This is a genomic window from Pseudogulbenkiania sp. FW507-F1 (assembly GCF_058781125.1).
In genome coordinates, this window is sequence record NZ_JBYSWM010000015.1 from 1 (window position 1) to 56,706 (window position 56,706).

General features: G+C 63.6%; 51 protein-coding genes (1 of these 51 only partly in view). 16 read left to right on the top strand and 35 right to left on the bottom strand.

What is annotated here, in order from left to right:
* Nucleotides 1-259 precede the first annotated feature (259 nt).
* A complete protein-coding gene (pcaH, locus tag AC3WG5_RS11235; protein WP_482581251.1) occupies nucleotides 260-1,000 on the top strand; it encodes a protocatechuate 3,4-dioxygenase subunit beta in 741 nt (246 codons plus the stop codon).
* Entirely contained in the window at nucleotides 997-1,626 is a 630-nt protein-coding gene (pcaG, locus tag AC3WG5_RS11240) for a protocatechuate 3,4-dioxygenase subunit alpha (protein WP_492568727.1), read from the top strand. The genes pcaH and pcaG overlap by 4 nt, the downstream gene beginning before the upstream one ends.
* 135 nt (nucleotides 1,627-1,761) lie before the next feature.
* On the opposite strand, the gene AC3WG5_RS11245 is transcribed toward pcaG, so the two are convergent.
* Nucleotides 1,762-4,287 carry a PEP/pyruvate-binding domain-containing protein gene (locus AC3WG5_RS11245; protein WP_492568728.1) on the bottom strand — a complete coding sequence of 842 codons (2,526 nt, stop codon included), beginning with the start codon at nucleotides 4,285-4,287 and terminating at the stop codon, nucleotides 1,762-1,764.
* Complete coding sequence (locus AC3WG5_RS11250; protein ID WP_492568729.1) at nucleotides 4,284-4,934, bottom strand: TetR/AcrR family transcriptional regulator; 651 nt, start codon at nucleotides 4,932-4,934, stop codon at nucleotides 4,284-4,286. Before AC3WG5_RS11250 ends, AC3WG5_RS11245 begins: the two co-directional genes overlap by 4 nt.
* A gap of 155 nt (nucleotides 4,935-5,089) precedes the next feature.
* Here AC3WG5_RS11250 and AC3WG5_RS11255 point away from each other — a divergent pair, with 155 nt between their 5' ends.
* Entirely contained in the window at nucleotides 5,090-6,040 is a 951-nt protein-coding gene (locus tag AC3WG5_RS11255; protein ID WP_492568730.1) for a LysR substrate-binding domain-containing protein, read from the top strand.
* A 77-nt stretch (nucleotides 6,041-6,117) separates the two neighbouring features.
* Here the strand turns inward: AC3WG5_RS11255 and AC3WG5_RS11260 are convergent, their stop codons facing one another.
* The 8 genes from AC3WG5_RS11260 to AC3WG5_RS11295 form a co-directional block, all read right to left on the bottom strand.
* Nucleotides 6,118-6,546: a universal stress protein gene (locus AC3WG5_RS11260; RefSeq protein WP_492568731.1), complete on the bottom strand. Its 429-nt coding sequence runs from the start codon at nucleotides 6,544-6,546 to the stop codon at nucleotides 6,118-6,120.
* A 15-nt stretch (nucleotides 6,547-6,561) separates the two neighbouring features.
* Nucleotides 6,562-7,299 carry a TerC family protein gene (locus AC3WG5_RS11265; protein WP_008952946.1) on the bottom strand — a complete coding sequence of 246 codons (738 nt, stop codon included), beginning with the start codon at nucleotides 7,297-7,299 and terminating at the stop codon, nucleotides 6,562-6,564.
* Nucleotides 7,300-7,389: 90 nt separating this feature from the next.
* Nucleotides 7,390-7,776, bottom strand: coding sequence for a 4-carboxymuconolactone decarboxylase (pcaC, locus tag AC3WG5_RS11270; RefSeq protein WP_008952947.1), 387 nt, complete (start codon nucleotides 7,774-7,776; stop codon nucleotides 7,390-7,392).
* 29 nt (nucleotides 7,777-7,805) lie between these two features.
* Nucleotides 7,806-8,585 (bottom strand): 3-oxoadipate enol-lactonase, encoded by a 780-nt coding sequence (gene pcaD / locus AC3WG5_RS11275; protein ID WP_492568732.1) that lies wholly within the window; start codon nucleotides 8,583-8,585, stop codon nucleotides 7,806-7,808.
* A 2-nt stretch (nucleotides 8,586-8,587) separates the two neighbouring features.
* A complete protein-coding gene (locus AC3WG5_RS11280; protein ID WP_492568734.1) occupies nucleotides 8,588-9,931 on the bottom strand; it encodes a 3-carboxy-cis,cis-muconate cycloisomerase in 1,344 nt (447 codons plus the stop codon).
* Nucleotides 9,932-10,016: 85 nt separating this feature from the next.
* Nucleotides 10,017-11,219: a 3-oxoadipyl-CoA thiolase gene (gene pcaF / locus AC3WG5_RS11285; protein WP_492568736.1), complete on the bottom strand. Its 1,203-nt coding sequence runs from the start codon at nucleotides 11,217-11,219 to the stop codon at nucleotides 10,017-10,019.
* A gap of 8 nt (nucleotides 11,220-11,227) precedes the next feature.
* Nucleotides 11,228-11,884 carry a 3-oxoacid CoA-transferase subunit B gene (locus AC3WG5_RS11290; RefSeq protein WP_008952951.1) on the bottom strand — a complete coding sequence of 219 codons (657 nt, stop codon included), beginning with the start codon at nucleotides 11,882-11,884 and terminating at the stop codon, nucleotides 11,228-11,230.
* Between the two features lie 12 nt (nucleotides 11,885-11,896).
* Nucleotides 11,897-12,580 carry a 3-oxoacid CoA-transferase subunit A gene (locus AC3WG5_RS11295; RefSeq protein WP_294863631.1) on the bottom strand — a complete coding sequence of 228 codons (684 nt, stop codon included), beginning with the start codon at nucleotides 12,578-12,580 and terminating at the stop codon, nucleotides 11,897-11,899.
* Between the two features lie 625 nt (nucleotides 12,581-13,205).
* On the opposite strand from AC3WG5_RS11295, the gene AC3WG5_RS11300 reads away from it, so the two are divergent.
* The 3 genes from AC3WG5_RS11300 to aroQ all read left to right on the top strand — a co-directional run bounded on the left by AC3WG5_RS11300 (nucleotide 13,206) and on the right by aroQ (nucleotide 16,604).
* Nucleotides 13,206-15,143, top strand: a complete 1,938-nt coding sequence (locus AC3WG5_RS11300; protein ID WP_492568737.1) for a bifunctional sugar phosphate isomerase/epimerase/4-hydroxyphenylpyruvate dioxygenase family protein — start codon at nucleotides 13,206-13,208, stop codon at nucleotides 15,141-15,143.
* Nucleotides 15,144-15,301: 158 nt separating this feature from the next.
* The gene (locus tag AC3WG5_RS11305; RefSeq protein ID WP_492568738.1) at nucleotides 15,302-16,135 is read left to right on the top strand and encodes a shikimate dehydrogenase family protein; all 834 of its coding nucleotides are present in this window, start codon (nucleotides 15,302-15,304) and stop codon (nucleotides 16,133-16,135) included.
* Nucleotides 16,136-16,148: 13 nt separating this feature from the next.
* Entirely contained in the window at nucleotides 16,149-16,604 is a 456-nt protein-coding gene (aroQ, locus tag AC3WG5_RS11310; RefSeq protein ID WP_492568739.1) for a type II 3-dehydroquinate dehydratase, read from the top strand.
* A gap of 151 nt (nucleotides 16,605-16,755) precedes the next feature.
* Here the strand turns inward: aroQ and AC3WG5_RS11315 are convergent, their stop codons facing one another.
* The 9 genes from AC3WG5_RS11315 to AC3WG5_RS11355 form a co-directional block, all read right to left on the bottom strand.
* Complete coding sequence (locus AC3WG5_RS11315) at nucleotides 16,756-17,484, bottom strand: 4'-phosphopantetheinyl transferase family protein (protein ID WP_492568740.1); 729 nt, start codon at nucleotides 17,482-17,484, stop codon at nucleotides 16,756-16,758.
* 26 nt (nucleotides 17,485-17,510) lie between these two features.
* On the bottom strand, nucleotides 17,511-18,527 hold the full coding sequence (locus AC3WG5_RS11320) for an NAD(P)-dependent oxidoreductase (protein WP_482581221.1): 1,017 nt from the start codon (nucleotides 18,525-18,527) through the stop codon (nucleotides 17,511-17,513).
* Nucleotides 18,528-18,559: 32 nt separating this feature from the next.
* Entirely contained in the window at nucleotides 18,560-19,582 is a 1,023-nt protein-coding gene (locus AC3WG5_RS11325; protein WP_492568741.1) for a TauD/TfdA family dioxygenase, read from the bottom strand.
* A gap of 71 nt (nucleotides 19,583-19,653) precedes the next feature.
* Nucleotides 19,654-22,161, bottom strand: coding sequence for a non-ribosomal peptide synthetase (locus tag AC3WG5_RS11330; protein ID WP_492568742.1), 2,508 nt, complete (start codon nucleotides 22,159-22,161; stop codon nucleotides 19,654-19,656).
* A gap of 1 nt (nucleotide 22,162) precedes the next feature.
* Entirely contained in the window at nucleotides 22,163-24,619 is a 2,457-nt protein-coding gene (locus AC3WG5_RS11335) for a Pls/PosA family non-ribosomal peptide synthetase (RefSeq protein ID WP_492568743.1), read from the bottom strand.
* 14 nt (nucleotides 24,620-24,633) lie between these two features.
* Nucleotides 24,634-25,647, bottom strand: coding sequence for a 2,3-diaminopropionate biosynthesis protein SbnB (gene sbnB, locus AC3WG5_RS11340; RefSeq protein ID WP_492568745.1), 1,014 nt, complete (start codon nucleotides 25,645-25,647; stop codon nucleotides 24,634-24,636).
* A gap of 11 nt (nucleotides 25,648-25,658) precedes the next feature.
* The gene (sbnA, locus tag AC3WG5_RS11345; RefSeq protein WP_492568746.1) at nucleotides 25,659-26,690 is read right to left on the bottom strand and encodes a 2,3-diaminopropionate biosynthesis protein SbnA; all 1,032 of its coding nucleotides are present in this window, start codon (nucleotides 26,688-26,690) and stop codon (nucleotides 25,659-25,661) included.
* 413 nt (nucleotides 26,691-27,103) lie between these two features.
* Nucleotides 27,104-27,520 (bottom strand): cupin domain-containing protein, encoded by a 417-nt coding sequence (locus AC3WG5_RS11350; protein ID WP_492568747.1) that lies wholly within the window; start codon nucleotides 27,518-27,520, stop codon nucleotides 27,104-27,106.
* A gap of 29 nt (nucleotides 27,521-27,549) precedes the next feature.
* Complete coding sequence (locus AC3WG5_RS11355; protein WP_492568748.1) at nucleotides 27,550-27,987, bottom strand: carboxymuconolactone decarboxylase family protein; 438 nt, start codon at nucleotides 27,985-27,987, stop codon at nucleotides 27,550-27,552.
* A 116-nt stretch (nucleotides 27,988-28,103) separates the two neighbouring features.
* Between AC3WG5_RS11355 and pdxR the strand changes: the two genes are divergently transcribed.
* Nucleotides 28,104-29,543, top strand: coding sequence for a MocR-like pyridoxine biosynthesis transcription factor PdxR (pdxR, locus tag AC3WG5_RS11360; protein WP_492568749.1), 1,440 nt, complete (start codon nucleotides 28,104-28,106; stop codon nucleotides 29,541-29,543).
* 165 nt (nucleotides 29,544-29,708) lie between these two features.
* Here the strand turns inward: pdxR and AC3WG5_RS11365 are convergent, their stop codons facing one another.
* From AC3WG5_RS11365 to AC3WG5_RS11380, 4 genes are all read right to left on the bottom strand, one after another.
* Nucleotides 29,709-30,329: a restriction endonuclease gene (locus AC3WG5_RS11365; RefSeq protein ID WP_492568751.1), complete on the bottom strand. Its 621-nt coding sequence runs from the start codon at nucleotides 30,327-30,329 to the stop codon at nucleotides 29,709-29,711.
* Between the two features lie 71 nt (nucleotides 30,330-30,400).
* Complete coding sequence (locus AC3WG5_RS11370) at nucleotides 30,401-30,712, bottom strand: hypothetical protein (protein WP_482581201.1); 312 nt, start codon at nucleotides 30,710-30,712, stop codon at nucleotides 30,401-30,403.
* Nucleotides 30,713-30,883: 171 nt separating this feature from the next.
* Nucleotides 30,884-32,065, bottom strand: a complete 1,182-nt coding sequence (locus AC3WG5_RS11375) for a hypothetical protein (RefSeq protein WP_492568753.1) — start codon at nucleotides 32,063-32,065, stop codon at nucleotides 30,884-30,886.
* A gap of 982 nt (nucleotides 32,066-33,047) precedes the next feature.
* Nucleotides 33,048-33,308: a helix-turn-helix domain-containing protein gene (locus AC3WG5_RS11380; RefSeq protein ID WP_492568754.1), complete on the bottom strand. Its 261-nt coding sequence runs from the start codon at nucleotides 33,306-33,308 to the stop codon at nucleotides 33,048-33,050.
* Nucleotides 33,309-33,549: 241 nt separating this feature from the next.
* On the opposite strand from AC3WG5_RS11380, the gene AC3WG5_RS11385 reads away from it, so the two are divergent.
* From AC3WG5_RS11385 to AC3WG5_RS11400, 4 genes are all read left to right on the top strand, one after another.
* Complete coding sequence (locus AC3WG5_RS11385; protein WP_492568755.1) at nucleotides 33,550-34,050, top strand: hypothetical protein; 501 nt, start codon at nucleotides 33,550-33,552, stop codon at nucleotides 34,048-34,050.
* A 323-nt stretch (nucleotides 34,051-34,373) separates the two neighbouring features.
* Nucleotides 34,374-34,958: a helix-turn-helix domain-containing protein gene (locus AC3WG5_RS11390; RefSeq protein ID WP_492568756.1), complete on the top strand. Its 585-nt coding sequence runs from the start codon at nucleotides 34,374-34,376 to the stop codon at nucleotides 34,956-34,958.
* Nucleotides 34,958-35,488 carry a GNAT family N-acetyltransferase gene (locus tag AC3WG5_RS11395; RefSeq protein ID WP_482581190.1) on the top strand — a complete coding sequence of 177 codons (531 nt, stop codon included), beginning with the start codon at nucleotides 34,958-34,960 and terminating at the stop codon, nucleotides 35,486-35,488. Before AC3WG5_RS11390 ends, AC3WG5_RS11395 begins: the two co-directional genes overlap by 1 nt.
* 63 nt (nucleotides 35,489-35,551) lie before the next feature.
* Nucleotides 35,552-35,992 (top strand): DMT family transporter, encoded by a 441-nt coding sequence (locus tag AC3WG5_RS11400; RefSeq protein WP_492568758.1) that lies wholly within the window; start codon nucleotides 35,552-35,554, stop codon nucleotides 35,990-35,992.
* Between the two features lie 191 nt (nucleotides 35,993-36,183).
* On the opposite strand, the gene AC3WG5_RS11405 is transcribed toward AC3WG5_RS11400, so the two are convergent.
* Nucleotides 36,184-37,017 (bottom strand): class II glutamine amidotransferase, encoded by an 834-nt coding sequence (locus tag AC3WG5_RS11405; protein WP_492568760.1) that lies wholly within the window; start codon nucleotides 37,015-37,017, stop codon nucleotides 36,184-36,186.
* 288 nt (nucleotides 37,018-37,305) lie between these two features.
* On the opposite strand from AC3WG5_RS11405, the gene AC3WG5_RS11410 reads away from it, so the two are divergent.
* From AC3WG5_RS11410 to AC3WG5_RS11425, 4 genes are all read left to right on the top strand, one after another.
* A complete protein-coding gene (locus AC3WG5_RS11410; protein ID WP_492568761.1) occupies nucleotides 37,306-38,697 on the top strand; it encodes a purine-cytosine permease family protein in 1,392 nt (463 codons plus the stop codon).
* 15 nt (nucleotides 38,698-38,712) lie between these two features.
* Nucleotides 38,713-39,489, top strand: a complete 777-nt coding sequence (locus AC3WG5_RS11415) for an SDR family NAD(P)-dependent oxidoreductase (RefSeq protein ID WP_492568762.1) — start codon at nucleotides 38,713-38,715, stop codon at nucleotides 39,487-39,489.
* A 372-nt stretch (nucleotides 39,490-39,861) separates the two neighbouring features.
* On the top strand, nucleotides 39,862-40,914 hold the full coding sequence (locus AC3WG5_RS11420) for a helix-turn-helix domain-containing protein (protein ID WP_492568763.1): 1,053 nt from the start codon (nucleotides 39,862-39,864) through the stop codon (nucleotides 40,912-40,914).
* A 439-nt stretch (nucleotides 40,915-41,353) separates the two neighbouring features.
* Nucleotides 41,354-42,502, top strand: coding sequence for a branched-chain amino acid ABC transporter substrate-binding protein (locus AC3WG5_RS11425; RefSeq protein WP_492568765.1), 1,149 nt, complete (start codon nucleotides 41,354-41,356; stop codon nucleotides 42,500-42,502).
* A 375-nt stretch (nucleotides 42,503-42,877) separates the two neighbouring features.
* Here AC3WG5_RS11425 and AC3WG5_RS11430 read toward each other — a convergent pair whose 3' ends face one another.
* The 4 genes from AC3WG5_RS11430 to AC3WG5_RS11445 all read right to left on the bottom strand — a co-directional run bounded on the left by AC3WG5_RS11430 (nucleotide 42,878) and on the right by AC3WG5_RS11445 (nucleotide 48,264).
* Nucleotides 42,878-44,110, bottom strand: a complete 1,233-nt coding sequence (locus AC3WG5_RS11430; RefSeq protein ID WP_492568767.1) for an MFS transporter — start codon at nucleotides 44,108-44,110, stop codon at nucleotides 42,878-42,880.
* A 240-nt stretch (nucleotides 44,111-44,350) separates the two neighbouring features.
* Entirely contained in the window at nucleotides 44,351-45,721 is a 1,371-nt protein-coding gene (locus AC3WG5_RS11435; RefSeq protein WP_492568769.1) for an MFS transporter, read from the bottom strand.
* Nucleotides 45,722-45,798: 77 nt separating this feature from the next.
* Nucleotides 45,799-46,677: a shikimate dehydrogenase family protein gene (locus AC3WG5_RS11440; protein ID WP_492568771.1), complete on the bottom strand. Its 879-nt coding sequence runs from the start codon at nucleotides 46,675-46,677 to the stop codon at nucleotides 45,799-45,801.
* A 501-nt stretch (nucleotides 46,678-47,178) separates the two neighbouring features.
* A complete protein-coding gene (locus AC3WG5_RS11445; RefSeq protein ID WP_482581174.1) occupies nucleotides 47,179-48,264 on the bottom strand; it encodes a porin in 1,086 nt (361 codons plus the stop codon).
* 617 nt (nucleotides 48,265-48,881) lie between these two features.
* Here AC3WG5_RS11445 and AC3WG5_RS11450 point away from each other — a divergent pair.
* Nucleotides 48,882-49,748: an IclR family transcriptional regulator domain-containing protein gene (locus tag AC3WG5_RS11450; RefSeq protein ID WP_492568773.1), complete on the top strand. Its 867-nt coding sequence runs from the start codon at nucleotides 48,882-48,884 to the stop codon at nucleotides 49,746-49,748.
* Nucleotides 49,749-50,019: 271 nt separating this feature from the next.
* Here the strand turns inward: AC3WG5_RS11450 and AC3WG5_RS11455 are convergent, their stop codons facing one another.
* The 7 genes from AC3WG5_RS11455 to AC3WG5_RS11485 form a co-directional block, all read right to left on the bottom strand.
* The gene (locus AC3WG5_RS11455) at nucleotides 50,020-50,865 is read right to left on the bottom strand and encodes a sugar phosphate isomerase/epimerase family protein (RefSeq protein WP_492568775.1); all 846 of its coding nucleotides are present in this window, start codon (nucleotides 50,863-50,865) and stop codon (nucleotides 50,020-50,022) included.
* A 13-nt stretch (nucleotides 50,866-50,878) separates the two neighbouring features.
* Nucleotides 50,879-51,733, bottom strand: a complete 855-nt coding sequence (locus AC3WG5_RS11460) for a 4-hydroxyphenylpyruvate dioxygenase family protein (protein ID WP_492568776.1) — start codon at nucleotides 51,731-51,733, stop codon at nucleotides 50,879-50,881.
* Between the two features lie 455 nt (nucleotides 51,734-52,188).
* Nucleotides 52,189-52,929, bottom strand: a complete 741-nt coding sequence (locus AC3WG5_RS11465) for a GntR family transcriptional regulator (RefSeq protein WP_492568777.1) — start codon at nucleotides 52,927-52,929, stop codon at nucleotides 52,189-52,191.
* A gap of 11 nt (nucleotides 52,930-52,940) precedes the next feature.
* Nucleotides 52,941-54,392, bottom strand: coding sequence for an NAD-dependent succinate-semialdehyde dehydrogenase (locus tag AC3WG5_RS11470; RefSeq protein ID WP_492568778.1), 1,452 nt, complete (start codon nucleotides 54,390-54,392; stop codon nucleotides 52,941-52,943).
* 52 nt (nucleotides 54,393-54,444) lie between these two features.
* On the bottom strand, nucleotides 54,445-55,515 hold the full coding sequence (locus AC3WG5_RS11475) for an ABC transporter ATP-binding protein (protein ID WP_492568779.1): 1,071 nt from the start codon (nucleotides 55,513-55,515) through the stop codon (nucleotides 54,445-54,447).
* On the bottom strand, nucleotides 55,512-56,312 hold the full coding sequence (locus AC3WG5_RS11480; protein ID WP_492568780.1) for an ABC transporter permease: 801 nt from the start codon (nucleotides 56,310-56,312) through the stop codon (nucleotides 55,512-55,514). The genes AC3WG5_RS11475 and AC3WG5_RS11480 overlap by 4 nt, the downstream gene beginning before the upstream one ends.
* A gap of 1 nt (nucleotide 56,313) precedes the next feature.
* On the bottom strand, nucleotides 56,314-56,706 hold the end of the coding sequence (locus AC3WG5_RS11485; protein ID WP_014087602.1) for an ABC transporter permease. It continues 492 nt past the right edge of the window; only the last 393 of its 885 coding nucleotides appear in the window; its start codon lies off the right edge, out of view — the gene reads right to left on this strand; its stop codon occupies nucleotides 56,314-56,316.

The following is a 56,706-nucleotide window of genomic DNA, read 5'->3' on the forward strand; positions in this document are numbered from 1 at the left end:
AGCCCCGGATGGCATGCCATCCGGCACGCCACTGTCGACAGGCCGGTGATGGCAGCGCATCGCCACCGCGCCTCAAAATCATAATTAAATATTATGGATAATTCACCAATATCTCATTATCCATAACATTGTTTCTTACATAGACTCTCCCTACCGACCTTGCTGCACATCAAGCATTTGCAACACCAGGCAGCCGGGTGAGGCAACACACAGTACCTGGCCCACCACAATCATAGTGGCACCTACCAAGGAGACATGCATGAACCGCTCTAGCGATCAATACGGCGAGTTCTACCAGCGCGACCGCAGCGTGCACCCGCCCGCTTACGCGCCCGACTACAAGACCAGCATTCTGCGTTCGCCCAAGAACGCCCTGATTTCGCTGCAGAACTCGCTGTCGGAAATCACCGGCCCGGTGTTCCGCCAGGACGAACTGGGTCCGCTCGACAACGACCTGATCCTGAACTACGCCAAGGACGGCCTGCCGATCGGCGAGCGCATCATCGTGCATGGCTTCGTGCGCGACGAGAACGGCCGCCCGGTGAAGAACTCCCTGGTGGAAGTGTGGCAAGCCAACGCCGGCGGCCGCTACCGCCACAAGAAGGACCAGTATCTGGCGCCGATCGACCCCAACTTCGGCGGCTGCGGGCGCGTGCTGACCGACGACAACGGCTACTATTTCTTCCGCACCATCAAGCCCGGTCCGTACCCGTGGCGCAACCGCGTCAACGACTGGCGTCCGGCGCATATCCACTTCTCGCTGTCGGGCGACGGCTTCGCCCAGCGCCTGATCACCCAGATGTACTTCGAGGGCGACCCGCTGATCGCCACCTGCCCGATCGTGCGTTCCATCAACGACGAAGAAGCCGTGCGCACCCTGATCGCCCCGCTCGACCGCCATGCCTTCGTGCAGCTCGACAGCATGGCGTACCGTTTCGATATCGTGCTGCGCGGCCGTCGTGCCACGTTGTTTGAAAACCGCATCCAGGGGGCGAAATGATGGTCAACCAGCTCAACTACCTGAAAGAAACCGCCTCCCAGACCGCCGGCCCGTACGTGCACATCGGCCTGGCGCCACACGCCGCCGGTTTCGACATCTTCGAGAACAACTTCTCCAACGTGCTGACGACCCCCGCCACCCGCGGCGAGCGCATCCGCATCGAGGGCCGCGTGATCGACGGTTCCGGCACGCCGCTGCGCGACGTGCTGCTGGAAATCTGGCAGGCCAACGCCGACGGCCGCTACAACCACCCGGCCGATACCCAGGACAAGCCGCTCGACGACAGCTTCCGCGGCTGGGGCCGCGCCTGCTCCGACTTCGAAAGCGGCCTCTATACCTTCGAGACCATCAAGCCGGGCCCCGTCGAGGGCCGCCACGGCCGCACCATGGCCCCACACATCAACCTGTGGATCGTGGCGCGCGGCATCAACATCGGCCTGAATACCCGCCTCTACTTCTCGGATGAAGCCGAAGCCAACGCCAAGGACCCGGTGCTCAACCTGATCGAATGGGAAGTGCGGCGCAAGACGCTGATCGCCCAGCGCGAAGAGCGCGACGGTGAAGTGGTGTACCGCTTCGACGTGCGCATCCAGGGCGACAACGAAACGGTGTTCTTCGACGTCTGATCCTCCTCACTCGCGTTTCTCCCTCGAGTTATTCAGGGGCCGCCCAGCGGCCCCTTCTTTTTTTCCAAGGCCAGGTTGGCCGAACGCATCACACGGCCCCGCCCGAAACGCTGGGCGCGACGAGCCCGCCCCCGGCTACGTCGCCTGGCCGGCTGACCTTTCCGTCCCATTCCGGCCCAGGTGGCGTACCTCACCGCTCAGTCCGTCGACTTCGATCTCGTCGCCATCCTGCAGGGCATCGAGGATGCCGGGCAGGTTGACCACCGCCGGCAGGGCGAATTCGCGGGCGACGATGGCGCCGTGCGAGAGATAGCCGCCGGTTTCGACCACCAGCCCGCCCGCCCTCAGGAAGAGCGGCGTCCAGCCGGGATCGGTCGATGGCGCGACCAGAATCTCGCCGGCCTGCAGGCGCCCGCCGTCGGAGGGATGGCGCAAAATGCGTACCCTGCCCTGCACCCGCCCCGTGCCGGTGGCGACGCCACGCCAGCGATGGCGGCCGTTGGCGGCGCCGGATGGCAAAGCCTTGGCTGGCAGCGTCGTCCCGGCCGCTTCGACCAACAGGAACTCCGGCGCCTCTTCCGCCTGCCACTGGCGGAACTGCGCCTGCCGCGCCGCGATGCGCGCCTGCAGCCCGGCGGCGGGGGTCTGCCCGCTCATGGCGGCGCGCTCGGCTTCGGAAGGCAGCAGCCAGAAGACATCCTCCGCCGCCCGCAGCCAGCCCTGCGACTGCATCCAGGCGGCGGCGCCCAACCAGGCGTGCCGCACCGCGTCGAGATTGGCGATCAAGGCGCTGCGCGCCGCCTCGCGCTGGTTGGATTCGCGATTGGCGGCCTTGACCAGGCCCTTGATGAACAGCGTTTTCCACAACGGCGCATGTTGGCGCAGGCGTTGCCAGGCCGCGTCGGCGGCAGCCTGCTGGCGCGCCACTATCGCTTTCTCGTCGACCTGCGCCAGCGCCGGGAGTTGTTCGAGAATCGTCTCGGGCTGTTCGCGCCAGCGCGGCGAGCCGATATAGGTCTCGTAATGGCCCCGATGACCGTACTCGTCGAGAAAGGCGGCGAAAGCGCGGGCAAACTCGGGGTGGTCCTGCGGGCTGTGGCCACAGCGGGCCGCCAGGCGCGCCAGCGCCAGCAACGCGTAGCCCTGCTGCGCCGTGACACTGGCGTCACCTCCCGCCAGCAGGGCGGCGCCGAGCGCCGCTCCTTCGCCAGGGAAGGTTTTTTCCAGTGTCTCGACCAAGAGGGACAGACTGCCGCCCCCCGACCCTTGCAGGAACAGCAGATCGACTTCCTCCCGCGCCGGCCGGCACAGCTGGTACAGCCGTTCACGCCAGCCCGCGGCATCGCAAGGTGACGTCTGCCCCAGCGCCTGGCGGGCGCTTGCCCGTACCCGGGCGATGGCCGCGTCGCCGCTCCGGCGCTTGGCCGGTGCCCCCAGGGCATAGCGCAGGATGCGCCCCAGGCGCCGCAGCCGGGTGCCGAACGTAGGTGGTGTGATGACAACCACCGGCTGATGGCCGCCCAGTAACGCATTGAAATGCTCGGGGGTCAGTCCAATGGCGTCCCAGCCTTCCCACTGCAGGATGGCCGCTTCAAGGTAGAGCCGGCCGTGAAACAGCCCGGCGCGCTGGACCCCCGGCAACAGCGGGTAGCCGGCGAGCTTCCAGCCTTGTTCGAGCAGATCGTTGACGCCGCGCCGGGAGAAGTTCCAGTCCATGGGCTGCAGCGGCTCGGGCATGATTTCGCAGGTATTGCCGCGCGTCCAGATCGCCGGCTGACCTTGCAGCGCGGCGTAGGTATGACGAGGGCGCCGCGTCACCGGCCGTGCCTGGGCCAGCCAGAAGCGTGTGCCGTCCCAGACCCATTCAAGATCGTAGAAAGGCGCGACGAAATCGAGCGCAACGGCGGCGTCTCGCAACAAGGCGGCCAGCGCTTCGGCTTGCGCGGTATCGAAGACGGAAGCCGAGGCCTTGCTCGCGGGGACCGCTACGCGCACCGTGCCCCCGCCCGCAGCGCTCACGCTCATCGTCGCCTTGCTGCCTTGGCGGCGCTCGATCAGGCGCCAGATGTCGCTCGTATCCTCGGCGAAAACGTACTCGTCGCCCGCTGCCTCGCCGCCCACCAGCGACTCGCCCAGCCCCCAGTTGGCATGCACGATCAGGCGATCCTCGCGGCCGCTGACGGGGTCGCAGGTGAACGCGATGCCGGATGCCTCGGCGGCGAGCAGCGGCATCACGATCACCGCCATCGTTGCCGGCTGCCGTTGGCCGATACCCTGGCGATAGGCGCTTGCCGTCTCGCTGTCGAGCGAGCTCCAGACCTCGGCGATGGCCGCCAGCAACGCAGGCAGGCCACGCACATTGAGGCATGAGCGATAGATACCGGCGAACGAGGCCAGCGCCGAATCCTCGCCCACCGCCGACGAGCGCACGGCGAGCGGGCGGTCGAGCCAGCCCCGTTCGGCCAACGTTGAGGCCAGCTGCGACGCCAGTTCCTCCGGAAACGCGCCGTGCCGGGCCTCGCTCCAGCACGCCGGAACCGCGACGAAATCCGGTACCGGCAGGCCGAAATGGCGCAACTGCGCGAGTTGCCAGGCCTTGCCGCCGACGGCGGTGGCGCCCAGCGCGAGGCTCTCTGCTTCATTGATGATGGCCGCCGTCATGCCCGCACCTCCAGGCCGCCGAAGAAGACATCGAGCATGCTCTCGAACTCGTCGGGCAGCGAGGGCGCCGCCTCGGTCAGCCAGCGCAGCAGTGCGGCGAGATAGAGGAATTCGAGGTACACCGCCAGCACCGAGGCGCTGACGTCCTGGCGGAAACAGCCGGCCGCCTGGCCGTCGGCGATCAGGGCCGCGAAGATGCGCTCCAGACCGCTGCGCTGGCGCTCATCGTTCGGATGGCGCGGCTCGGCCAGACGGTATTGCACGTAGGGCAGCAGGTAGCGGCGGTGTGGTTCCGACCACTCGGCGCTCAGCGCGAAGAACCGGCGCAGGCGCGCCGCGCCGGGCGCTTCGGCCTGGATCACCGGCGCCAGGCCGGCCTGGCCTTCGCGCAATTCACGGTGGAAGCGATGGCGAAGCAGCGCCTCCTTGACCGGGAAGTGCTTGTACAAGGTGCCCTTGGCGACGTCGGCGGCCTCGGCGATGCGCTCCATGGTCACCGCTTCGTAGCCTTCTGCCTCGAACAAGGCCCAGGCGGTGTCGGCGAGATGGTCGAGTTGTTGCTGGCGCTTGCGTTCGCGCCGGCCGGTTTGTGCCGCCGACGGTTCGTCTGGCGTCGGGACGTCGGCGTTGGACAGGTTGCCGGGCATGGCGACACCCTCAAGACAATATAGACGACATCTATTTTTATACGACGTTCAGTTTTTATCAAGACCACCCAGCCATGCCACCCGCTACCCCTCGAAAACCGGCATCGGAATTCATGAAAATTGCCATGGCACGGCTTCTTTCATAACATCGGGCTATGGAAAAGGATCGTTTCACCAGCCGCATCCGGCTGCGCCACCTGCACTGCTTCGTCGCCGTGGCCCAGGAGCAGAACCTGGGACGTGCCGCGGCACGCCTGATGTTGAGCCAGCCGGCGGTCTCGAAGACCCTGGCCGAGCTGGAGGAGATCGCCGGCGCGCGGCTGTTCGAGCGCGGGCGGCTGGGCGCCACGCTGACGCAAGACGGCGAGGCGTTTCTGGTGCACGCGGTCGCGGTGCTCGACACCCTGGGCGCGGCGGGGCGCGCCGTGAGCAAGCATGACGCCCCGTCGCCGACCCTGCTGCGTGTCGGCGCCCTGCCGACCGTGGCGATCGACCTGCTGCCGCTGGCGCTGGGCGAGTTTCGCGCCCAACGCCCGCACACCTCGGTACAGGTGCAGACCGCGGCCAACGCCCCGCTGCTGGCCAGCCTCAAGGCAGGCGAATACGATCTGGCGATCGGCCGCATGGCCGATCCGGAAATGATGGTCGGATTGAGCTTCGAACTGCTCTACGTCGAACCAATGATCATGGTGACCCGGCCCGGCCACCCGCTACAGTCCGATCATCCACCGTCGCTGGAGACGGTGCTCGATTACCCGCTGATCGTCTCGCCCAAGGGCACGATTCCGCGCCACAACACCGAAAGTTTCCTGCAATCGCGCGGCCTGCGCCTGCCCGAGAGCCTGGTGGAGACCTTGTCGGTATCGCTGGCGCGGCTGCTGGCGTTGCGCTTCGATTACGTGTGGTTCATTTCGGCGGGGGCGGTGCGCGACGATCTGGAGCGGGGCCTGCTCGCGCGCCTGCCCCTGGCCACCGGCGGCACCGAGGAGCCGGTGGGGCTGCTGACGCGCAGCGAGGGCCGGCTGTCGATGCCGACCCAGGAATTGATCGCCACCATCCGCGATTCGGCGGCGCGGCAACGCGAGCGCCTGAAGGGCCAGGAATAAGCCCCCGCCGGATGCCTCAACGGCTCCCGACGGGGGCTTTGTCAGTATCGAGATGACAGGCTGCCGGCGGCGCTCGCCTACTTCGCCACGGTCACCGGGACGTCGGCCAGCCGGATGACTTCCGACGTCACCGAGCCCAGCAGCAGATGGCCGATCCCGCTGTGACCGTGCGAACCCATGACGATGGTGTCGATGCCGCGTTCGCGCGCGAACTGGGAGATGGTTTGCGCGCTATGCCCCACCGCGACGTGCACCGTGCAAGGGACGCCGGCCTGTTCCAGCCGCTCGCGCCCGGCCTTGAGCGCCGCCTGGCCTTGTTCGCGGTAATACTCCTGCAGATCCTCGTGGCTGATGAACATGCGCACGTGGCCGGATTCGAGCGGTATCTGCACGTTGAGCAGATGGACGTCCAGATCGCCCGCGGCGGCATGCAGCCGAAGGAGGTAGTCGATGGCGCGCAGCGACGGCTCGGAGCCGTCCAGTGCCACCAGAATTCGCATCGTCATGACAGATTCCCCCGATTAGTCTTTGCCGCTGCGCGGTGTCTCGCCGCTCAGCGCAATCTCGTTAAGCGGTGCGGCGGCAGCGCGTTTTGCCAGCTGCGTGCCGACAGCCACCACCAGCACCGCACCCACCGAGCCCGAGAGGTAGTGCAACCAGTGCGGTGCGTCCGCCAGGTACGGCTTGACCATCACGTCGCCCAGCACCATGTCGCCGGCGATCCAGCCCAACAGCGCCGCGCCCAGCGTGATCACCACCGGGAAGCGGTCCATCAGCTTGAGCACGAACTGGCTGCCCCAGACGATGATGGGAATGCTGATGGCGATACCGAACGCCACCAGACCCAGCTCGCCCTTGGCGGCGCCGGCCACGGCGATGACATTGTCCAGGCTCATCACGGCGTCGGCCACGATGATGGTCTTGATGGCGCCCAAGAGATGGGTGCTGCCTTGGACGTTGGCGTGGCCGTCGTCGTCTTCCGGCTGCAGCAGCTTGACGCCGATCCACAGCAACAGCAGCGCGCCCCCCACCTTCAGCAAGGGTAGCGCCAAGAGCTGCAGCGCGAAGAAGATCAGCACGATGCGCAGGGCGACAGCGCCGGCCACGCCCCACAGGATGCCTTTGCGGCGCTGCGCTTCGGGTAGTTTGCGGCAGGCCAGCGCGATCACCACGGCGTTGTCGCCGCCCAGCAGGATATCGATGGCGACGATCTGCGCCACCGAGAGCCAGAAGCTGGCCTCGAACAAGAATTCCGGCATGACGTCTCCTCTGACGGTGTTTGGAGCGGAAAGACAATGAAGCCGGGCACAAGGCCCGGCTTCTCCCATGACGCGATGATACCGGAGCGGTTAGCCCTGTGCCTCCATCTCGGCGAACACCGCTTCGGCCAGATGGAAGGCGGCGTTGGCGGCGGGCAGGCCGCAATAGATGCCGGACTGCATCAGGACTTCCTTCAGCTCGTCGCGCGTCACGCCGTTATTAAACGCGGCCTTCAGGTGCATGCGCAACTCGTCTTCGCGGTTGAGCGCGATCAGCATGGCGATGGTGATCAGGCTGCGGCTGTGGCGCGGCAGGCCGGGGCGGGTCCAGATGTCGCCCCAGGCGTAGCGCGTGATGAACTCCTGGAATTCGGTGTTGAAGTCGTTGCGCTTGGTCAGGGTGCGGTCGACGTGGGCGTCGCCCAGCACGGCGCGGCGCACCGTCATTCCGTTTTCGTAGCGGTCTTTTTCGTCCATTCTTTGTGATCCTTGCTTGTTAAAGCCACTCAGGCGAGCAGGAAGTCCACAACGGCGCGGTTGAATTCGGCGGCGGCTTCGACGTTGGAGAGGTGGGAGGCGTCCAGTTCCACCAGCTTCGCCCCGGCAATATGCTCAACCAGGTAGCGCGCATCCTCGGTGGTGGTCACCGGGTCGTGCCGGCCGCTGATCACCAGCGTCGGTGCACTGATGCTGGCGATGTCCTGGCGCAGATCGGCCTTCTCCAGCGCGTCGCAGCAGGCGGCGTAGCCGGCCTGCGGGCTGGTGCGTAATTGCTGCAGCAGCATGTCGACCAGCTCCGGCTGGTGCTGGATGAAATGCGGAGTGAACCAGCGGCTGGCGGCGCCATCGGCCACTTCGGGCATGCCCTCATCGCGCACCAGGCGGGCGCGCTCCTGCCAGCCCTCGGCGGTGCCGACCCGGGCGGCAGTGTTGCTCACCACCAGCTTGTTGAGACGCTCGGGGGCGTTGACGCCCAGCCACAGGCCGGTGAGGCCACCCATCGAAATGCCGCAGAAGTGCGCGCGCTCGATCTCGAGCGTATCCAAGAGGCCCAGCACGTCGCGGCCGAGCCTGTCGATCGTGTACGGGCCGGGCACCGGCGTCGATTTGCCATGGCCACGCGTGTCGTAGCGGAGCAGTTGGAATTTCCAGCGCAGCGCGTCCAGCTGAGGCGCCCACATGTCCATGGTGGTGCCGAGCGAGTTGGACAGCACCAGCACCGGCGCACCGGCCGGGCCGTCCAGATCGTAGTGGATGGTGCAGGTATCGAGTTTGATGGTAGACATGATCAGTTTCCTGCCAGGGCGGCGGCCAGCACGCGCTCGATCAGCGCGTCGGCAACGCCGGTATAGTTGACGGGGTCCAACAGGCGGTTCAATTCTTCATAGGACAAATGCGCGGTGACGCGGGGTTCCTGTTGCAACACGTCCTTCAGGTGACGGCCTTCGCTGAGGGCCTGGCGGCACTTCTGCTCCACCAACTTGTGCGCTTCGAGCCGGCCGAGCGGCTCGCCCAGCGCCATCGTCACCGCCTCGGCCATGATCAGGCCGCCAGTCTTGTCGAGATTGGCGCGCATGGTGTCGGCGTGGACTTCCAGCCCTTCGACCAGTTCGGCGCTCACCGCCAGGGCGCCGGCCGACAGCCCGATCAGTTCGGGCAGCGCTTCCCATTCGGCGTGCCAGCCGCCGAGGCCGCGCTCGTGCTCCTGCACCATCGCCGCGAACACGGCGCCGACCAGCGCCGGCACGCGCACTGCGGCGGACAGCACGATGGCCGAGCTCACCGGGTTGCGCTTGTGCGGCATCGTCGACGAACCGCCGCGGCCGGCTCCGGCCGGCTCGAACGCTTCGGCCACGTCGGTCTGCATCAAGAGCGACACGTCGCGCGCCAGCTTGCCCAGCACGCCGGTCAGCAAGCCGAACCACGCGGCCACTTCGGCGATGCGGTCGCGCTGGCCATGCCACGGCGTCGCGGGCAGCGTCAGCTCCAGTTCTTCGGCCAACCTTTGCGCCACCGTGAGGCCCGCATCGCCCAGCGACGCCAGCGTGCCGGCGGCACCGCCGAACTGCACGGCCAGCACGCGCGGCTTGAGCTCGGCCAGGCGCTCGCGCTGGCGCAGCAGCGCGTCGAGGGTGCCGGCGAGCTTGAGGCCGAAGGTGGTGGGCAGCGCGTGCTGCATCCAGGTGCGCCCCACCATCACGGTGTGGCGGTGCTCGGCCACGCGCCGCGCCAGCGCCGCGATCAGCCGCTCCAGGTCGGCCTCGACCGCGACCAGCGCCTGCTTCAGCTGCAGCACGAAGCCGCTGTCGATGGCGTCCTGGCTGGTGGCGCCCCAGTGCACGAAGCGCGCCGCGGCCGCGTCATCGGCCTTCACCCGCGCCGTCAGGTGCTTGACCAGGGGAATCGCCAGATTGCCGGCGCGCGCGGCGTCGGCGGCGATGCCGTCCAGGTCCAGCCGCTCGGCGCGGCAAGCCGCTTCGATCGCCGGCACCGCGGCCGGCGGAATCACGCCGACCGCCGCTTCGGCACGCGCCAGCGCCGCCTCGAAGTCGAGCATGCCCTGCACCGTGGCGGCGTCGCTGAAGGCGGCCTGGCATGCGCTACCCCGGAACAAGGGGTCCAGGAGTTTCATTCTTGGCTTTCCTTGAAAAAGCCGACAGGCCCGACCGGTTTGGGCGAGCCTGTCGGCGTCGTTTCAACGGGTTCTCACCCGAGCATCATACGCGTTCGATGATCAGCGCGATGCCCTGCCCCACGCCGATGCACATGGTGCACAGCGCGTAACGGCCGCCGGTACGGGCCAGCTGGTAGGCCGCCGTGGTCACCAGGCGCGCGCCGGAGGCGCCGAGCGGGTGGCCGATGGCGATGGCGCCGCCGTTCGGGTTGACGCGGGCGTCGTCGTCGGAGAGGCCGTGGTCGCGGGTCACCGCCAGTGCCTGGGCGGCGAACGCCTCGTTCAGCTCGATCAGGTCGATCTGGTCCAGCGTCAGGCCGGCCTTGGCCAGCACCTTGCGGATGGCCGGGGCCGGGCCGAAGCCCATGATGCGCGGCGCCACGCCGGCGGTGGCCATGGCCACGATGCGGGCGCGCGGAGTCAGGCCGTAGCGGCCGGCAGCGGCTTCGTTGGCCAGCAGCAGCGCGCAGGCGCCGTCGTTGACACCGGAGGCGTTGCCGGCGGTCACGGAACCGTCCGGACGCACCACACCCTTCAGCTTAGCCAACGCTTCCGGCGTGGTGGCACGCGGATGCTCGTCCTTGGCGAACACGATCGGTTCACCCTTCTTCTGGGCGATGGTGACCGGGATCAGCTCGTCGGCAAAGCGGCCGGCCTCGTGCGCGGCGGCATAGCGCTGCTGGCTGCGCAGCGCGAAGGCGTCCTGGTCGGCGCGGCTGACGGCGAAATCGGTAGCCACGTTCTCGGCGGTTTCCGGCATCGAATCGACGCCGTACTGCGCCTTCATCAGCGGGTTGACGAAGCGCCAGCCGATGGTGGTGTCCTCGATCTTCATATTGCGCGAGAACGCGGTGTCGGCCTTGCCCATCACGTACGGGGCGCGACTCATGCTCTCGACGCCGCCGGCGATCATCAGGCTGGTTTCGCCGCTCTTGATGGCGCGCGCGGCGATGCCGATGGCGTCCAGGCTGGAGCCGCACAGACGGTTGACGGTGCTGCCCGGCACGTCTTGCGGCAGGCCGGCCAGCAGCGACGACATGCGCGCCACGTTGCGGTTGTCTTCGCCGGCCTGGTTGGCGCAGCCGTAGATCACGTCGTCGATGGCGCCCCAGTCGACGTTGGGGTTGCGCTCGATCAGGGCCTTGATCGGCAAGGCGCCGAGGTCGTCGGCGCGCACCGAGGACAGGGTGCCGCCGTAGCGGCCGAACGGGGTGCGGATGGCGTCGCAGATGTAGGCGTTTTCCATGGTGGTCCTTATGCGGCGGCGGCCAGCGAAGCCATCTTGAGGGGAACCGGGACGATGCGCTGCAGCTCGTCGAAGCTGTTGCCTTCGACCAGTTCACGCACTACCAGGCCGTCCGGGGTGACGTCGATGACGGCCACGTCGGTGTAGATGCGGTCGACGCAGCCCACGCCGGTCAGCGGATAGCTGCACGCCTCGACCAGCTTGCTCTCGCCGGTTTTGGTGAGCAGATCCATCATCACGAACACCTGCTTGGCGCCGACCGCCAGGTCCATTGCGCCGCCGACCGCCGGGATCGCGCCCGGTGCCCCGGTGTGCCAGTTGGCCAAGTCGCCGCTGGCCGACACCTGGAAGGCGCCGAGCACACAGATGTCGAGGTGGCCGCCGCGCATCATCGCGAACGAGTCGCCGTGGTGGAAGAAGCTGCCGCCTTCGAGCAGCGTCACCGGCTCCTTGCCGGCATTGATCAGTTCCGGGTCCTCTTCGCCCGGTTCGGGCGCTTCGCCCATGCCGAGCAAGCCGTTTTCGCTGTGCAGGAAGATTTCGCGCTCTTTCGGCAGGTAGTTGGCCACCTTGGTCGGCAGACCGATGCCGAGGTTGACGTAGGAGCCTTCGGGGATGTCGCGGGCGACACGTTCGGCCATCTGGTCGCGGGTGAGTTTGTTCATGTCGCTACTCCTTTACGCCGCTTGCGCCACGGCGTTGCCGATGGCGACGACGCGCTGCACGAAAATGCCCGGGGTCACGATGACTTCGGGGTCCAGGGCGCCCAAGGGCACGATTTCGGACACCTGCGCGATGGTGACGCCTGCCGCTGTCGCCATGATCGGGCCGAAGTTGCGCGCCGCCTTGCGGTAGATCAGGTTGCCCCAGCGGTCGCCCTTCAGCGCCTTGATCAGCGCGAAGTCGGCCTTGATCGGGTATTCCAGCACGTAGTGCTTGCCGTCGATCTCGCGCGTTTCCTTGCCTTCGGCCAACAGCGTGCCGTAGCCGGTCGGGGTGAAGATGGCGCCAAGACCGGCGCCGGCGGCCTGGATGCGCGCGGCGAGGTTGCCCTGCGGCACCAGTTCCAGCTCGATCTCGCCGGCGCGGTAGAGCGCGTCGAACACGTGCGAATCGGCCTGGCGCGGGAACGAGCAGATGATCTTCTTGACGCGGCGAGCCTGCAACAGCGCGGCCAGCCCGATGTCACCGTTGCCGGCGTTGTTGTTGACGATGGTGAGGTCTTTCGCGCCCTGCGCGATCAGCGCGTCGATCAGCTCGGCCGGCTGCCCCGCCGTGCCGAAGCCGCCGATCATCACGGTGGCACCGTCGAAGATGCCGGCCACCGCCTCCTCAAGGGAGGCAACGGTCTTGTCGATCATGGTCTCGCTCCCGTCCCACCCTTCTATAGAGGGCGGGATCCTTTGCTCGGGTTGATGAACATGCCCGGCCAGACGGCGCCAATCACGAAACGGGCGCTGACCGAACATTGCGTCTATTAATGAACACAATTTAGGGTTCGCCATCCGCAGCGTCAAGGGCGATTATCGAAGTATGGTGCGACTATCGCACAAGCTTTTCTGGCCATCGCTCGCCCCGAATGGCGCCAAAGGCAATGCGCCTGGGCCTTGTGGCGCTCGCCCCTCCCCGCCTCAAGGTGAAAACGACATGCTCGCGGACCACGCACAAAGCTATAGCAATTGTCCGAATACAGAACATATAATCGACTATCGAACAAAACTCCACCTCGGCGAAGGCGGAGACTATCCTGAGAATCTGTTCACGATCTGTCGCGAGCAGCCCTCAGCGGGGTGACGCGCAGCGCAGGGACCGGAATGGACATGGAGTCCATGAGGATTTCCGATCGCTGAGCCAATCACTACGTGCCAATCTTCGATTGGCTCAGTGATAGATTGGCACGCAGAGCACATGAGCCCCGATCGGGGATGCGCAGCAAGATCGGGAATTGGCTCTGAGAAATACGCTCATTTCTTGTGAGGACCGACCATGCAGCATTCCATTGCCACGGTGTCGCTGAGCGGCACGCTGCCGGAGAAGCTCGAGGCGATCGCCGCCGCCGGGTTCGACGGCGTGGAGATTTTCGAGAACGACCTGCTGTACTTCGAGGGCTCGCCGCGTGACGCCAAGCGCCTCTGCGACGACCTCGGGCTCAAGATCATGCTGTTCCAGCCGTTCCGCGACTTCGAAGGTGGCCGGCGCGACAAGCTGCAGCACAACCTCGACCGCGCCGAGCGCAAGTTCGACCTGATGCAGGAACTCGGCACCGACCGCATCCTGGTGTGCAGCAGCGTGCAGCCCGACGTGATCCGTGACGACGCCGTGATCGCCGACGACCTGCACCAGTTGGCCGAACGCGCCGCCAAGCGCGGCATCCTGGTCGGCTACGAGGCGCTGGCCTGGGGGCGTTACGTCAACTCCTACCGCCACGTGTGGGACATCGTGAAGGCGGTCGACCACCCCAACCTCGGCATCATCCTCGACAGCTTCCACACCCTGTCGATCCAGGACGACCTGTCGCGGCTGGCGGAGATTCCCGGCGACAAGATCGTGTTCCTGCAGATGGCCGACGCCCCGGTGCTGGCGATGGACGTCATGGAATGGAGCCGCCACTTCCGCTGCTTCCCCGGCCAGGGCGAATTCGACCTGCCGGCCTTCCTCGCCCCGATCCTGCAAACCGGCTACTCCGGCCCGCTGTCGCTGGAAATCTTCAACGACGGTTTCCGCGCCGCGCCGACCCGCATCACCGCGGCCGACGGCCTGCGCTCGCTGCTGTACCTGGAAGAAACCACGCGCCAGGCACTGCAGACGTCTTCGGCCAACCTCGAGAGCGCGAAAAGCGCCGAGGCGCTGTTCGCCCCGCCCGCGCCGTCCCGCTTCGACGGCGTGGAGTTCCTCGAATTCGCCGTCGACGACGACGCCGCGCGCCGCCTCGCCAAGTGGCTCCAGAAGCTCGGCTTCGCCCATGCCGCGCGCCACAAATCGAAGAACGTCGACCTCTACCGCCACGGCAGCGTCAACCTGATTCTCAACGCCGAGCCGGACTCGTTCGCCCACGCCTTCTTCGTCGCCCACGGCCCCTCGCTGTGCGCGGCGGCGTTCCGCGTCGACGACAGCCGCGCTGCGCTGGAGCGCGCCAAGCTGTACCGCGCCCGCCCGTTCGAAAGCCGCGTCGGCCCCAACGAGCGCCAGATTCCGGCGGTGCGCGCCCCGGACGGCAGCCTGCAATACCTGGTGGACAAGGGACTGGACGGCCGCTCGATCTACGACAGCGACTTCGATCCGCTGCCGGGCGGCGTTGCCGCCGCGGCACGTACCACGCTGTCGGCCATCGATCACTTCGCGCTCGGCCTGCCGGCCGAAACGCTGGATACCTGGTCGCTGTATTTCCGCGCCGTGTACGGCTTCGAAGCCGAGCACGAGTGGGTGCTGCCCGATCCGTACGGCCTGGTGAAGAGCCGCGTGCTGCGCAGCGCCGACCGCACCATCCGCATCCCCCTCAACATCTCGGAAAACCGCAACACCGCCATCGCCCGCTCGGTGTCGACCTACCGCGGCTCCGGCCTGCAGCACGTCGCCTTCGCCGCCGACGACATCTTCGCGGCGGTGGCGGCAGCGCGCGAAGCCGGCTTGCCGCTCCTGGAGATTCCGCGCAACTACTACGACGATCTGGCCGCGCGCTTCGACCTGGAGCCGGAGTTCATCGCCCGGATCGCCACCGCCAACGTGCTGTACGACCGCGACCCGGAGGGCGGCGAGCTCTTGCACGTCTACACCGAACCGTTCGAGGAACGCTTCTTCTTCGAGATCATCGAACGGCGCGGCGGCTACCAGCAGTACGGCGCGGCCAACGTCGCGGTGCGACTGGCGGCGCTGGCGCAGACCCGCGCGCGCGCCGGCCAACGCGGCGCGAGCTGGGCCGACTGAGCCCGCTCCAGCCCTGCCAGAGCAGAAAACCGGAGGGCGCGGGCCCGCATCAGCCGCCCCTCCGGCCCCAAGGAAAGCAGCATCGCCCCCTCACCGGGGGGCGCCATGACCAAACACCAGCGTGTTCATGAATAATCAAACAATGGAGGAATGACTCGATGATTAGCGGCAAAACCACCCTGATCGCCCACCTCGGCTACCCGACCGAAGCCTTCAAGGCGCCGATGATTTACAACCCGTGGTTCGAGAAACAAGGCATCGACGCCGTGGTGGTGCCGATGGGCGTCAAGCCGGACGACTACGCGGTCTTTCTCAAATCGCTGTTCCGGCTGAGCAATATCCGCGGCGCGCTGGTGACCATGCCGCACAAGATCACCACGCTCGATCTGGTCGACGACGCCACCCCGACCGCCAGGATCGCCGGCGCCTGCAACGCCATCCTGCTGCGCCCGGACGGCACCCTGCTGGGCGACCAGTTCGACGGCGCCGGCTTCGTGCGCGGCGTCGAGCGCAAGGGCCGCCGCCTCACCGGCACCCGTGTGCTCGTGTCCGGCTGTGGCGGCGTCGGCTCGGCCATCGCCGCGTCGCTGGCGGCCGCCGGCGTGGCGGAACTCGGTCTCTTCGACACCCGCGACGCCTCCGCCCAGGCCCTGGCGGGGCGCCTCGCCGAACACTACCCGCAGCTCGTCATCCGCACCGGCTCCAACGACCCAGCGGGTTACGACGTCGTCGTCAACGCCACCCCGGTGGGCATGAACGACGACGATCCGCTGCCGTTCGACGTCGCGCGCATCGCCCCGAGCACCTTCGTCGGCGAGGTGGTGATGAAGTCGGAATACACCCCGCTGCTGCGCGCCGCGCTGGAAAAGGGTTGCCAAGTGCAGGTCGGCACCGACATGCTGTTCGAGATGATTCCCGCCTACCTGGAGTTCTTCGGCTTCGGCACCGCCACCCCGGACGAACTGCGCGCGGTATCGCAGATCAAGTATTGAACGAGGACGAACGATGAAAAAAATTCTGGTACTGAACGGCCCCAACCTGAACCTGCTGGGGACGCGCGAGCCGGCCCAGTACGGCCACACCACGCTGGCCGACGTCGAGGCGATGTGCAAGGAAACCGGCGAGCGCCTGGGCTACGAGGTGGAATGCTTCCAGAGCAACTGGGAAGGCGCCCTGCTCGACAAGATCCACGAAGCCGGCCAGGCGTTTCGTGACGGCACCCTGCTCGGCGTCGTCATCAACCCCGGCGCGCTGACGCACACCTCGATCGCGCTGCACGACGCCATCAAGGGCGTGGGCGACCTGCCGGTGATCGAAATCCACATCTCCAACGTGCACGCCCGCGAGTCCTTCCGCCACCACTCCTACGTCTCGCCGGCCGCCGCCGGCATCGTGGTCGGCTTCGGCGTCACCGGCTACACCTTGGCGATGGAAGGGCTGGTGCGCAAACTCCAGGGCTGAGAGCCACTGACAACCCCCTCCTGGCGTTGTTGCGCGGCCTAGCCAAGACCGTTGCACAGGGGTTGTTCGCGGCACCAAGCCGGCGGCCCGGCGCCAGTCACCACGACAAGCCATGACAGCGATGATGCATTGTCATGGCTTTCGTACCTTTTCACCCTCGTCCATCATGGTCCCACTGGCGTTCACTCACGCGCCAGCCACGCCCCTCGATGGCCAGCGCCCCGATATAGCCCGGCGCCGGCTGGAGCGTGTACAGCGACCACGGCCTTTCCGGAGCGATCTCGCCGGAAGCGCCGTCGAGGCCTGCCGGCCCCTCACCCGGATCGGTCGTCAGGGGAACCGAAAAACCATCCAGCTGCCCGGCAAGGCCGTTGCCGCAGGCTTTCAGGTACGCCTCCTTCTTGGTCCAGCACGCGAGAAAGGCATCGGCGCAAAGCGGCTCCGGCAGCGCACTCAACTGGTCGGCCTCGGCCGCCGAGAAGAAATAGCGCGCGATGTCCGCGTAATCGGCTTGCCCCCGGAGGCGTTCAAGATCGATGCCGAGCCTGGCGTCGGCGGCGATGGCGACGAGGGCCAGGTCGCCCGAGTGGGACAGATTGAACGCGAGCCGGCCGTCGAATTCAGGGCTGAGGCCCGGTTTGCCGAAGGCGTTGTACACATAGCGTACGCTATCGGCCGGGGTCTGAAGATAGCACCCCAGGAGCGCGCGCAGCACGCCATGCGCGGCGACAAACCGCCGTCGATCACGCTCGAAGCGAAACCGTGCGCTGCGTCGGCATTCGTCGTCTGAGAGCGTCGCCTGGAGGCGCGCCGACGTTTCCGGAGAAACGTCCAGACTGGCGCGCCAGACATGCACTTCGTGGGAGGGCAGTTGAAACATGACGGACTCCCGCCTGTGACGGAGCGCTACAACTGCTCCAGCATGAGCTGAGCGATCTCCACGCCGATCCGGGCTTGGGCCTCGCGCGTTGAAGCGCCCAAGTGTGGCGTGCAGATGACATGAGGATGACGGGCAAGCCGCAGGTCGCTGGGGGGCTCCCCGGCGAACACATCGAGCGCGGCTCCGCGTACCTTGCCCGAATCGAGGGCGGCGAGGAGCGCCTCCTCGTCCACCAAGCCGCCACGCGCGCAGTTGACCAGCAGTACACCGTCCTTCATGCGCGCGATCTCCTTCTTCCCGATCACGGCGCGCCCCGCCTTGCCCGGCGGGGTGTGAATCGAAACGAAGTCGGCACACGCAAGGAGCGCCTCGAGCGAGAGCAGCTCAAGACCCTCGAAGCGCCCCACGGGCTCGGCGGCCTTGTCGGCCCCGACAACGACCATGCCGAGCGCGGCGGCACAACGCCCCAGGGCTCCCCCGATCCGGCCCACGCCGATGATGCCGAGCGTCTTGCCCGCCAATTCGATCCCGTCCGAGAACTCTTTCTTCGGCCAACGTCCCGACTTCACCGCGGCATCGGCCTGCGGGATGCGCCGCGCCAGGGCGAGAAGCATGCCCAGGGCCAGCTCGGCCACCGAGCCGGTCGAGGCCTTGGGCGTGTTCAGTACGGCGATACCCTGGGACTCCGCCGCGGCAAGGTCGATGTTGTCGGTGCCGACACCGGCGCGGACGATCAGCCGCAACCGCTGGGCCGCCGCGAGCTGCTGCGCGCCGATCCGGGTGGCGGAGCGCACGACGACGGCGTCGTAATCGCCGATCAGTTCCTCAAGCATCGCGGGCGAGAGGCCGATCCACTCGTCCACCAGCAGCCCGCCTTCGCGCATCCGCTCGACGGCCACGGCAGGGATCGGGTCACAGACCAGGACACGGGCATGCTCCACCGGGAGAACGGCTTCCGTTTCCGACTGGCGGCTCGGTCTCTGCTCGACATCCCAGAACACCGGCTCGTCCGGCAACACCGTCTCGAATTTTCCTGCTGACATTTGCAAGCTCCTTTACTGTGTGGCGGTCTTCGTCAATCGCCGGCCACCTCGATGGTCGGCGAGCAGTCGGCCACGTTCAGCGCGTCGGCCATGCCGACCAGCACCTCGCGCGGCCCCTCGAAGCGTTCCCTGGCGTGCGCGGTGCGGATGTTGTCCACCAGCATCAGGTCGCCGGACTGCCAGGCGTCGCGCACGGTGTGGGCGGTATAGACCTCGTTGATCGTTTGCACGATGTCCGGGTCGATCGGGTCGCCGTTGCCGAAACGCGTATTGAACGGCAGCCCGTCCTCGCCGTAGACGTCCACCAGGTATTCGCGCACCTCCGGGTCTATCGTCCACTCGTTGAGGAAGGCGATCTGGTTGAACCAGCAGCGCTGGCCGGTACGCGGATGGCGCACCACGGCGCTGCGGCGCTGCCAGGTGCGCAAGGCGCCGTCGGGCTGCCACTCGAAGCGGATCGCCTGCGCACGGCAGTAGCTCTCGACGGCCTGGCGCTCGCCACTGCCGAAGGCTTCGGCGATCGACGCCCCGATCTCGTCGTTGTAGTTGCGGACCAGCAGCCACCCCAGCCGCTCGAAGCGGTCGACCAGATCCGCCGGTAGCGCTCGCCCTATCACCGTCTCGTCGGCCAACGGCGTCGCGCCCTCCTCGGTGGGCGCGGTGAGACAGGCGAACAACATGAGGGAGGGAAATTCGAGCGCATAGCTGAGTTCGTGGTGCATGCACATGGGCTGGCTGGACGGCCACTTCGACGAGGAATAGAGCCCATCGGCGTAGCGCTGCCGGGTGGCGAACGCCTCCCGCTCGATCATCAGGCGACCCAGTTGCCGGAACACGACGCCCACCTCCTCCACGTCGCGCAAGCCGAGGCCGCGCACCAGCAGCGCGCCGTGTTCGACGACGGCGGCACGCAGCTCATCGCGATGCTCGGCGACCCAGCGGCGTGCGTCCGCGCTGGCGTCCACCTGCAACAGCGGCGGCTTACCGGATCGCACCTCCACATCGAGCGATGAGGTCGGCACGGAAGATGATGCGGTTGCAAAGAGTGATGACATTTCGGATTACCTCCTTTGCTGACTGATGCGGTGGTGGCGGCTGGCTGCCCTTCTGGCGCAGCCAGCCGCCGCTATGCGGACCGCGCGTCCACCAGGCCGGCCAGATCGGCGAGCACCGGGTGATCCGCCAGGTCCTTCACCGACACCGCGCGGTTCAACTTGATCGCCAGCCTCAGTGCCGACAACGAGGTGCCGCCAAGTTCGAAGAAGTGAGCCCCCCGGCCCACCTGCTCCGGCGAGATGCCGAGGATCTCGGCCCATGCGGCCGCCAGCCGTTGCTCGGTCGGCGTGCTGGCGCGCTCGCCATCGGCTTTGGCCATGCCGAGCTCGCCGGCGAGAGCCGTCAAGGCCTTCCGGTCGATCTTGCCGTTGCCCGTCAAGGGCAGCGTTCTTTGCCAATGGAACGCCGACGGCACCATGTACGTGGGCAGCGACTCGCCAAGCTGCTTTTGCAGCGCCTCGGCGTCGAGCTGCCGCTCGCCGGAATAAAAAGCCACCAGGTGCTTGCTGCGGTCTGCCCGCTCGGCGACGACGACCGCGCCGTCCCGCACGCCCGGCAAGCGCAACAGTGTGTTCTCGATCTCGCCCAGCTCGATCCGGAAGCCGCTGATCTTGACCTGCGCATCGCGGCGGCCGAGGAACTCCAGCTTGCCTTCGGGCAGCCAGCGGCCGAAGTCGCCGCTGCGGTACAACCGCTGCCCCGGGCGGTTCGGGTCGGCCATGAAGGCGCGTTGCGTGCGCTCCGGATCGTTGACGTAGCCGCGCCCGACGCAGACCCCGGAGAACACGATCTCGCCCGGTGCGCCGAGCGGCACCGGCGACAACTGCTCGTCGACGACGTAGACATGCGCATTGTTGACGGGGCGGCCGAGCGGCACGCGCTCGCGGCTGGGCACGCCGTCCATCACCTCGTGATTGGTGTCGTCAGAGGTTTCGGTCAGCCCGTACACGTTCACCAGCTTGATCCCGGGCAGGGCCGCGAACCAGCGCTGTGTCAGCTCCTTCTTCAGCGCCTCGCCGGTGACCGCCACGTAGCGCAGGTCCGACAGGGCGCGGGGGTGCTGATCCAGATAAGACAGGACGACGTCGAGATAGGACGGCACCACCTGCAGCACGTTGACCCTGGCCTCGACGATCTTGTCGACGAAACGCTTGGCGTCCAGGATCGCGTCCTGCTCCACCAGCAGCGTCCGCCCGCCGACCAACAGCGCGGACACCAGCTGCCACAGCGAAATATCGAAGCACTGCGGCGCCGTCTGGGCGACCACCGTTCCGGCACCGATGTTCAGGTCGTCGATCTTGGCGAACAGGTGGTTGAGCATGCCGGCGTGCTCGCACATCGCGCCCTTGGGCTCGCCGGTCGAACCGGAGGTGAAGTAGATGTAGGCAAGCTGATCGGGCGCGACGTCGATACCGGGATCACTATCGGGAAGGCCAGCCTCGAAAGCCGCGTCGATGAACAGCCGCTGGATGTCTCCATGGATTCCAGCTTGCGAGTCGAGCGCCTGATCCAGCATCCCGGTGCTGCCGCGTTCGGTCAGCACCAGCCGGCAATCGGCCCGGCTGAGCGTCCTCGCGATGCGGTCGGCGGGAAAGTGCGGCTCGATGGGCAGGTAGGCGCCACCGGCCTTGAAGATGGCGAGCACGGCGCTCATCCAGTCCAGGTTGCGCTCGGTCACCACGGCGACCACGCCTTCGCGCTGCAGCCCGTGCGCCAACAGCAACCGTGCCAGCTGATTGGCGCGTGCGTTGAGCTGGCGGTAGCTCAGCTGCCGGTCGCCATGCACGGCCGCCACGGCGTCCGGATGCGCCCGAACCTCCTCCTCGAACAGCTCATGGACCCGGCGCTCCGGCAGTGCGCGTTGCGGTCCGGCGAGGCCATCAAGCTGGAAACGCCGCTCCTCGGGTGACAGCAGGCACTGTCGTGCCGGCTCGGCATCCGGATCGGCCGTGATCGAGGCCAGCGCGGAAAGGTGATAACCGGCGATCCTGCCAGCGCAGCCGTCATCCATCACGTCCGTCCGGTAACGCAGCCGCAGCGCGAGCCCCTCGCCTTGCACCAGGGCGAGACGGAGCACGATGCCGTCGCCCAGCTCGGCACCGCCCGCCGGGGCGGTATCGAACACGGTTTCGAACAGGGGCTCGGTGAGGCCCAGCTCACGTCTCAGCGTCTCGACCGGAAAATTCCGGTGCAACAGCAGCGCCGACTCCGCTCGCGCGGTTTCCTGCAGCACCTGCCGCCACGAGCGGGGCCCGATCGACATCGGCAGCGGCAACGGCGGGCCGCCCGGCACGGCGTAGCCGGCGGTCACCTCGCTCTCCCCGCAGAGCGCGCCGAGCACCTTGGCGTGCGCGGTCAACAGCACCGAACTGAGCGGTACCGCCAGCTTATCCACCAGCCGGTACAGCGCCGCCGCGAGTTCATCGGGAATCGCCGCTTCCACTTCCCCGACGCCGGGTACCGGATCTAGGGTCCAGCGCGGCAGCGCGGCGAAGCCGCCGGCGAGGAGGACATCGTGCCAGAACGCCCGGCTGTGCTCGGCCGTGGCGCCGTCTTTTCGTAATGCGATAGGGTTCATCTCAGATCTCCCTGGCCGGGTTCCCGCCCCACTGAGCGTTGGCGGGCACCGTCTCCCCCTTCATCAGGAAGGAGTCCGCAGCGAGTGCCGAACCGTCGCCCATCGTCACACCGTAGTGCACGAAGGCGCCCACCCCGAGCGTGCAACCCGCGCCGAGCGCGGTATGGCCGGACTTGTAGGTCCCGTCCTCCTGCGAGTCGCACTGGATCTTGCTGCGGTGATTGAGGACGCATTCGTCCCCGATGGTGGTCAGGGTCGGCTCGGAAATATGGGTACCGTCATCGAATACCCGCTTGCCCAAGCGCACCCCGATCAACCGCCACAGCACACTCTTGAAGGGCGTGCCGTCGAAGAGGTGGAGGAAGTTGATCGGGTGCAGCTTCCAGTTGCGCTCGACCCACCAGAAACCCGGGTCGTAGATGGAGCAGATGGCCGGTGGTGGCGGGCCGAGCGCTTCGAAGCCGCGCTCCACCAGGGCGTAGTAGACCGCGGCGACAACCGCGCTCAGCGCGAAGAGCGCCGCCATGAGCGCATGGGCGAACATGTCGTAGAAAACCCGGACGGCGGCCACGTCGATGAGCACGATCAGGAAGACACCGACCCACCGGGTCAGCAGGAAAATGCCGATCGTCCGCAGGTTGAAGCGGTTCTTGGCAGCCAGGCCGCGACGCATCGCCTCACCCGTCCGCAGATGATCGAACCGGCTGTCGCGTTCGACCGAGCGCGGAATCTCGAAGGGCGGCGAACCCAGCAGGCCCACCCCCTCGCGCACCTTGCCGTCGAGCGGCACCATCACCTTGATCGCGAGCAGGCAGTTGTCGGCCGTCCGCGCCCCCGGCGGGTAGGTCACGTAGTTGCCCACGAAGTTGCGCGACCCGATCGCCGTCCGGGACACCTTGAACGAGGTGCTGGAGATTTCGTCGTTGATCAGGTACAGGCCGTCGGAGACCATCGTTCCGCTGCCCACGGTGGTGAGCAAGGGGTTCGTGGTGATCACCTCGCTGCCGAAATTCGACCCGGTCTGCACCACCGGAGACAGGCGATAGCCGATCCACTCCAGGAAGTGGACGATGTACGAACTATCGCCGAACAGCACCGGGAAGAACCTCAGCCTGCCCAAGCCCGCGATGGCGCGATGCATGGCGTAGCGGAAGCCGTAGAGCGGGTAGACCGTGTCCGGCTTGAGGAACAGGTTCAAGACACGCGGCAGGGTGCCGAGGGCCAGCAGACCGACCAGCAGCATGCCGAAGAAGAAGACCGCCGAGAACACCAGCGCCTCGGTCAGCAGCCCCCGCGCCGTCAACACCCCGCCGCTCGTTTTCAGGGCCGGGTCCAGCATCTCGACCAGCGACGACACCTGAAGGAACAGCAGGCCGAGGCCCCACTCCAGGAGCGGCGCCCACACAAAGAGGACGATGATCAAGGTCAAAGCGGCATACGCGGCTCGACGCAGCCTGCCGCACGGCGCCGGTGCCACTCTCACATAGTTGGTATCGGTGCGCTGTGCCGGGGAGCCGTGCCAGCGCTCGCCGGCCGGCACCGACTGGCCGCGATGCAAGGCGGAGGTATGACCGAGCTGTGCCCCATCGCCCATGGCCGTGTCGATGTCGAGCACGGACATTTCACCGACAAACGCGTCCCGGCCCAGCGTCACCGGCCCGGTCTCGAGCCGGCCGGCCTGCGCCCGGTAGCAGAGAAACATCGCATCCCGGCGGATCACGGTTCCGGCGCCGATCGTGAGCAGGTCGGTGCACACCGGGATGTGCCGCGACAGGATCACGACCCCCGGCCCGATTTTCGCCCCCAACGCCCTCAGATAGAAATTGTACAAGGGCGAACCGACGCATAAATAGACGCCGGGGTTCGACCAGTTCAGGGCCTTGACCACCCAGAAGCGGACATAGCCCAAGCTCCAGAGCCGGATCTGCTGCGGCTTCCAGCGGCCGATCAGCAGCCACTTCACCGCGATCGGCAGCACGCTCACGGCGAAGAAAACCACGCTGCCGAACAGGGCCAGGCGCAGCACCTTCTCGACGCCCATGGCATCGGCCACCAGCCACTGATAGCCCGCAATGGCGGCAATGACGCCAAGGTAGGAATACCCGAGGTAGAACAACGCTTGCAGCACACCGCACACGACATACTCGCGCGCGCTGGTCGGCGTCGCCGGCGCCAACGCTGCCGCCGGCGGCTTGCCGGTGGCGGGAGCCGCGTCCGCCAGCGCCGCGGCCAGGCTTCTGATCGTCGGGTGCGCGTAGATATCCTTCATCGATACCGACGGCAGGTCGCCGCGCTTTCTCAATCGCGCGCAGAAATGGGCCATCACCAACGAATCGGCCCCCAACTCCTTGAAAAAGTGACTATCGGCTGGCACATGGTCGATATCCATGACCCCGGCCAGTACCTCGGCGAGGATGCTTTCTGTACGTATGGCGGTGCCGCCGTGCTGATCCGCCATCGTCGTTACGGCCCTCATCGTACGACCTCATAGAAGAAGTCGGACAGACGCAGGTCTTGGCCGGCGGCGACCGCCTGGTCGTACACCCACTTACCGACCGCCAGGTCGAGTATCCCCATGCCGAAGGGCGAGAAGATGATCGGGCGGCGGCGATCGACCGAGCACTTCCCGAGCATGACTTCGGCCAACGTACCGGTCACGAAATCGCGGTTGCCCGTCTGTTGCAGGGCAAGATGAGGGGAGGTGTTGGCCTTCATGACGTGCTCGACATCGTCGACCACGTTCTGTGCACCCAGCAGTATCCCGGGCGCGAGATCGCGCAGGGAGATATGCAACACCAGCGGGTTGTGCTCGAACAGGGCCGAGTCGGTGATGTGGGGCGTCGCAGCGACGGTGGCGAACACGATCAGATCACAGGTCCTGATCAGCCCCTCCACATCGAGAGCCACCGTCACCCTGCGGTGCCGCTCGGGGTGGCACGCCGTCTTGATGAATTTCTCGCTCTCGAGCGGCGAGCGATCGTACAGCTGCACCTCCTCGATCTCCCACCCCGTATCGACCAGGAACTCATAGACGTAGCGGGCGATGAACCCGTTGCCCACGATGCCCAGCGAGCGCGCGCGGCGCGATTGCCCGTTCAGCCAGAACGCGGCCAAGGTGGCCGACGCGGCCGTGCGCGAGGCCGAGATGATCGAACTCTCGAGAATGGCGAAGGGATAGCCGGTGTCGTAGCGATTGAGCACGAGCACCGCCGAGGCGCGCGGGAAACCACGCTGGACGTTACCGGGAAAGCTCGCGATCCACTTCAACCCAGCCACATCGAAGCCGCCCCCGAGATAGGCCGGCAGCGCGATGATGCGGCAATCCGGCTTCTCGGGGAAACGCAGAAAGTAACTGTCCGGGTTGACGGAATGTCCGCCGGCATGCGCGAGGTAGGCGTTCTGGACGATCTCGACACAGACGTCGCGCTGGGCGCGGATGATGTCGGAAACGGTCTTGCCGTTGATGATAGACAGCTCGAATTCCATGACATTCTCCTCTACTCCAGCCTGGCCGCCCACGCGGGGTCGTATACCGTGTCGAGGTAGGGCGTGCCGCGGTCGGCGCACAGGAACAACACGGTAGGCCGCCCGGATTCCGTCATCTTCGGCGCCAGCCGCTTCACCGCCGCGAACGCCGTCCCGCTCGACCCGCCGACGAACAGCCCATGAGTCGTGAGAAGTTCCTGGCACGCTGCGACGGTTTCGCGCTCGGGAATCAAGACCACCTCGTCAACCTCCGCCTCCGCCAGCAAGGGGGGGACGATGCTCGACCCGATGCCGGGAATATGGCGTTTGTGAGGCTCCCCGCCAAAGATGACGGAGCCCTCGCTGTCGACGCCGACGATCTGGACCTTCGGGAAATGCTCCTTGAGGCGGCGCGATACACCGGCGATGGTGCCCGCCGTACTGACGGCGACGAAGACATAATCGAGCGAATCGAAATCGGCGCAGATCTCGCCCGCCGTGAGTTCGTAGTGCGCTTCTAGGGCGTCCGGGTTGCCGTACTGGTTGGTCCAGTAGGCATTCGGAATCGTGGCGCACAGGTGCTTCACCATCTGCAGGCGGGTCTTCAGAAATCCGCCGGTGTCGTCACGTTCCTCGACCTTCACCACCGTCGGGCACAAGCGTCGCAGGAAAGACTCGTAGAGGCCCGAGATGTTGGGGTCGATCACCGGAATGAATTCAAGGCCGACCAGGTGTGTGAAGGTGGCGAGCGCGTTGGCGAAGTTGCCGGACGAGGACTCGATCACCGTCGTCGCTTCGTTGATCTGCCCGCGCTCGGCGGCTCGTTTGAGTATCCAGTAAGCGGAGCGGTCCTTGATGCTCCCGATCGGGTTGACATACTCGAGCTTGGCGAAAAGATTCATCCCGGCCACGTCCAATCGCACATTGGGGGTGGGTCGCAGGGTCTTTCCGAGCATGTTGAGGCGGGAGACAAGACGGGACGCGGGCTGCCGGCCTCCCGCCGGGGGCTTGTCCAATTCTGCATCCCTACTCCGCGCGACTACCTCGTTGGCTGACAAACGCATGATCTGACTCCTATGGCAAGACCGATCAGGAGTGCTGTAAGCGTCGGCGCAGGAGCCGAAGTGAATACGCGGACACGAGTATAGAAGACGCAGCTTTCCCCCGAGCTGTGAAGACCTGTCTTCTACGCTCTTGAGTGTCCGCTAAGTAATTGATGCTGCGATGGAACGCCTCGAACATCGAGGAACCATGCGCTTATTTGAACGGGCTTTCGGCCCCCACCGTTGCACATACAGACGGTAACGTCTCCATTGAGCGGTGCGATACGGTGAACTTACCTAAGTGCGACCGAGACCGGCAAGGCAAGTTCCCATACTCGTCCGACTATTCGACCCTCCATGCCCGGGCCGCGCCGCCCCGTCGCGTGCAAACGGGCCATCGCCGTGCTGGCGATGGCCCGTTGTCTTTGCATGCCTCAGTTCGCGAAGGGAGTCGTCAACTCCGCCTCGCCCGTATCCACCACGAACACCGCGAGGAGCTTGGCTGGCTGCGTCTCGCTGGCATTGGCGCTGACGGCGTGACGGTCGCCGGGCATCTCGGCGAAGTTCTGCCCGGCCTTGTAGACCGTCACCGGCCCGTCGTTCACTCGGCTCTTGATCGCCCCCTCCAGCACCGTCGCATAGATGAAGGCGGACTTGGCATGCGTGTGACCAGGCGAGTAGCCACCCGGGCCGTATTCAACGAGCACACCCTTGATGCTCTTGCCGGGAGCATTCGGCAACTCGTGCTGGTAGACGAGGGTCACCTTGGCGTTCTTCGCCTTCGGCGCCTCCGCAAGGGCGCTGCCGAACGGTAGGGTGGCAACCAGCAGCGAACAGAGAATGCGTTTCATGGAACCTCCTGGCGGGACGACTTGCCCTGTTACGCCGGCATCTTGCGGAACGCGATGGCAAACCGGTTCCAGCCGTTGATGGCCACGATCAGCAGCGTCAAATCGGCGATCTCTGCGTCGGTGAAGTACGGCTTGACCGCCTGCCAGGTCGCATCCGGCACATGGTCCTGCGCCACCAGCGTCAGCGACTCGGTCCACTCCAGCGCGGCGCGTTCGCGGTCGGTGAAGAACGGCGTTTCACGCCACGCCGACAAGGTGGCGAGACGGCGCTCGCTCTCGCCGTTCTTGCGCGCGTCGGTCACGTGCATGTCCATGCAGAACGCGCAGCCGTTGATCTGCGAGGCGCGCAGGCGCACCAGTTCGAGCAGCGATTTTTCCAGACCGGACGTGCTGACCTGCTCTTCGAGACCCAGCATCGCCTTGAGAGCCCCCGGGCTGGCTTTGTAGAAATCGAGGCGTTGTTCCATGGCTCACTCCTTTACGTTCACGTTGCGTCCTGAAACCAGGACTATGAGCGTAAGCTTAGGCCGTACCGTGGCGTGTAAAAATAGCCAGTTTTGGGAAATTTAAGGTAACCAGTGCGATGGACATCCAGGTAACGATTCAAGGCAGCCATGACCTGGCCGGACAGATCTACCGGCAACTGCGCGAGGCCATCCTTGCCGGCCGTCTCGCCGCCGGCGAGCGCCTGCCCTCGACGCGCGACCTGGCGGCGCAGCTCGGCGTATCGCGCAAGACCACGCTCGACGTGTTCGAACGGCTGGGCTCAGAAGGCTTCCTCCAAACCCGTCCCGGCGATGGCACCTTCATCGCTGGGAGCCTGACGCGCCTGCCGCCCAAGCCGCCGCAACAGCCCGCCGCCCGCGCCACCGCCGCCCCGCTGTGGGACCAGCTTCCCCCAGGCCTGGCCCTGCCCAGACCCGGCACCACCCTGCCCTTCGACTTCATGGGCGGCGTCATCGACAAGACGCCGTTCCCCTTCGACACCTGGCGGCGCTGCATCAACCACGCCCTGCGCATACAAGCGCGGGAGCGCGGCGCCTACCGCGACCCGGCCGGCGAACAGGAACTGCGCCTCGCCATATCGCGCTACCTCGCCTTCAACCGCGCCGTTACCAGCTCCTGGCAAGAGGTCATCGTCACCCAGGGCGCACAGCAGGCGCTGGACCTGATGGCGCGCGTGGTGCTTGAACCGGGCGACGTGGTGGCGGTGGAAGACCCCGGCTATCCACCCGCCCGCGCCTGCTTTACGGCACAAGGGGGCAAGGTGGTGCCGGTGCCGGTCGATGCGGAGGGAATCATCGTCGAGCAACTGCCGACAAACGCCCGCATGGTCTACGTCACCCCCTCGCACCAGTTCCCGCTCGGCATGCCGATGAGCCTGGAGCGCCGCATCGCGCTGTTGGAATGGGCGCAACGCTCCGGCGCGGTCATCATCGAAGACGATTACGACGGCGAGTACCGTTTCGAAGGGCGGCCGATGGACCCCCTCAAGAGCCTGGACCGGGCCGGACTGGTGGCCTACGTCGGCACCTTCTCCAAAACCATCTTTCCCGACCTGCGCATGGGCTACGTCGTCCCACCTTCCTCGCTGCAGGCGGCGCTGCTCAAGGCCAAGCAGATCGGCGACTGGCACGGCTGCACCCTGACCCAGACGGCGCTGGCGAGCTTCATGCTGAACGGAGACTTCGCCAAACACCTGCGGCGCATGCACAAGCACTACACCGAACGCCGCCTGGCCCTACTCGCCCATCTCAAGGGCGAACTCAGCCCATGGCTCGACCCCATCGTCCCCGCCGCCGGCATCCACCTGATCGCCCGGCTCAGGCAGGGGCTGCAAGAACGCGACGTCATCGCCTCTGCCCGCAATGAGTCCATCGGACTGTACGGGATTTCGGCCTTTTATGCCGGTGGACCCTTACAGCAAGGGCTACTGTTCGGCTATGGCGGCATCGACACCGACGCTATTAACGTGGCGCTGGGGAGGTTGACGGTGGTGCTGCCGGGGCTAGCGCGGGGATAAACCCAATAAGCAAAGAGGTAAAACCTAGTGCGGCAAGCACCAAAATTAATCAAACATCGCTTTGTAGTGAGTTCGCTTCGGCGAGCCTAAGTGAACAATCTTCGACTGAGGTAACCAGCTTGCACAGCTTTATACGGAAGGTCCGGTTGGCCGAGGGGTTGAATCTTAGCTCCACCACTCGAAACCATTTGCTTGCAAATATCTAAGAAACTCCGCGGCCTTCGCCTTTGCTTCCTCAACGTTATCAACGTTAATCACCACAATTTCGACTTCTTCAAATTCGTTGCATGCAAGGCGTATTTCATTGTGGCTCATTGGGTACATCCACAATGGCTCTTTGCCACCAGCAAGCTCTGGGATTGATTCGAGCAGCTCAAGCTTATGAGCATTAACCTGGCGTCGGAAATCTAATTCTTCCCAAATGTATGCCTTGAATGGATAGGTCCCTGATGCGACAGCCAACCAGTCTCGTAGGTTCGCTGACACTGTCGATGTAACGATTATTAGAAGCGAGTCGATCTTGTGCTCAAGCGCCGCATCAAGCAATTCCTTTAGCTCAGACTTGGATAGAGAGAATTTTGTATATCGCTTACACTGGATCATCCATCGTTCGTGGCGTTGTACACCTGGAACGGGCGCATCTAGCCTTTCAGCGATGATGTCTCGCCCTTTGTCGCCCCCCGCCTCACCGTACCACTTGATGTTGGTGAAACCAGTCTTCTGAAGAACGGCAGCACAGAGCTTTTCAAACAAAGCTGGGGAGACTTGCTTCCAATCGGTAATCATGAGACTCCCTACTGTCAAGAGCCATGGCCCTTTGCGTCTCTAACGGTTTTCAGCTTAGGCTCCCTGAAGAATTAATCTTTTCGTTTGGATTTGATTTGGTTGAATGTTATCAATGTCTGGCAGAATGCGACAACATCACCCATTGAACGAATAGAGTGGAGGGCAGGCCCCCATTCCTCTGGAGCCCCCTCAAAGTGGTGAACTTGTAGCCATCCCTCTTCTGCTGCACGAGGGTGAGTAGAATCCTTTATTTGAAACGCAATGCCGTGCTTGGTTCTGTCAAAGTAAACGTAAATGGCGGAGTCGGCGTATGAGCCTTCAGTCTCATACCCATATTCGTCTCCAATTTCTAAAATAAGGCGTTTTGCCAATTTTTTATTCATATCAAATCCTTGTTTTTGACGACCATTTAGCGGACAGCCTTTGCGGGTGGTCCATTGTTGGCGGGCTTAAATATAACCACGCAAATTAGTTGATAACTATTAGTTTCTCCCAACGACTAACGTTCAAATCAATCGAAAAGTCCGTCTGCCTGAACGACTTGTTAGCCATTTCTAGCCATCAGAAAGTGAGGCTTTAAAATTAGGATAGAAGATCGAAATTGGATTATCAACAGCATCTGGATCATCGAGGGCGCGCCGCACTTGACTGGCTATTTCTGATTTGTAGATTTCCATTCGAGGAACCAGAGAGTAAATATCTGTGGTGTCGATCTTGATAGTTCTGGTCTGACTGAGATCAAAAGGAATTCTGTCGGCAGCTCTAACGATTTGTACTACCGGAAGTCTTGCAGCGTGTCTAATCGCAAGCTCGTAGAAAACGTTTGGGTTGTGAAATGACAAGTCCGCGATAACGAGCCGAGACCGAATGAGGTATTCGATGATTTGTCGGGTAATTGTTCCAGGCTTGTCGATTGCATCGGCGCGAACGACCTTCAGGTGAAACTGCTCAAGTGCCGGCTCTACCAGTGAGCTCAGAAATAAGTCTGAATGTTTGCGCTGTTCGGAGCCCTCTTCGCCAATTGGAGTGACATAGAAGCATGTCGTCTCAAACTTGGCCTGCTCAGTGGTCATCAAATGCGCAGCTGGACGGACAGTTGTTTGCGATGCGAAATCGCCACCGTCTGGAGCCTTGAGCAATGTTGCCGGCAGACGGTCTAGGAGATGTTCTGTGGTTACAATGCGCTCGGCTCCCGAAAGCATTTGCAACAGACCAACGTATCGAAGATTTAGAATAAAAGTATCTACCGCTTCTTCTGCTGCCCCTGTCTCTACTCCACTTTCTACGACTGCATCTATGAGCACGGTTTTCGCTGGAAGTTTGTTTCCTTTGAATCTGTCGTACAACTTCTGGAATGGCTCAATCGACGTAACGGCTAGATTGACACGCGCCTTGATCTGATCTCGCTTCGAAACCTCGTCATCTACAGCCTTGATGCCCTCGGCTGTCAGCTTAATTTGCTCTGCGGCGTAGCTTCCTTCGACGAGGCCATACTTACCTGCGTTGGTAATGAGCTGTCGACTTGAGCTGCTCTCAGGAGATTTTCCGAGGTGATCGAATAGAGACAATCTGCGGACCGGCTGGCCACTTCCGAATACCAATATTTGCTTTGCAAACTCTGCAGCCTCCTCAAAGGCGCAGGCTGGAAATGACCTCACAATACGCTTTCGCTTTTTATTAACGGCCGAAGTTACTCTGGATGAAACCTCCTTCTCGGCATCGCTTGGCTCACTCACTTTATTTTCCCCTAATCTGATGGTTATTAATGACTAAATTTCTATATCACAGGCTCCGCGCTTGCTTTTGCGCGAGGTCCGAGTGCACTGTTGAGTTAGACCGTGGGATGCCCCCCTGCGCGAATGCGTGCTTCAAAGGATGTCAGGATACTTCGGCGAAACATGAATTCACAAAAGAAGTCTATGAGGGACTACGATCCGAACAAGACAAATGAGATTGAAACGATCACCCAGTAAATACGATCAGTTTTGATCGGATCTACAAATCCCCATAGCCAAGTAACAATAAGGAACACCGTCGCTGAAGTAAAACCCCAAAGAATGGGTGAACAGAACTGATCGCCCAGCACTACGCCAGGCCGAGCGACGCAGTTTGCGCTTTGCTTGTAGAACTTCGTCCAATGTAAGGTAGGAGGGCATCGGTGGTCATTGGCTTCACAGCCTAACTAGAAGTAGGCACCCTAAAAGGTGCATTCACATGCACCGATCATGTCGCATAAAAATGCCAACGTCAACGAAGGTTCTTGCCTACAAACGCTTTCTATCTTGTCTATGCATTTAGACACCCTAAAACATCGAGCAAACACACCTCTGCCCGGGTGTCAGCTAAGTGATGCCGAACGGGTTGCATGCCGCTCATAGTGGAGGGCCGCTTTACAGTTCAAAGCAGCAAATGACTACTTGTAAGGCGGAGAGGCTACAAAAGCGTGAAAGGGGTGGATGCCAGGTTAGTAGCAGAAAGCGGTCGCTCCGGCCTACTAGTGGTAATGGACGGCCAGTTTGACCGAACGGCCACCTGTCCTTAGGGCGACGGGGCCGATTCGGTCATTGTGGCCGTTGGCACTCACTGTCCTGTGTGACAGCAGCGCAGCGGTTACCGGACGTAAGGTACAGGACGGGGTGGTGTCCCAACTTATAGAGCGACGGTACTGCCAAGTAAACAGCACTACTCCCAGGGCAACATGCCGTTGCCCGTCTTAACTTACAGGCCGGCCTCAGCCAAGATTTCTGAAGGCTTGGATTGCAACGCCTTGGCAATCCTCAGCACGTTCAGCAACGTGACGTTTCGCTCCCCTCTTTCGATCTTCCCCATGTGGGAACGATCTATATCGGCAAGATCAGCCAAAGCCTCCTGAGAAATCTGCAGGGCTTTCCTACGGGCTCTGATGGCGGCCCCCAACAGGACGAGCTGACTGTCCTTATCCGTTTTGACTGAGACTCTTGGCATAACGCCAATCGTCAAGCTATGATTCCTCTACGACCACGGTATTTACGACCCAATTTTAGTTTAAATGACAGAGCCCAGCCTATCTCGCAAGTCAGAGGCTTGAGTCATGAACCGAGGCCAAAGGGGACTATGGAATGCTCGAAATGACTAACTGCCGGTCGGCAGCCGTACTGGGGAGCACACCAACGGCTTCGCTGGAGGAGGCCGACACCTCAATCATCAAAGCGTCGGCGGCTCAGGAAAAAGGAGCCCAACCATGGTATTGAACCCGCGGCACCGAACCGCCCGGCCCGGCACTGCACTCGCCGTGACCGAGCTATTCACTCAATGTCGGCACGTGGTGAGTTACATCGCCGGCGAACAGAACAGCCTGCCCTTCTCTATCGTGATCGGGCAAGCAACCCTCTGCCAGCAACCGGAGTCGCTCGCCCTGTCCTTCGAGAAATTCCTCGATACCCAAGCTCTGGCCCGGCCGCTGACAGGCCAGATCGATCTCACCGCCCCGCTGCAGTTGTTCGGCCTCCGCCTGAAAAACGGCCAACCCGACATTGTCTGGCCGTGGACAGACCACTATCAGACCGCACTGTGCCGGTCCCTTCGCAACAGACCATTACGGTTCGATCAGTACGAACGTCCGCTGCCTGATCTCCACGCCCAGCAGCTCTACATCGCCCAGCACTGCAATCTGATCTGGCACGACACCAGCAGCTTTGCTACCTGGATCATCCGCCACGGGCACCGCTGGAACCTGCCTTAGCGCCTAATGGAGAAGTATTGATGTCCCTCCCTGTTCGCCCGAATGGCCAGCAGTGCCATATTTCCGGGTACCCCTTCCTCCTCTTGGCTACGACGGCCTTGGGTCTCTCCGTCGTGTCGCGGCGGCCAGGAGAAACACCGACACATACTCCTGCCGATTCGCCACGACGCCCGCCAGCGCCCCCATCAAGGATCGCCCCGGCGCCAGATCTGGTCAAGGCGACACCATTACCCCTCTTCGTGAAAACCCTCACCAAGCCGTCGTCACTGGTGCCTCGCAATAAATTCTTGTTTGATAGATTTTAATTCCTGTATATTGGAATTATGAATCTAGACACCCGCCTCGCCAAACGCATCCACTCCCTGCGAAAGAGCCGCGCTTACTCCTTGGAAAAGCTCGCCGAGCTCAGTGGCGTCAGCCGCTCGATGATTTCGCTGATCGAGCGTGCAGAAACCAGTGCCACTGCGGCGGTGCTCAATAAACTTGCCGATGCGCTGGGCGTCAGTCTGGCCTCGCTGTTTTCCGAAGAAGCAGAAGCGCTTGTGGCCTCGCCACTATCGCGCGCTGAAGAACAACCTGTCTGGCAAGACCCTGCGTCCGGTTACCTTCGACGCCAGTTGTCACCACCTGGCTATGGGTCTCCGATCGAGTTGGCCGAAGTGACCTTCCAGCCCGGGCAAAAGGTAACTTTTGACAATGCGATGCGCAGCATCGTCACGCACCAGCAGATCTGGATGCTCGATGGCGAAATGGACATCACAGTAGAGGGACGGACATGGCATCTCCAGCCTGGCGACTGCCTGGCGATGGTGCTTGGCCAACAGATCGTGTTCCACAATCCCACTTCACGTTCGGCGCGTTACCTCATCGCGCTGACCGCAACACCATCCTCGACAGGGAGACAGTAATGAGTGAGCACAGGCTTGTTGATTGCGATTTTGACCGTCATGCGGCAGCCATCCTGGATATCTTCAATGACGCCATCGTCAACTCGACCGCGTTATACGACTACAAGCCCCGCCCGGCCGAGAGCATGGTGAGCTGGTTTGAAACCAAGAGAAAAGGCGGTTTTCCCGTCATCGGCGTTGAAGACAGCGATGGCCAGCTGCTGGCATTTGGCAGCTACGGCACCTTCCGGGCCTGGCCGGCATTCAAGTACTCGGTTGAACACTCCGTCTACGTGCACAAGGATTATCGTGGCCAGGGCCTGGGCAACACGGTGATGAAGGCACTGATTGCCGCCGCGCGGCAAAACGATGTGCACGCCATGATGGGCGGCATCGACGCCAGCAACGCCGGCAGCATTGCCCTGCATGAACGGCTGGGCTTCAAGCACGTCGCCACCCTGCCCGAGGTGGGTTTCAAGTTTGGCCGCTGGCTTGATCTGGCCTTCTATCAGTTGCTGCTGGATACGCCGCATACGCCTGTGGATGGCTAATGCCCGGTGCCGGTTGGTGATCTTGGTGCCGGCGCCAAGGCTGGCAGGCAAGGAGCGCAGATCATGAATGCTTATCTTGTTTTCCCCCTGCTGACCGCAGCTGGGGTGGCGCTGGTGATACAAAACCTGTTGATGGTGCGGATAACCGAGTCCGTCTCGACAGTAATCATTACGCTGGTCATCAACTCCGCAATGGGGCTGGTGCTGTTGTTGGGCACCTTGCTGGCCCGCAATGGCTTGGCGGGCGTCAGTGAAACCATCCAGGCGATCCGCCCCTGGGTTGTTTTGCCTGGCCTGCTGGGCTCGTTTTTTGTCTTTGCCGGTATCGTGGGCTACCAGTCGGTTGGGGCATCGGTGACCATTACCGTGCTGGTCGCCAGCCAGCTCGGCACCGGCCTGCTGGCGGATGCCTACAAGGCACAGACGCCACCCAGCGCCATCTCGCTGCTGGGGGCCGCGCTTCTCATCGCCGGCGCAGTCCTTATCCTTCGGGGGAAGGGGTAAAAGCATGCAGGTCGATCCTGCCCCTGCGGGCATTGCGATCAGGCCACATGCGGATAAAGAGAAGACTCCGATGCCGCGCAGAACAATGTACGGCGACCCTACGTCGGCCCCGAACGCCCCAGCAAAGCCACACACCGACCGCGCCTCTATCATCGACGCAGAATGAAAATCGTCCAGGCGACCCTGGCGCCTCAGGGCAGATGAGGGTTGAAGCGGTGCTGCATGATCGTGCCGGCACGCGCCACAATGGCGGTTTGCTCCGGCACCTCCTCCCACACCTCGGGCAGGTCGACAAGCGGTTCGGACAGCACGAGGAAGGCATCGTCGCCGGCCGCCGTGATACGCGGGTCGTCCGGATACAGTTCGTGCAGGTGGTGAAACGACGTGCTGTGAAACAGCGAGCGCGACTGTGTCTCGCTGGAATAACGCACGGCGACCATCTGCTGCCCATCGGTCGCGCACATCGTCATGGTCAGCGGCGCTTCCACCCCATGGCGCCGCCCGGTCTCCTCGACCAGCGCCGCCATCCGCTCCAGCGCCGGCACCGGCTCGGTCGCCAGGCCATACGTCAAGGCGAGAAAGAACAACAGCTCGGAATCGGTCGTCCCCTCTATCGAGGCAAACAGTTCGGGGGCCACCGCCAGCATCAGGTCGCGACGCACGGCGTGGTAGTTGCGCACCAGACCATTGTGGACGAACAGCCAGTGCCCGTGCCGGAACGGATGGCAGTTGGTCTCCTGCACCGCCGTATCGGTGGCGGCGCGGATATGGGCCAGAAAAAGCGGCGAATGGATGGCGCGCGCCGCCTCGCGCAGGTTGGGGTCGTTCCACGCCGGGTGCACGCTGCGGTAGCGATATGGCGTTTCGCCTGGGCGCCCATACCAGCCGAGGCCGAAGCCATCGCCATTGGTGGTCGAGACGCTGAGCCGTGAGTGCAGGCTCTGATCGATCAAGGAATGTTTTGCTTGAAACAGCACCGTTTCAAGCGGAACGGGGTTTCCCGAGTAAGCGAGCCAGCGGCACATGATCGGACTCCGGGGTGAAAATCCATTATGGCACTGTCCCATCTCCATATTGGGCGCCAGGTGGGTGCCCCACACGTTAACGTCGCTCAAGGCCTGCAACAGCGGACCTCCCGCTCCTTCCGTCAAGTACGGCTGACCAATCCATACAATGTTTTCCACCCTTGCCAATATCTGATAGTGGCTGCCACTGCCTTGACTTAGATTTTCCCCCATGGATCGCTGGCTCATCTTTTCGACTGAGTGCGGTCTTACGGAAAAAATTTATTACACATCCGGACGGGGAAATATATGGAGATCGAAAACAGAAGTGTTGAGTTCATTCCGGAGAATGAACGTTATGGTTCAGCCAAACGGCTGTTTACCATTTGGTGCAGTGCCAATATGCAAGTGACAACCATGGTGATTGGTGCGCTGGGCGTGGTGGCAGGGCTTAACCTTGGCTGGACATTCATCGGGCTAGTCCTGGGCAACCTGATCGGCTCCATCTTCATGGCCGCCCACTCCGCGCAGGGGCCGCATCTGGGCATTCCGCAGATGATTCAAAGCCGGGCGCAGTTTGGCGTGATCGGCGCCGGGGTGCCGCTTGCCATTGTGGTGCTGGCGTACATCCTGTTCACCGCGGCCAATGGCGTGGTGATGCGGGACTCCATCAAGGCAGTGGTGCCTGTCTCGGATAATGACGCGATTATCCTGTTCGGCGCACTCACGCTGGTGGTCGGTTTCATCGGCTATGAGCTGATCCACAAAATCGGCGCCCTCATGAGTGCCATTTCCGGCGTCATTTTTGTGATCGCCGCCTATATCGTGCTGCAGAAAGGCCTGCCGGCCGGTGTGTGGATGGTATCGGGCAGCACCTTCAAGTTTGCCACTTTCTGTCTGGTGGTAACCCAGGCTGCCTCGTGGACCTTGGGTGCCGGTCCTTACGTGGCCGATTACTCGCGTTATCTGCCATCCCATATCTCTACCCGATCGACTTTCTGGTACAGCTACCTGGGTATTGTGGTCGGCTCCACCGTTGTCATGCTGCTGGGTGCCATCATGGCCGCCGCTGCGATGGATGTCACCACCGATCCGGGCAGCGCCATTGCCAAACTGTTCCCGGAACATCAGCAGCTGGCGTACTACGTGATCATCATCGGCGTGCTGGAATGGAACGTGATGAATCTGTACAGCTCGTACATGTCCACCACCACCATCTTTACCGGCTTCAAGGGCGCCACCAAGGTTGGCATGCTGTCCAAGTTCGTCATCATGGCCATCGTCGCCGTTATCGTGACCTGGATCGCCATTGCCGCCCAGTACAACTTCAACGCCTACTTTAGCGACATCCTGATTGGCCAGGTTTATGTGCTGGTGCCATGGAGTGCCATCAACCTGGTGGATTACTACCTGATCCGCAAGGGCCGTTACAGGGTGCCGGCGATGTATGACGTCAATAGCATTTACGGCAAGGTGAACTGGAATACCCTTTCCATCTATGCAATTGCCGTGGTGGCACAGATTCCGTTCATGGAGCTGTCTTTCTACAAGGGTCCGATTGACCAGGTGGTGGGTACCGATATTTCCTGGCTGCCGGCTCTGGTGATTCCTGGCGTGTTGTACTACCTCGTCAACCGCAACAAACAGCTGCATCTGGACGTGTTTGAAAGCGCCGAATTGGCCTCTGAACCCACTCGCTAAACAGGCAGGATAAACATGTCGAATATGTCAGGACGCCTTGCCGACAAAACAGCCATCATCAGTGGTGGAGCCAGTGGCTGCGGTGCGGCAGCAGCAGAACTCTTTGCCCGCGAAGGTGCAAAGGTGGCCATTGTGGATCGGAATATCGAGCTGGCCAGAGCGGTGGCCGCAGAAATTCGCGATCAGGGAGGAGCGGCATCGGCGCACTACGCTGATGTGGCCCAGCAAGCAGAAGTCATTGCGGTGATTGCAGAAATACAGGCCCGCTACGGTGACGCCGATATTCTGTTCAACCATGCCGGAACGCTGATTGTAAAACCCTTTCTGGAGATTCAGGAAAGCGAATGGGACTGGCTGATGGGGGTCAACGTCAAAAGCATGTTCCTGATGACGCAAGCCGTATTGCCCCAGATGCTCAGAAAAGGCAAAGGCAGCATTGTGTGTACCTCGTCGATTTCTGCGGTCTGCGCCACACCCGGCGAGGTGCTCTACGATGCCACCAAAGGCGCTTGTCACATGTTTGCCAGAGCCATTGCGGTGGAGTATCGCGACAAAGGCATCCGCTGCAATGCCATTGCCCCCGGCTTTATCCGCACGCCGCATGGCATGAAGGAATTGCAAGATCTTCAGGCCATGGGCGTGGATGTCGGCGAAGCCGCGATTATTCAGCAACAGGGGCGGCTATGCGAGCCTTCCGAAGTTGCCAGTGCCGCCTTGTTCCTGGCATCTGACGAATCCAGCTTCGTGAATGGCACGCATCTGTTTGTCGATAACGGGCTCTCTGCCATGTAGCGTCCCAGAGTCGGTTTTACCGTAACGTCACCTCAATCACTTGAGGTGACGTTTTTTGCATTCTTGTTGTCGCAGGCACGGCATCCGCTGGAGCAAAAATTGCTTGATAGTATTGGGTCGCCTGCGACCGGTGATGCTGGCGCTGAAATCGTCACATGCCATGCTTGCGTGCAGCGCCTCGTGGCGCAGGTCGAACTGGTCGCTCCAGATCACAAAGACAGATGACATTCAGGTTTTTGCGTTGTCTTCATGTGGCTGGCCTCGCTGCAGATTGCTGTCATGGCGCGGCTGATGAAACCTGAACAGGCATCCCGTGATGAATTGCCCAGTGGAGCAATGGCGGAGCCAGTTTGCTGATTTGCGCTTGCAAGATTGCAATCCATCGTCGAATTTGAAAGATGCCATATGCCAAAAGATAGGCAAGATTCACATGCCTTGCAGGCCGCACAGCATGCCTCTTTTTGCGTGAGTGCCAATGTGGAAGATCAGGCCCGCTCATTTTCGGAGTGGGATCTCTCGTACACCCAGATATCCAACGGTGTCTTTCGTGGCTCTTCGGCAATTGCCTCTGCGGGCGGACTGTATTTTCTTGTCGAAGACTTGAACAAAAAAATACTGCAACGAGGAGCGGTTCCCGCAAACAGGCTTGCCATTGGCATTCCCCTGGAGCTGGAAGGCCACTCCCGGATGTGCGGCGAGCAAAGCACAAGAGATACCCTGCATGTATTTTCCTGCTATTCCGACTTTGAGTTTTTATCACCCGAGCGCCATGTGGTTGCCAATGTTGAATTTGATCTTCCGTCGCTAAGCTCGGAATTGACGCGGCAGCTAGGGCAGACACTGCATACAAAATTGTCGTCGCCCGTTGTCTTGCTGAGCCCCGATACGGCAGAAAACACCAGGCTGCTATTGCGGCAAGCGTTGGGGTCGATTCAGGTGAGTGAGGTAGCTTCCCCTGAGCAGTACAAAGAGCGGCAGTCCTTGCTGGAGCGGAATTTACTCTATGGCCTGATGGAGGCCGTGTCCGACTTTCCGGAATTGGCGGCGGATCGTTCTCCGAAATCAAGCAAAAATTGGGAGCTGGTCAAGCGGGTGCAGCAGTTTTTGCAAAACCCGGACTCATGCGTTCTTTCGATTGCCGAGCTTTGCATCGAGCTGAACCTGAGCCGCCGCACCATCCAGTATGCCTTTGAAAACGCTATTGGAACAAACCCGGCCAAGTACCTTAGGGCTGTGAGGCTGAATCATGTCCGGCATGATTTGATGCGTGGGCTGTCTGTGACGGAAGCCGCAATCCGCTGGGGCTTTTTGCATCTAAGTGCTTTCGCCCACGATTATCGTGTCTTTTTTGGCGAACTTCCTTCCACCACCTCTAAACGCTATGGCTACGCCCAATCCTTGATGGCCCATCAGTCATCAGATTAAAGCGCATGATGACAATCGCGCATGGCGACATCTTCGGGCCGACATACCGTCTACGGTCAGCACAGTGTGCGCTTTTACACACGGCACAAGGCAATACCGCCTCGCCGTTCACTGTCCCGAATCTTTGATTACCGAAACTCGAATTCCAAGGTAAGCGCACCTTGATTCCCGCGAACGCGACATTCTTTCTTTGTCGACCCGTCAGAGCTATGCGGCAACCAACCTTGGCCGGCACCTGATTTCAAACGCCCTCGCGACGCATGTCCAAAAAAGAACAAAACCTGTCGAATGGCGACCAAAAACTATGACGTGCGCACGTTACAAATGACAAAGACGTTCATTTTTGCCACCCCAGTCTGCCATTCGGGATTTACAGGATGAGCAGACGACATTGGCGACGCAGCACTTGCCAATGAAAACATGTCTACAGCGGAGAAACATGATGGCCGACGTTCGTCACTTTCGTACCAAATTTGTTTTCGCAGCAGGATTGGCGCTCACCCCTCTACTGGGGTTCGCGGCAGAAGAAATGACCGTCAAGATCGGGCTCACCGGTCCGCTCACCGGTCCGCAAGCCGCTATCGGTAAAGACCATGAAAATGGTCTGAGAATGGCAATGGATCGCCTCAATGCCCAAGGCATCGTCGTGGGCGGCAAGAAAGTGCGTTTTGAGATGATGTCGGAAGACGATGGCGCCGACCCCCGCACCGGTATGACGGTAGCGCAGCGATTCGTCGATGCCAACGTCAAGGCCGTGATCGGCCCCTACAACTCGGGCGTGGCCATCCCCATCTCCAAGCTCCTCAACGACGCGGGCATCGTGATGGCAACCGTCGCCTCCAACCCGAAGGTCACCCAGAACGGCTACCCTTACGTTTTCCGGATCGGTGCCAGCGATACCCAACTGGGTACCAAAATGGGGGTATTCGCTGCCAAAAACCTCAAAGCGAAGAGTTTCGCCATCATCGATGACCGTACGGCTTACGGGCAAGGTGTCGCCGACGAATTCATCAAGGCGGCAAAAGCCAACGGTATCCAGATTGTCGCCCGGGAATTCACGACGGACAAATCGACCGACTTCTCGGCCATTCTGACCAGTATCAAAGCCGCCAAACCGGATGGCATTTTCTACGGGGGCTATTACTCGCAAGGTGGGCCGATGCGCCGCCAGATGGCGCGCCTGGGACTGAAAGCGTATCTGCTGGGAGGCGATGGCATCTGCAACGAAGAGTTGGCCAAGCTGGGGGGGACCACCGTCGATGGGGGCGTTTATTGCCCACAGGGCGGGCCGGTGCTCGAGCAGACCAGCGAAGGAAAGCAATTCACCACCGAGTACAAAAAGCGCTTCAGCGTCGAGCCGCTCGTCTATGGTGCGTCCATGTATGACGGCCTCAACATCATCGCCAAGGCCATGCAGAAAGCCAACTCGGTGGAGCCCAAGCAATACCGCGCGGCACTGGCGGCCATCAGCCAGCAGGGCGTAGCCGGCACCTACCAGTTCGACGACAAGCGGGACCTCAAGAACTCCCCCATCACCGTGTACTCGTTCAAGAATGGTCAGCCGGTCCCGGTAGCCGAGGGTAAATAGCCACCAACACACAGTACGACCCTGCACGTGATCGGTTAAACGACGAGCGAGCGAGGAATGCTTATTTAAGAGATTAATGTTGTTGCTGTGGGGGTATGGCCCTTTGTCCCGCCGCTCGATCTGAGCGGCGGTTTTTTTTTGCGGGCGCTGTGGCCGGGCACGCCAACGCATGCAATCCAGACCGGCTTTAAGAGGCTGGATTCTTGACGAAATCACAGTAAAAAAGACGAAATCGCGCCACGGGGCCATCCTGGCCTGTTGCCGGCTTTCACGCCATAGCCTGGGTTCGCGGCGCACCACTCCAACCCGCTTCTCGCCACCACCACACAGCAACAGCCCCATGCGGCTCGAACCGACCGCCTGCCCGGGTCACGCTCACGCGGTCGAAGCTGCATCCCCCTTCCCCGCCATGCCGTGCAGCAGGCTGCTCAGCATGGCCGCCAGCGCGACGGCCAGCGCGGCCAGCAGAAATACCGACGCATACCCCAGCCGATTCGCCACGACGCCGGCCAGCGGCCCGGTCACGCCGAGTGCCAGATCGAGAAACAGCGCATAAGCCCCCAAGGCCGCACCGCGATTGCCGCTGGGCACCCGACGCACGGCCTCCATACCCAGTGACGGAAACACCAGCGCAAAGCCGAACCCCGTCAGGGCCGCGCCGGCAAAGGCCTGCCAGGGTGCGGCAGCCAGCCACAGCAGCAGCAAGCCGGAGGCTTCTACGACGAGCGACACCAGCGCCACCGGAAAACCGCCGAAACGATTGATGCTGCCGGCGAACAGCAGGCGCGCCGCGATGAAGAAGGCGCCCAGCAGGGTGAGCGCCAGCGCCGCATCCGGCCAGTGCCGGCTGGCAAAGAACAAGGTGACAAAGGTGGAAATGGCACCGAACCCGACCGAGCCCAGCGCCAGGCACAGCCCGAACGGCACCATGCGCCGGAACACCTGGCTGAACGGCAGCCGCTCGCCGCCGGATGGCGCCACGGCCGGCTTACGCCGCGCCAGGAACCACGAGGCCAGTGTCATCGCCACGGTGGTCAGGCCCAGCGCGCCAAAGCCCCAGCGCTCGGCGAGCACCACGCCCAAGGGCGCTCCGATGGCCATACCGCCGTAGCTGGTCATACCGTTCCAGGAAATCACCTTGCCGGTATGGGCGCTGCCGGCCCGGGCAATTCCCCAGGTAATGGTGCCGGTGGTGACGAGGCTCTCCCCGGTCCCCAACAGCAGACGCCCCACGATCAGACTGGCCAGGCTGCCCGCCGGCGCCAGGCCCGACAGCCCGGCAATCCAGAGGCAAACCCCGCTGGCACAGCACAGCGCCATGCCCGACAGGACCGAGCGCTTGGGGCCGTGGTTGTCACACAGCCGGCCCGCATAGGCCCGGCTCAGCAAGGTGGCCAGGTACTGGATGCTGACGGCGAAGCCCGCCACCACCTCGCCGTAGCCCAGCGGGCCGTGCACGTAGCCCGGCACCACCGCCATCGGCAGGCCGACCGCGAGGTAGGCCACCAAGTTGAAGAACACGATGGCGATGATCGGCCCGGTGGCAGAGCCCGTGGTGGTGGCGGGGGCCGCCGGCGTCGCGGCGGTTGCGGAGGTATTGTCTGGCATCGGCTGAAATCGGATAACGGGTTAGAACAGGACGGAAGCGCTGCAAACGCCCGGAGCCCTCCCGCCACAAGACGATGCGGGGAGGCGCGCGAGCAGCGTAGTTTAGCGTGATCGACGACAGGCAAAAAAAGGCGAACGTTCGTACGTTCGCCCAAATCCCCGGGTCACAAGGAGTTCAAATCATCGCTTACGGCCGGAACGCCACGGCGAGCCGTGGCCGTCCGCCCGTGACGGAAAGGATCACTTGCCGGCATAGAGCGCAACGTCCCGCCCGGCCGCCTGGCGCTGACGCGCGCCGTTGACGCCCTTGGCCAGGATGGCCAGCGCGGTGAGTGCGGCCGGCACCGACAGCGCGCCGAACACCTGCGAGAAGGACCAGCCCATGGCCAGCATCTGGGCACCGGCGAAGGCGCTCAGCACCGCGCCCCAGCGGCCGATACCGTGCATCCAGCTGGAGCCGGTGGCCCGTGCCTCGGTCGGGTAGAAGCTGGCCGACAGCGCATTCATGCCGGTATTGGCACCGTTGAAACAGAAGCCGATCACGAAGGAGAGCAGCACCACCAGGGCGAAGTGACTCGACACCATGCCCAGCACGTAGAGCATTGCGCCGCCGAACAGGTAGGTCAGCGCCAGCAGCTTGTGCGGGTTAGTGCGGTCCATGCACCAGCCGAGGAACAGCGAGCCGATCGGGCCGCCCAGCTGGAAGAACGCCGTCACCACGGCGGCGTCGCTGACGCTGTAGCCGGACTCCTTCACCAGGGTCGGCATCCAGCTGCCCATCAGGTACACCAGGAACAGCGCCGAGAAGTAGCCGAGCCACAGCATCAGGCTGCCGAACTTGTATTGCTTGGACAGCACGATCTTGACCGGGCTCTCGTTCGAGGTCGCCGCCGGGGCGCTCGGCATCGCGAAGGTGGAATGCTCATTGGCCACTCCCGGAGCGAGCCGGTCGACAATCTTGCGGATGCGCTCGGCCGGGGCACGTTTGGTGACCAGGAAGCGCACCGATTCCGGCAGTTTGAAGAACAGGATCGGCGCCACGATCAGCGGCAGCACGCCGCCCAGCACCAGCACGCTGGCCCAGCCGAAGTTGGGAATCATCCAGGCCGCCAGGAAGCCGCCGCCGGCCGCGCCGACGGTGAAGCCGCAGAACACCACCGTCACCAGGAAGGAACGGCTGCGGTCCGGGGCGTACTCCGACACCAGCGTGCCGACGTTCGGCATCGCCGCGCCCAGGCCCAGGCCGGTCAGGAAGCGGAACATGATCAGGTGCGTGATGTCGGTGGACGCCGCCGTCGCCAGCGTCCAGACGCCGAAGAAGAACACGCTGCACACCAGCACTACCTTGCGGCCGAAACGGTCCGCCAGCGGGCCAGCGACCAGGGCGCCGATGGCAAGGCCGGCCAGCGCGGCGCTGAGCACCGGCCCCAGCATCTGGTTGGTCACCCCCCATTCCTGCTTCAGTTGGGGCGCGATGAAGCCCATGATCGCAACGTCGAAACCATCGAGCGCGATGATGCAAAAGCCGAGCAACACCACCAGTTTCTGGCACAGCCCGATGGCACGGTCATTGATCAACGCGCGAACGTCGATAGCAGTGGATACAGTCACGGTTTATCTCCTCCATTACATCAAAAGTGACGCAAGCGGGGCTTGCGCGACGGGCTCTCCCTGTCTTTGCGCGTCCGTCAGGACGCCTGCAGGGTGTCGAGCAATTCTTTGGGGTAAATCATGTCCCGGAGCGCGGAGGCATCGTTCTCGATGCCGGCCGCCGCGGTCTCCAGACCGAAAAAGCGCAGGTACAGCGGCGCCTGCTGGATCAGCATCTCGAAGCCGGGCTCGGCCTTGAGCGCACGGGCGCGTGCCGAGCGCAGCAGCGGCGTCGGCTGGTTCTTCATTAGCACGTCGAACACCGCGGCGCCGACGTCGAGCCGCGTCACGTCGAACGGCGCCGGGTCGCCCTGCTTCATGCCCAGCGGCGAGGCGTTGACGACGAGGTCGTAGCCGGCCGGGTCGTTGCTGGCGGCGGCACGGGTCTCGACCGGGAAGGCCTCGGCGATGCGCGCCGCCAGCTGCGCGGCCTTGTCGCCGGCTGGATCGAAGACGGCGATCTCGGCGCTGCCACACGCCGCCAGCGCGGCGGCAATCGCCGAGGCGGCACCGCCGGCACCGATCAGCAGCACACGCTGGCCGGTGTAGGGAATGTGGGCGCGCTCCAGCGCCTTGACGAAGCCCAGGCCGTCGAACAGCTCGCCTTCGAGCGCGCCGTCCGGAGCGCGACGTACCGCGTTGACCGCCCCGGCCACCTGCGCCAGCCGGGAGCAGCGGTCGGCCACCGTCAGCGCCGCCGGCTTGTGCGGAATCGACAGGAACACGCCGTCCACATTGGGCGCCTTGAACACCGCCCTGAGCGTGGTATCGAAGTCTTCCGGCTTGACGTTCAGCGGCACCACCACGGCATCGATGCCGTACAGACGGAATACCAGGTTGAACAGTTCAGGCGCGCGGACCTGGTCGATCGGATCAGCGATCACGAAATACACGCGGGTGGAACCGGTGATCTTCATCAGACTCTTCCTAACTGGCTTTTCCGTTCCCGGGGCTTGGATGGCCTGCCGGGAGCGGGGCGGCGATCGGCGCACGATCGCCAGGGCGGTGGATACGGCCGGCAACGGCCGTCTGCGGTGGGGTCGCGTTAGCGCGATGTGCTCGTTCGAAAAGCGTGACGGAGAGCGGGAAGTCGTTTGGAAAGAGATGCGATCGGACCGACCGGAAAGGCGCTCGCTTGAGCGGGCTGGCGGGTGGAAACGAGGGACGGGGCCACGGCGTTGATCATGATCATCCTCCAAATCGTAATGGGCGATTAACGCCCTTATGTTCTTATATCGAACCTCAATGTAGGTCGGCCATGACACGCCGTCAACACCGATTATCGAATTATCGTTCGTCTATCGAACACAACGAGACTAACCGTGTTGACCGGCCCGGATTCCACCCGGCTTCGGCCAACCTTGGCCAAGAAAAAGACCCGCACCGAAGGGGGCGGGCCTGGCGGGAGCGGCAAACGCTCAGAAGTTCTTCCACATGCCGATGGCGATGGAGTGCTGCTTCGACATGACCGCGCCCGCACCCGGCTGCACGGCGTTCGAACCCAGCACGTAGCCGGCGTTGTCATCGTTGTGCATCAGCGTGTACAGCGCGTACACCTGGGTGGTCTTGCTCAGGATGCGGTTGTAGGCGATCGAGCCCATGCGCGCGCCGCTGTCGGCCACCCCGGCCGCCCCGGTCCACGACGCCGCCTTGCCGAACTGGGCCGAGAACACGTTGAGGCCGGCGGTGTAGCTGGCCATCGCGCCGTAGTAGTTGCGGCTGCGGTCGTTGCCGCTGTTGTTGATGTTTTCCAGCTTGATGTGCTCGTACAGGCCGCCGAGGTAGAAGTCGCCGAAGACATAGCCCGCAGCCAGCATGTGGGCGGTGCCGTCCTCGTAGAAGTTGGACGACAGGCCCTGCATGTCGCGGTTGTTCTGGAAGCCGTAGCCGACGCGCAGCGGGCCGTCGTCGTACAGCACGTTGGCCGAAACCACCGAAGCCCCGTTCGACTTGGCTTCCTTGCCATTGGTGGCGTCCGTGGTCAGCGAATACTGGATGCGCGAGCTGAAGCCCTTGTACTTGGGGGTCTGGTAACTGATCGAGTTGCCCAGGCGCGTATCGAAGCCGCCGGTCTTGAGATCGCCGCCGTTGGCCCACATCGCGGCATCGTTGGAAATACCGGTGCCCTGCTGGAAGTTGTTGCCGGCGATGTAATGCAGATCGTCGTAAGGCACCAGGAAGTTGCCGGCCTTCAGGGTACCGAAGGTGGCGTCGCTCAGGCCCAGGAAGCTCTCGCGCGAGGCCCAGGTGCCGCCGCCGGCGTCGACCGACACGCCCGACTCCACCTGCCAGATCGCTTTCAGACCGTTCCCCAGATCCTCACTGCCCTTGAAGCCGATGCGCGAGGCATCGTTCTGCACCTTGGACAGCGACGGCGTCTCGGTCGTACCGGCCTTGGTGCTTTCCAGGTCCATGTGGATACGGCCGTAGAGCGTGACGTCGGCGTAGGCAAACGAGGTCATGCCCAGTGCCAGAGCGGCGATCAGGCTTTTCTTCTGCTTCATGAATCTTTCTCCTAGATGGACACAGCTTTTTTGGTGTGGGGGCAGCCTCGAACACGTCACCCGCCATTCCGGCGCGCGGCCGATCCATCGGGATCGGGCATCGGGGACGGGGAACAAACTCGAAACCGCCGGCGACCAGGCAAAACCCGGCCGCCTTTGACAGGAACGCCGATCGTTGGCGGTCCGATCAAATCGGGTGCAACACGGAAACGCGCGACGCCATGAAAACGCGGCGCACGCCCGCGGCCGGGTCGAACGTCAGGGAGGGGAAAGTGGGTGATGGGCCATGACTGTCTCTCCTAAGTCTTTTTTGTGCGTTTAACGCACATGTATTTGTTTATCGAACAAACTGTAGCCAGCCGCCCCTGACACGGTCAATACCGATAATCGAAATATTGTGCGATAGGCGAATAATCAACTATCCTGACGGTGCCGGTGAATGCGAGGCGATGCGGAAGGAGCAGGCCGACAGCCTGCATTCACGGAGACATGCGCTCCGCCACAGGGCGGAGAGTGAACGATTGAACGAGGCGAAGGCGGCATGGACGCTTTAACGGAAATGGCACACGCTCATCTGCGTCGTTAGCCAGCCGCCCCGCCATGACAAGAGACGGCCCATGTACAACACTGAAGACCGCCCCGCTGAGGACCTGGAAGAGCTGTCCGGTCCCGACGAGAGCAGCGAAGACACCCCTCAGACCGCCGCGGATGACATCGCCTCGCAGAGTGGCGATCCCAACTTCATGACCTCGCTCGCACGCGGCCTGACCGTGATCCAGGCGTTCTCGCAACAGCGCCGCCTGATGTCGATCTCGCAGATCAGCCAGAAGACCGGCATCCCGCGCGCCGCCGTGCGCCGCTGCCTGTACACGCTGAACAAGCTCGGCTTCGTCAGCGCCGAGGACGGCCGCAACTTCGCGCTGCGCCCGCGCATCCTGTCGCTGGGCCACGCCTACCTGGCCTCCACCCCGCTGGCCAAGGCGGCCCAGCCGGTGCTGCGTCACATCAGCAACACGCTCAATGAATCGAGCTCGATCGCCATCCTCGACGGCGACGACATCCTCTACATCGCGCGTGCCTCGACCTCGCGCATCATGACCATCGACCTCGACATCGGCAGCCGGCTGCCCGCCGCCTACACCTCGATGGGGCGCGTCCTGCTGGCCAGCCTGCCCGCCGAAGAGCGCGAGGCCCACCTGGCCCGCGCCAAGCTGATCAAGTACACCTCGCACACCCTGATCACCGTGGACGATCTGCGCGCCGAACTGGAAAAGGTACGCGCGCAAGGCTACGCCATCGTCGATCAGGAACTGGAAATCGGGCTGCGCTCGATCGCGGTGCCGATCGCGGCATCGGACGGCAAGGTGGTGGCGGCGATGAACATCGGCGTGCAGGCCGGGCGCATCTCGCTGAGCGACCTGGAAACCCGCATCCTGCCGGTGCTGCGTGCCGGTTCCAACGAGCTGTCGCTGCTGCTGCCCTGAGCGGCCCGCCATGCCCTCCCGGCTGCACCCCTACGCAGCCGGACGGGCCTTTCCGTCCCACCCGTCTCGGCAACACCGTCTCTCCGCCTCATGCCCGCCGATTTGTGGCACGCAAAAAAAAAACGGACGGGAAGACCCGTCCGCCAATCCCTGGGAAATCGCCAGGTGCACACACCAACACAAACAACGTTACCCCTCCCGGCCATGGCCGGAAGCGAGGGAGATCAGTACGCCGACGCCGCACCGTAGCGGGGCGCCGGAAACAGCGCGTTCAGCCCGACTGTACCTGCGAAGAAAGCCACTCCACCGCCTGCCCTGCCCGCTGCAGCACCAGCGACGGGGGGCAATGCTGATAATCGTCATTGGCCACCTCGAAGGCGTAGCGGCCGCGATAGCCGCCCGCCTCCAGCCGGCTCACCAGTTCCACCAGCGCCCGGCTGTGCTCGCCCTCGCCCGGGAAGAAGCGGTGATGCAGGGAGAGCTCCACCATCTCGTCGAGCGCCGGCACGTAGTCGTACATGGCGTCGGAAAGCTGCACCAGGAACAGGCGCTCCGGTGGAATGGCTTTCAGGTCGTCCGGCTGCATGCCGCGGGCAAACAGGTGGAAGGAATCGAGCACCAGGCCGACGTTTTCCCGGTCGACCCGCTCGATCACCTGCCAGGCGCTGGGGTAGTCCGCAACGTGGCGCCCCCAGGCCAGCGGTTCGTAGCCGATGCGCAAGCCGAGCGGCGTCGCCAGCGCCGACAGCAGTTGCAGATGCTGCACGATGGTGTCGAGGTCGCCGCTGGCTTGCGGCGAGGTCGTCGACGACACCAGCAAGAGATCGGCACCGGTCTGCTGCGCCATGCGCAGCATCGACTTGGCGATGTCGACCTTGTAGTCGAGGAAGCGGCCGCCCAGCCCTTCGAAATCGCGCAGCGCCAGGAAGCCGCTGACGGCCAACTGGCTGTCGCGCACCCGGCGCACCGCCTGTTCCAGGCCGCCGGTCTGCTCGCCCACCAAATCCTTGGCCGACAGCGTCACGGCCGAAAAACCGGCCTCGGCGATGGCCGCCAACTTGTCTTCCAGCGCCCCGGCAAGGGCGGTGGTATCGATGGCAAAACGGGATCGTTCCATGATCGGCACCGTGTCAGTCAGCCTGCGAGGCCATTTCGAATTGCACCAGCCCCGCTTCGTGCAGCGTGTGCAGCACTCGCGGGGCATAGGCGTCCGGGGTCAGCGATTCGCCCAGCCGTACCCCCCGCCGCGCCAGCTCGGCGGCCGCGGCGGGCAGATCGGACGCCAGCAGCCGCACGGCATGCAAGCCTTCGCGCCCGCCTTCGCCACGCTCGCCGGCGGCGGTTTCCAGGCGGATGCGCACCTTGCCGCACGGGCTTTCGATCAGGCATTCGCCGGCAACGCTGTGTGGATGGGCGCGAAATCCGAACAGGTGGGCATAAAAATCTTGCCACTCCTTGAGCCGGCCGGGCTGAACCCGCTGCACCAGTTGATCGACCGCGGTGAGCAGCAGCGGCGCCTGGCCAGCCTCGGCGCCGGTCAGCCAGACAAAATCGACGTCGTAGATGGAATGGTCCTGGTAACGGTCGACCAGATAGATCAGCGAGCCCCCCACCCCCTGAAACGCGGGAATGCGCAACTCCATCACCCCGGGAGCGCTGTCCACTTCCCAGCCACCGCGTTCATTGGCATAGCGCGTCGCGAGTGCCGCATCCCTGACCCGGAAAGCCACGGCGCAAATGCCTGAACCCTGCTGTTGGGCATACTGCTGGGCGTGCCCGCCCTGTTCGCCGTTGACGATGAAGTTGACCGAGCCTTGCCGGTACAACAGCACGTTCTTCGAGCGGTGCCGTGCCACGGCGCTGAAGCCCAGCGCCTCGAGATGGCGCCCCAGGCGGAGGGGTTCGGTGCTTGCAAACTCCACAAACTCGATGCCGTCCATTCCCATGGGGTTGGGCGCGCCTCCCGGAGTGTTCGAGTTAACCATGACGTTCCTCAGCAGAGTGATTCTTTAACATGCTCGTCGCGCTGCGACACGGCCAACACCTTGCGAGCGGGGGACGGGGCGATCGAAGCTGCAGCCTCCTGACACACCCAGCCACCGATCCATCGGCTCGTCATTTTCATTGTCAGAAAACTGCTCGCTTAATCAAGCGGCATTGCCAAGTCACCCACCGACAAATGGCCGATAAACGCACAAACAGTTCGAATATCGGCCATAAATGTAGTGAGTGGCAGCCATGGCGTCAAGGAGCATGCCTGCAAAGATGTTCGATGATCGAACCGATCAGGGTTTGGCGCGTAGGATGCCCCATCGAGACGGCCTGCACGGCAGGCGCTGTGGTCCGGTGCGAAGACCGGGATGCCGGGCGGTAGAGCGCCGCGCACGGCGGAGGAAACGGGGCGACCAGCACGTGGCCGCCCGCGTTCACAGGACAGGAATCAGTCGGAACCGGCCAGGGCCGCCGGCGCCGCCTCGAGATCGGCCGCCGGGCTGGCATCGGCCATTTCGGCCAACTTTCTAGCAGCGATATCGGCCACGCGTTTGACGTGAGCCACCGAGGCATCATGCGCGGACTGGGCATCGCGTCGCTTAAGCGCTTCGACCAGTAGCCGCATCTCCGCCGCCGCCTCGGTGGCGCGGCCCGCCGAACTGATGGTCATGGCGCGCAGGCGATTGATGCGGGCGTTGAGCGACTGCACGATCTCCCACGCCATGGTCTGGCCGCTGCCCTCGAACATCAGCTCGTAGAACGCCGAGGTGCTGGCCAGCACCTCGTGGAAATCGTTTCTGGCGAAGGCCGCCTGGATTTCCTCGTTGATGGCGGCCAGGCGCACGATGGTCTCGTCGTCGGCGCGCTCGGCGCACAGCCGGGCGGCGTGGCCTTCCAGCAGGGCGCGGATCTCGTAGATCTGCGCCGCCTTGTCGGCGTCGAGCGTAGCGACCACCGGGCCCTGGTGCGGGATCGACTCGACCAGACCTTCGGTCTCCAGATGGCGCAGCACTTCCCTGACGATGGAACGGCTGACGCCCAGCTCTTCACACAAGGAGCGTTCCACCAGGCGCTCGCCGGGCTTGAAATAGGCGCTGAGGATGGCGTCGCGCATCTTCTCCAGCGTCAACTCGCGCAGCGTCTTGACGCTACGGTCTATCTTCAGCGAACTGCTGCCCTTGGGTGACATGGTCGATCTCCTTATTGAATGCCGCCAAGACAGAGGTATTTGATTTCGAGGTAATCCTCGATGCCGTAGCGCGATCCTTCCCGGCCGCAGCCGGACTGCTTGATCCCGCCGAACGGCGCCACTTCGGTGGAAATGAGGCCGGTGTTGACCCCCACCATGCCCGCTTCGATCGCCTCGGCCACGCGCCATACCCGGGCGAGATCGCGGCTGTAGAAGTAGGCCGCCAGGCCGAATTCGCTGGCGTTGGCCTGGGCGATCACGTCCGCCTCGTCACGGAAGCGGAACACCGGCGCCACCGGGCCGAAGGTTTCCTCGCGCGCCACGCGCATCGCGGGCGTCACGTCGCGCAGGATCGTCGGCTCGAAGAAGGTTCCGCCCAGCGCATGGCGCCGGCCGCCGGTGACGATGGCCGCGCCCTGCTCCAACGCGTCGGCGATGTGCGCTTCGACCTTGGCGACGGCCTTGTCATCGATGAGCGGGCCCTGCGTGACCCCGGCGTCCATGCCGTTGCCGACGTCGAGCGCGGCCACTCGCGCGCTCAGCTTGGCGATGAACGCGTCGTAGACCCCATCCTGCACGTAGAGGCGGTTGGCGCACACGCAGGTCTGCCCGCTATTGCGGTACTTCGACACCATCGCGCCTTCCACCGCGGCGTCGAGGTCGGCGTCATCGAACACGATGAACGGCGCGTTGCCCCCCAGCTCCATGCTGACCTTCTTCACCGTGCCGGCGCATTGCCGCAGCAGCAGCCGGCCGACCTCGGTGGAACCGGTGAAGGTCAGCTTGCGCACCAGCGGGTTGCTGGTCAGCTCGCCGCCGATCGCCACCGGGTCGCCGGTGACGACGTTGATCACGCCGGGCGGTATGCCGGCTTCTTCGGCCAACCTGGCCAGGGCCAGCGCCGACAGCGGGGTCTGTTCCGCCGGCTTGGCGACGACGGTGCACCCCGCAGCGAGCGCCGGCGCGATCTTACGTGCCAGCATGGCATTTGGGAAGTTCCACGGCGTGATCGCGCCGACCACACCCACCGGCTGCTTGATGGTGATCAAGCGCTTGTCGCCCTGCGTGGCGGGGATCACATCGCCGTAGACGCGCTTGGCCTCCTCGGCAAACCACTCGATGTAGGCGGCGCCGTAGGCGATCTCCCCCTTGGCTTCGGCCAACGGCTTGCCCATTTCCGCGGTCAGCAGCCGCGCCAAGGGCTCGGTGTGCGCCAGCACCAGATCGAACCAGCGGCGCAGATAGCCCGCCCGCTCCTTGCCGCTCAGCGCGCGCCAGGCCACGCCAGCGGCCTGCGCTGCGTCGATGGCGCGGCGGGTTTCGGCCGCGCCCAGGCGCGGCACGCTGCCGATGGTCTCGCCGGTAGCCGGATTGTGCACGGCCAGGCGCTCGGCGCCATCCAGCCATTGCCCGTCGATGTAACAGCGGTCCTGCAGCAGTTCCGCCTCGCTCAATAGTTTCATGCCACATCCTTCGGCGACGGCCCGCGCCGTCGCCCGTTTGCAATTGATCGTCTCAGGCGAACACGTGACCGTGCTGCGCGTCCCACTCCAGCACCGCCGGTGCCCCGATGCTCAGCCCCTGGCCATCGCGCACCGCCATGCGCACCGCGACTTCCTGCTGCCACGGCGTCTGCACCGCGAAGTGCATGCTGTCGCCCAGATACGTCATGTCGCGCACCGTCACCGCCAGGCCGTGCCCTGCGGCCGCCGCGGTAGGACGGATGCGCATCTGCTCCGGGCGCACCATCAGCGTGCCCTCGCTGCCGGCCGCGAGCGCACTGGCGGCACCCTCGACGGCATGGCCATTGGGGAACACCGCGCGTGCCCGGCCGCTGCCCATCTGCTCCACCTTGACCGGCAGGAAGTTGGAGTTGCCGATGAAGCCGGCGACGAAGCGTGACGTCGGGCGCTCGTACAGCTCCTCGCCGGTGCCGACCTGTTCGATCTTGCCCTGGCTGAACACCGCGATGCGGTCGGACAGGCGCAGCGCCTCTTCCTGGTCGTGCGTCACGTAGAGGATGGTGACGCCGGTTTCCTGGTGGATGCGGCGCAGCTCAAGCTGGATTTCCTCGCGCAATTTCTTGTCGAGCGCGGAAAGCGGCTCGTCCATCAGCAACAGCGGCGGGTCGTAGGCCAGGGCGCGGGCGATCGCCACGCGCTGCTGCTGGCCACCGGAGAGCTGGCCCGGCAGACGGTCGCGATAACCGGCCAGATGCACCAGCTCCAGCATCTTTTCCACCTTGGCCTTGATCTCGGCCTCGGGGCGGCGCCGCACGCGCAACGGGAAGGCGACGTTCTCGCCCACCGTCAGGTGCGGAAACAGCGTGTAGCGCTGGAACACCATGCCGATGTTGCGCTGGTTAGGCGCCACCTCGAGCAGCGACTTGCCGTTGAGCAGCACCTGCCCCTCGGTCGGCCCCTGGAAACCGGCGACGATGTAGAGCGTGGTGCTCTTGCCCGAGCCGGACGGGCCGAGAAAGGTCATGAATTCGCCTTGCTGGATATCGAGCGAAACATGGTCGATGGCCACGACCTGATCGTAGGTCTTGCGCAGGCCACGAATCTGCAAAAACGGGGTCGTCATGAGCGTGTACCTCTCTTCAACAGGGAAACCAGCAGCATCAGCACGATGGTCAAGGCCACCAGCAGGGTCGATGCCGCCGCGATCACCGGGGTCAGGTCCTGGCGCAGCGTGCTCCAGATCAGTACCGGCAAGGTTTGCAAGGTGGGGCTGGCCATGAAGATCGACAGTACGACCTCGTCCCACGAAATCAGGAAAGAAAACACCGCGGCGGCGAACAGGCCGAGCCGGATCGCCGGCAGCGTCACGCGCCACTTCACCTCGATCGGCCCGGCGCCGCAAATCATGGCGGCGTCTTCCAGCGCCGGATCGAAGCTCTGCAAGGAGTTGCCGATGGTGATGATCGAGAACGGCAGCGCGATGATCAGGTGGCCGATGACGAAGCCGGTCAGCGTGCCGGTCAGCCCGAGCTTGAGGAAGAACGCATAGAGCGCCACCGCCAGCACCACCACCGGCAACACCATCGGCGTCAGGAAGAAGGCCTGCAAGGCGCTCTTGCCGAAGAAGGTGCTGCGGGCGAGACCGAGCGACGCCAGCAGGCCCAGCGACACCGACAGCACGGTGACGATCACCGCCACCTTGGCGCTGGTCAGCAGCGAGTCGACCCAGACCGGATCGGTCAAGAGCTGCTGGTACCACTGCAGCGTCCAGCCCGGCGGCGGAAACACCAGCCATTGCGAGTCGCCGAACGACAGCGCTGCGATGAACACGATGGGCAGCAGCAGGAACAGCATCACCACGGTGCCGACACCGATCAGGCCCCAGCGCCAGGCCCCCAGACGATCAAAATCGAGCAACATCTCAGCGTCCTCCGAAACCGGTGCGTCCGCCGCCGAGGTAGCGCAGCTGGACGGCGTAGAGACCGAGCGTCACCACCAGCAGCACGAAGGCGGCAGCGCCGGCGAGACCCCAGTTGAGCAGCGACTGCACCAGCTGGGCGATCAGCTCGGCCAGCATCATGTAATTGGTGCCCCCCAACAGCGCCGGGGTGACGTAATAACCGAGCGACATCACGAACACCATCAGCGCCCCGGAGGCGATGCCGGGCAGCGCCAGCGGCAGCAGCACCAGGCGCAGCGCCTGCCAGCGGCTGGCGCCACAGATGGCGGCGGCGCGCAGCGTGGAGGGATCGATGGCGCGCAGCGTGGCGTGCAGCGGCATCACCAGGAACGGCAGCATGATGTAGGTCATGCC

Bases quoted from the DNA above. Each gene is read 5' to 3' on its own strand.
- pcaH (WP_482581251.1), top strand. From the start codon at position 260: ATGAACCGCTCTAGCGATCAATACGGCGAGTTCTACCAGCGCGACCGC.
- pcaG (WP_492568727.1), top strand. From the start codon at position 997: ATGATGGTCAACCAGCTCAACTACCTGAAAGAAACCGCCTCCCAGACC.
- AC3WG5_RS11245 (WP_492568728.1), bottom strand. From the start codon at position 4,287: ATGACGGCGGCCATCATCAATGAAGCAGAGAGCCTCGCGCTGGGCGCC.
- AC3WG5_RS11250 (WP_492568729.1), bottom strand. From the start codon at position 4,934: ATGCCCGGCAACCTGTCCAACGCCGACGTCCCGACGCCAGACGAACCG.
- AC3WG5_RS11255 (WP_492568730.1), top strand. From the start codon at position 5,090: ATGGAAAAGGATCGTTTCACCAGCCGCATCCGGCTGCGCCACCTGCAC.
- AC3WG5_RS11260 (WP_492568731.1), bottom strand. From the start codon at position 6,546: ATGACGATGCGAATTCTGGTGGCACTGGACGGCTCCGAGCCGTCGCTG.
- AC3WG5_RS11265 (WP_008952946.1), bottom strand. From the start codon at position 7,299: ATGCCGGAATTCTTGTTCGAGGCCAGCTTCTGGCTCTCGGTGGCGCAG.
- pcaC (WP_008952947.1), bottom strand. From the start codon at position 7,776: ATGGACGAAAAAGACCGCTACGAAAACGGAATGACGGTGCGCCGCGCC.
- pcaD (WP_492568732.1), bottom strand. From the start codon at position 8,585: ATGTCTACCATCAAACTCGATACCTGCACCATCCACTACGATCTGGAC.
- AC3WG5_RS11280 (WP_492568734.1), bottom strand. From the start codon at position 9,931: ATGAAACTCCTGGACCCCTTGTTCCGGGGTAGCGCATGCCAGGCCGCC.
- pcaF (WP_492568736.1), bottom strand. From the start codon at position 11,219: ATGGAAAACGCCTACATCTGCGACGCCATCCGCACCCCGTTCGGCCGC.
- AC3WG5_RS11290 (WP_008952951.1), bottom strand. From the start codon at position 11,884: ATGAACAAACTCACCCGCGACCAGATGGCCGAACGTGTCGCCCGCGAC.
- AC3WG5_RS11295 (WP_294863631.1), bottom strand. From the start codon at position 12,580: ATGATCGACAAGACCGTTGCCTCCCTTGAGGAGGCGGTGGCCGGCATC.
- AC3WG5_RS11300 (WP_492568737.1), top strand. From the start codon at position 13,206: ATGCAGCATTCCATTGCCACGGTGTCGCTGAGCGGCACGCTGCCGGAG.
- AC3WG5_RS11305 (WP_492568738.1), top strand. From the start codon at position 15,302: ATGATTAGCGGCAAAACCACCCTGATCGCCCACCTCGGCTACCCGACC.
- aroQ (WP_492568739.1), top strand. From the start codon at position 16,149: ATGAAAAAAATTCTGGTACTGAACGGCCCCAACCTGAACCTGCTGGGG.
- AC3WG5_RS11315 (WP_492568740.1), bottom strand. From the start codon at position 17,484: ATGTTTCAACTGCCCTCCCACGAAGTGCATGTCTGGCGCGCCAGTCTG.
- AC3WG5_RS11320 (WP_482581221.1), bottom strand. From the start codon at position 18,527: ATGTCAGCAGGAAAATTCGAGACGGTGTTGCCGGACGAGCCGGTGTTC.
- AC3WG5_RS11325 (WP_492568741.1), bottom strand. From the start codon at position 19,582: ATGTCATCACTCTTTGCAACCGCATCATCTTCCGTGCCGACCTCATCG.
- AC3WG5_RS11330 (WP_492568742.1), bottom strand. From the start codon at position 22,161: ATGAACCCTATCGCATTACGAAAAGACGGCGCCACGGCCGAGCACAGC.
- AC3WG5_RS11335 (WP_492568743.1), bottom strand. From the start codon at position 24,619: ATGGCGGATCAGCACGGCGGCACCGCCATACGTACAGAAAGCATCCTC.
- sbnB (WP_492568745.1), bottom strand. From the start codon at position 25,647: ATGGAATTCGAGCTGTCTATCATCAACGGCAAGACCGTTTCCGACATC.
- sbnA (WP_492568746.1), bottom strand. From the start codon at position 26,690: ATGCGTTTGTCAGCCAACGAGGTAGTCGCGCGGAGTAGGGATGCAGAA.
- AC3WG5_RS11350 (WP_492568747.1), bottom strand. From the start codon at position 27,520: ATGAAACGCATTCTCTGTTCGCTGCTGGTTGCCACCCTACCGTTCGGC.
- AC3WG5_RS11355 (WP_492568748.1), bottom strand. From the start codon at position 27,987: ATGGAACAACGCCTCGATTTCTACAAAGCCAGCCCGGGGGCTCTCAAG.
- pdxR (WP_492568749.1), top strand. From the start codon at position 28,104: ATGGACATCCAGGTAACGATTCAAGGCAGCCATGACCTGGCCGGACAG.
- AC3WG5_RS11365 (WP_492568751.1), bottom strand. From the start codon at position 30,329: ATGATTACCGATTGGAAGCAAGTCTCCCCAGCTTTGTTTGAAAAGCTC.
- AC3WG5_RS11370 (WP_482581201.1), bottom strand. From the start codon at position 30,712: ATGAATAAAAAATTGGCAAAACGCCTTATTTTAGAAATTGGAGACGAA.
- AC3WG5_RS11385 (WP_492568755.1), top strand. From the start codon at position 33,550: ATGGTATTGAACCCGCGGCACCGAACCGCCCGGCCCGGCACTGCACTC.
- AC3WG5_RS11390 (WP_492568756.1), top strand. From the start codon at position 34,374: ATGAATCTAGACACCCGCCTCGCCAAACGCATCCACTCCCTGCGAAAG.
- AC3WG5_RS11395 (WP_482581190.1), top strand. From the start codon at position 34,958: ATGAGTGAGCACAGGCTTGTTGATTGCGATTTTGACCGTCATGCGGCA.
- AC3WG5_RS11400 (WP_492568758.1), top strand. From the start codon at position 35,552: ATGAATGCTTATCTTGTTTTCCCCCTGCTGACCGCAGCTGGGGTGGCG.
- AC3WG5_RS11405 (WP_492568760.1), bottom strand. From the start codon at position 37,017: ATGTGCCGCTGGCTCGCTTACTCGGGAAACCCCGTTCCGCTTGAAACG.
- AC3WG5_RS11410 (WP_492568761.1), top strand. From the start codon at position 37,306: ATGGAGATCGAAAACAGAAGTGTTGAGTTCATTCCGGAGAATGAACGT.
- AC3WG5_RS11415 (WP_492568762.1), top strand. From the start codon at position 38,713: ATGTCGAATATGTCAGGACGCCTTGCCGACAAAACAGCCATCATCAGT.
- AC3WG5_RS11425 (WP_492568765.1), top strand. From the start codon at position 41,354: ATGATGGCCGACGTTCGTCACTTTCGTACCAAATTTGTTTTCGCAGCA.
- AC3WG5_RS11430 (WP_492568767.1), bottom strand. From the start codon at position 44,110: ATGCCAGACAATACCTCCGCAACCGCCGCGACGCCGGCGGCCCCCGCC.
- AC3WG5_RS11440 (WP_492568771.1), bottom strand. From the start codon at position 46,677: ATGAAGATCACCGGTTCCACCCGCGTGTATTTCGTGATCGCTGATCCG.
- AC3WG5_RS11445 (WP_482581174.1), bottom strand. From the start codon at position 48,264: ATGAAGCAGAAGAAAAGCCTGATCGCCGCTCTGGCACTGGGCATGACC.
- AC3WG5_RS11450 (WP_492568773.1), top strand. From the start codon at position 48,882: ATGTACAACACTGAAGACCGCCCCGCTGAGGACCTGGAAGAGCTGTCC.
- AC3WG5_RS11455 (WP_492568775.1), bottom strand. From the start codon at position 50,865: ATGGAACGATCCCGTTTTGCCATCGATACCACCGCCCTTGCCGGGGCG.
- AC3WG5_RS11460 (WP_492568776.1), bottom strand. From the start codon at position 51,733: ATGGTTAACTCGAACACTCCGGGAGGCGCGCCCAACCCCATGGGAATG.
- AC3WG5_RS11465 (WP_492568777.1), bottom strand. From the start codon at position 52,929: ATGTCACCCAAGGGCAGCAGTTCGCTGAAGATAGACCGTAGCGTCAAG.
- AC3WG5_RS11470 (WP_492568778.1), bottom strand. From the start codon at position 54,392: ATGAAACTATTGAGCGAGGCGGAACTGCTGCAGGACCGCTGTTACATC.
- AC3WG5_RS11475 (WP_492568779.1), bottom strand. From the start codon at position 55,515: ATGACGACCCCGTTTTTGCAGATTCGTGGCCTGCGCAAGACCTACGAT.
- AC3WG5_RS11480 (WP_492568780.1), bottom strand. From the start codon at position 56,312: ATGTTGCTCGATTTTGATCGTCTGGGGGCCTGGCGCTGGGGCCTGATC.